This window comes from Janthinobacterium algoris, from assembly GCF_051380935.1.
GTDB lineage: Bacteria > Pseudomonadota > Gammaproteobacteria > Burkholderiales > Burkholderiaceae_D > Janthinobacterium.
Genome location: NZ_JBNYXZ010000009.1, coordinates 223,611 through 271,607, shown reverse-complemented (window position 1 = coordinate 271,607; position 47,997 = coordinate 223,611). Strand labels below are relative to the sequence as shown.

The window sequence follows — 47,997 nt, the reverse complement described above, 5'->3', positions numbered from 1 at the left end:
AAAGCGTTGTGTTTGTCAGCTGCGAAGAAGGAAGAGTATGAAGCGTTTGCAGCATTTCGTCAACCTTCTTTTTCACCCTGCTTTACTCGGCATTTGCATGCGTCGTTCAGCGAGGGGCGAATTATAGCCCTGCACCGCATGCCCCGCAAGGGCTATTTTGCAGCTGAGCAAATATTGCTGTGTGATATCGTAGCGCTGGCAATACCCTGCCGCATCCACCTTGACTCCCATGCCTATTCCACACATCTGCCCCACCGCCCATCCCGCCCTGGCCAGCGCGCTCGAACATGCCATCAATAGCAAGACCAAGCCGCTGGGCAGCCTGGGCCTACTGGAAACCCTGGCCCATCAGATCGGCCTGATCCAGCTAAGCACGCAACTGGCATTGCACCAACCTGCCATCATCGTTTTTGCGGCCGATCATGGCGTCGTCGCCGAAGGCATTTCCGCTTATCCACAAAGCGTGACCTGGCAAATGGTAGAAAACTTCCTCGGTGACGGCGCCGCCATCAATGTCTTTGCCCGCCAGAACAATTGCGCCTTATATATAGTGGACGCCGGCGTGAACCATGACTTCGGCGCGCGCGACGGCTTGCTTGACCGCAAGCAGGGTCCCGGCACCCGCAACTTTGCCAAAGAACCCGCCATGAGCCAGGAGCAATGTCTGGCCGCCATGCAGGCAGGGATGGACTTGGTGGCCACCTTGGACGGCAATGTGTTGGGCTTAGGCGAAATGGGCATCGGCAACACCACCGCTGCCGCCGCACTGATGCACAAGCTGACGCAAATACCGGTCGCCGACTGCGTGGGCGCCGGCACCGGTCTGTCAAGGGAAGGCATATTGCACAAACAGCAGGTGATCGAAGCGGCTGTCGCGCATCATGCGGCGGCCCATGAGCCACTCGACGTATTGGCCACCTTCGGCGGCTTCGAAATCGCCATGATGGCCGGCGCCATGCTCAAAGCAGCCGAACGGCGCATGATTTTGCTGATCGATGGCTTCATCGTCAGCAGCGCCCTGCTGGTGGCGGCCCGTTTGCAGCCGGCCATCCTCGATTACTGCGTGTTTTCGCACTGCTCCGATGAAAACGGTCATCGCCAGTTGCTGGCTAGCCTGGGAGCACGTCCGCTGCTGCATCTCGATTTGCGCCTCGGTGAAGGCACGGGTGCGGCGCTGGCCTTGCCGCTGCTGCACGCAGCCGTCAACTTCATGCGCGAGATGGCCACCTTCGCCTCGGCCCAGGTCAGCGAAAAGTCCACGCCAGACTAAGACCATGACCAATCCCGCTTCTGTCGCAGTCCATCAGTGCCGCCTCTTCTTCATTGCGCTGCAGTTCTTCACGCGCCTGCCGATCCCGCGCTGGGTGGGTTTCGAGCCGGCTTGGCTGCAGCACGCCTCGCGCTACTTTCCGCTGGTCGGCGTGGTGGTGGCGGCCATCAGTGGCGCCGTGTATCTGCTTGCCAGCTGGCTCCTGCCTTCAGCGGTGGCCGTGCTATTGGCCGTTGCCGCCGGCATTTACCTGACGGGCGCCTTCCATGAAGACGGCTTCGCCGACATGTGCGATGGCTTTGGCGGTGGAATGACGCGTGAGCGGGTCCTGGAAATCATGAAGGATTCGCGCATCGGCGCATATGGCGCCATCGGCATCCTCTGCCTGCTGGCCATCAAATGTGCGGCGCTCGCATCGCTGCCGCCTGCCACGGTGGTGGCGACATTACTCATCGCCCATCCGCTCTCGCGCCTGGCCGCCGTTTCGCTGATCTGGCTCATGGACTATGCGCGCGACGACGGCAAGGCCAAGCCGATGGCGCAGGAAATGAGCACCGCTGAATTCATCATCGCAGCTACCTGCGGCCTATTGCCCGCCATCGCCTGCGGCGTGCTGGGGATACTTAACTGGGCCACGCTGGCCTTTGCCATCGTGGCGGCGGCGGCGGCCGCATTCTGGCTGGGCCGCAAATGTCAGCGCCGCCTGCAAGGCTACACAGGCGACTGCCTGGGCGCCGTGCAGCAACTGGCTGAAGTGGCGATCTATCTGGCCATCCTCTCCAGCTTTCAGCCTCCATTGCACTTTTACTAAGCAAACATGCGCCTGATCCTCGTTCGCCACCCCGCACCGCAGGTCACCAGCGACACCTGCTATGGCCGCAGCGACGTGGCAGTGGCGCCGCACGAAATGGCCACGGTGCGCGCCAGCCTGCAAGCGACTTTGCCGGCCGGTGTGCCGCTCTACGCCAGTCCGCTGCGCCGCTGCGCCGGCCTGGCGACAGCATTGGCGCAGGACTTGCCTTCCTGCGACTTGCACTTCGACGCGCGGCTGGCGGAGATGGATTTCGGCGCGTGGGAAATGCAGCCCTGGCACGCGATTGCGCGCACGGAAATCGATGCCTGGGCGGCCGACCTGGCCTGGTACCGCCCCGGCGGAGGCGAGAATGTGCTGGCGATGGCCGCCCGCGTCGATGCGTTTTTAGGCGATCTGTTGCGCGAACAACACGAAACGGTCGTCATCATCTGCCATGCAGGCACCATCCGCCTGCTGTCGGCACTGCAAGCCCGGCTGTCATTGGAAGAAACGGCCCTGCTGGCCGCCCGTTCCGCCCACAAAATCGCCTACGGTGCGACCGTCGTCGTCGATTTCTGATATCTAATCGTCCAGCCAGCCATTTCAGTCCATGCCTGCTACACGTATAATGGCGGGGTTTTGGTGCCCGCGCTCATGTCCATGAGCGCAGTTAAACGGGAAACACGATGCCGCGATCGCGGCGAGCGTGTGCTGCCCCCGCAACGGTAAGCAAGTGTCGCCTCTCTCTACAGGAAGCGGGCGACAAGCTATCTCTGACAACCACTGTGCTTGCAATCATCGAGCATGGGAAGGTAGGATAGCCGTACTTGCCAGCCCGGATACCGGCCAGGACAGGTGGAAGTGCGGGCCTTGCCGGGTGCCGCGCCTTCCGTTGAATCTGGCTTGCGGGGACGCGAGCCGGGTGCTTTTTCCGAAGAAAACGATATCATGACTGCTCCCGTATTACACCGCCGCGCGCCGGCAATGGCGCCGCGCGCCCTGTTTTCCGCCATTTCCCTGTGCTTCATCGCCGCCACTCCCGCCTTCGCGCAAACCGGTGGCAAAACGCTGGACCAGATCGTCGTCACGGGCTCCCGCTTCAACAGCGACCCCGCACTGCAGCCGATCGGCGCCACCGTCATCACGGCCGATGAAATCCGCCGCGCGGGCGTCACGGATGTGAACCAGGCCATCCGCAAGATCGGAGGCGTGTATGGTCGTCAAAGCCTCACCGGCAGCCCTGACTTTACCCTCGACCTACGTGGCTTCGGTGCCACCGCCAGCCAGAACATGGTCGTGGTCCTCGACGGCGTACGCCTGTCGGAAAATGAACTGACCGATCCAGTCTTGGCCAGCATTCCCATCGATAGCGTCGAACGCATCGAAATCACACGCGGCGGCAGCAGCGTCCTGTACGGCGACGGTGCGACGGGCGGCGTAATCAATATCGTCACCAAACGTCCAGGCAAGCAGGCTGGCCGCGGTACGGTCTTCGCCGAAGTGGGCCAACTGGGCCAGCGCGAAGTGCGCGGCTCCGTAGCCCAGACCTGGAATAACGTCACTCTCGATGCCGCTGTCGGCAAGCAGGAAACCGACAACTATCGTGATAATAACGAATACAAGCAAACCAACTTCGGCGGCGGCGCGCAATGGCAGGACAAGAACGTCCGCGCAGGTGTGCGTATCGACTCCACGCGTCAGGATAGCCGCTTTCCTGGCTCGATAACATTGGCCCAGTTTGAAGACAATCCGCGTCAGGCGAAGAAACTGAAAGATTTCGGTTCAGTCGACAGCGACCGCTACACCGCATTCGCCGAAGGCCGCCTGGGTGCCGTTGATCTGGCAGCCGAGCTGTCGCACCGTGAAAAGACGGCCAAGTCCACCTATTTCAGCAGTTTCGGTCCTTCCGCATCGGAACGCAAGGTCAAACAAAACCAGTTCTCGCCGCGTCTACGTCACCTAGGCCAGCTCAACGGTATGCTCAATGAAATCGTCGCTGGCGCCGACTTCATCAAGTGGGACCTGGCGGTTGACGCTTCGTATTCCCAAGCCAAGGCAAAGCAGAAATCGCAGGCATTCTATGTGCGCGATGAGCTGAAATTCGCGAGCCCGCAAAACTTCCGCGTTGCCGCCGGCGTGCGCCATGAGACTTTCGACAAGGACTCCGTGGATCCAGCACCGTTCACCACAGCCACCTACAAAATCAAGCAAAACTTCAATGCCTGGGACCTGCAAGGCAGTTTCGATGTCGTGCCGCAGGTAAATCTGTACGCCAAGGCGGGCCAGAGCTATCGCGTCGCAAATGCCGATGAAAATGGCTTCACCCCTATCGCTAACAAACCATTGCAAGGCCAGACCTCGCACGACCTGGAACTGGGCGCAACCTACGACAACAGCATCGTCAAGCTCGATGCACGCGTCTTCCGCCACAAACTGACCAACGAGATCTATTATGATCCGACGGCAGGTCAATTTGGCGGGGGCGCCAACACCAACCTGGATCCGACCAAGCACCAGGGTTTCGAACTCGATGCCAGTGCGAATATCGCGACTGACTGGCGCGTCAGCGGCCACTACCAGCACGTAAAAGCGACCTTCACCGAAGGCGTCAACTCGGGCAAGGAATTGACACTGATCCCGAAAAACACCCTGTCGGCCCGCCTGTCGTGGGTGCCGAAAGATGGCCAGAGCGTGGACATCGGCGCGCAATGGGTGGACAGCCAGCGCTATGGCAGCGATTTTGCCAATACCTGCGCTGCCAATATCCCGTCATTCACCACATTTGACGCCCGCTATGCACGCAAGTTCGGCGCCTGGGAAGTGGCGGTCAATGCCTTGAACCTGACCGACAAGCAGTACTTCACCTACGCATTCAGCTGCAAAGGTGGCATCTATCCTAGCAATGGCCGCCAGATGAAACTTTCGGCACGCTACGATTTCTAAAGCGGCCAGGAGTTGATTACAATGGCCCGTACGCGCAACCGCATGCGGGCCATTTTTCGTATACGCCCCATCAACGCATCTGAGGAAGTCCGCAGCCACTTGCACCGCTCCCGTTACACCTAAGGCAGTACATGCACCCATTTTTCCGCAATATGCGCCACCGCGCCACCGTGATCCTCACGGTGCTGATCGCGTGCGCGGTTGCCAGCCTGATTTTCTCCGGCATGATCGGTTCGATCGCGATTCCGCTCGCCGACCTGCCTTCCGCCCTGTTCCATGTCGTGCAGGGCAAGACCGATACTCTTACCGCCACCCTGCTCGACCTGCGCCTGGGCCGCGCGCTGACCGCCTTTGTCACCGGCGCGGCGCTGTCGCTGGCTGGCGTCATGATGCAGGCGCTGCTGCGCAATCCCCTGGCCGACCCGTATGTGCTGGGCATTTCCGCCGGCGCTTCCGTGGGCGCGCTGGCCGCGCTGCTGTTCATGTGCGCGCTGTGGGTGGTCGATGCGGCCGCCTTTGCGGGCGCCGTCGGCGTGTCCATGCTGCTGTACTTCTTTGCCCGGCGCGACCTGCGCGGCGGCACGGCGGCCGAAGGCGGCGCCTCGCTCTTGCTGCTGACGGGCGTGATCCTGGCCTCGGCCTGCATGGCCATCGTCACCCTGATGCTCTCCATCGCCCCGGAAAGCCGCTTGCGCAGCATGGTGTTCTGGATGATCGGCGACCTGGCCGGCGCACCGGCGCGGCTGATGCCATGGCTGGTCCTGGCCGGCGCCATGATCTTCGCCTTGCGCTGCGCGCGTTCGCTGAACATCATGGCCCTGCACGCTGAAGCGGCCAGCACCCTGGGCGTGCGCGTGGGCGCCCTGCGCAAGGGTCTGTTCTTCTGTTCCGGCCTGCTCACGGCCAGCGCCGTCACCAGTGCCGGCAGCGTGGGTTTTGTCGGCCTGATCGTGCCGCATGCGCTGCGCTTTGCCTGCGGCCCCGATCATCGCCTGTTGATACCAGCCGCCGCGCTGGCCGGCGGCACCTTCCTGGTGCTGGCAGACACGTTGGCGCGCACCGTGCTGGCGCCCTTGCAGCTGCCCGTCGGCGTGGTGACAGCCATGATAGGCGCGCCCGTCTTCCTGTACCAACTGCACCGATTACGCCGCACATGATACGTACTTACCAACTCGGCCTGAAGGCAGGCACGCGCTCCCTCGTGGAAAACCTCACCTGGCACATCAGGGATGGCGAATGCTGGAGCGTGATCGGCCGCAATGGCGCGGGCAAGAGCACCTTGCTGCGTACCCTGGCCGGCTTGCGCGAACCGGATGCGGGCCACGTGACGATACAGTGCCGCGCCCTGATCGACTGGCCGCTCGATGAACTGGCACGCGAACGGGCCTTCCTGGCGCAGGCGCGCCACGATGCGTTCTCGTACCGCGTCATCGAAACCGTACTGTCGGCGCGCCACCCGTATCACGACAACCATTACTGGGAAGGCAGCGACGACCAGCGCATCGCCCTGGCGGCGCTGGCCTCGATGGAAGTGGAGCACCTGGCCGAGCGCGACGTACGCAGCCTGTCCGGCGGCGAACGCCAGCGCGTGGCGATTGCCGCCATGCTGGCGCAGGATACGCCCTTGCTGCTGCTGGACGAACCGGCTAATGCGCTGGACCTGGCGCACCAGGTCAGCGTCATGGGCCTGCTGTCGAAACTGTGCCGCGAACAGAATAAAACCGTGGTGATGGTGGGGCATGACCTGAACCTGGCGCACAGTGTCTCGACCCATGCGCTGCTGCTGATGGGCGACGGCGGCTGGCTGGCCGGTCCTGTAGCCGACGTGATGCAGGCATCCATCCTGGGCGACTACCTGGGCCACCCGATCGAGATCATCGCCCACGGAAAACGCAAGATATTCATACCGAAAGAGGATTAAACATGAGCGACAACAAACCCGTCGATGCGGAAACCGCAGCCAATACCGCAGCTATAAACCAACGCCACCGCGTGCGCATGGAACGAAAAAAAACCATCATCGATGCGGCCATCGCCAAGGCCGATAAGGAAATCGGCATCATCGTCGTCAACACGGGCAATGGCAAGGGCAAGAGTTCGAGCGGCTTCGGCATGGCCATCCGCGCCATGGGCCACGGCATGAAAGTGGGCGTGGTGCAGTTCATCAAGGGCGCCATGTCGACCGGCGAAGAAAAATTCCTGCGCCGCTTCCCCGATGAAATCAGCTTTCATGCGATGGGCGAAGGCTATACCTGGGAAACGCAAAACCGCGAGCGCGACATCGAAAAAGCCGAACTCGCATGGGAACAGGCGAAGACCTTCCTGTCCGACCCCAGCTACGGCCTGGTGCTGTTCGACGAACTCAATATCGCCCTCAAATACAACTACCTCGACGTGCACAAGGTCATCGCCGACCTGCTGGAACGCCCGGCCATGCAGCACGTGGTCATCACGGGCCGCGGCGCACCGGACGAATTGATCGCCATCGCCGACACCGTCACCGAGATGGCCGTCGTCAAACATGCGTACGCGGCCGGCATCGGCGCACAAATCGGCACCGAGTGGTAACAGCGCCATGACGCGCACCCTGGTCTTCGGCGGCGCCCGTTCCGGCAAGAGCGCCTATGCGGAAAAGCTGGCCCGCGAGTCGGGCAAGGAAGTGATCTACATCGCCACCGCGCAGGCGGGCGACGGCGAAATGGCCACGCGCATTGCGCATCACCGGGTACAGCGCCCGGCCGAGTGGGCCACCCTGGAAGAACCGCTGCGCCTGGGCGACGCCATCCTGCGGGAAGCACGGCCCGGCCGCCTGCTGCTGGTCGACTGCCTGACCCTATGGCTGACGAATCTGATGTTTTCCACCGGCGAGACGTATCCGGACGTGGGTGACATCGCCCTGCCCGAACTGTTCCACAGCGAGCGTGCGCACTTGCTGTATGCGCTGGCTGAAATCGACGATACCGATAGCGCGAGTTGTGAGCTTGTACTGGTATCGAACGAAGTGGGCATGGGCATCGTGCCGTACGGCGCCATCTCGCGCTGCTTCACCGATGAAGCCGGACGCCTGAACCAGGCCGTGGCAGCCGTGTGCGACCGGGCCGTGTTTATCGCCGCCGGCCTGCCCCTGTACCTGAAAGGCGGCACATGCTGAGCGGCTTGTCGCTGCCCATGCTGGCCGCCTTGATGACGGTTGGCGTGCTGCTCGATCTGATCCTGGGCGAGACGCGCCGCTGGCATCCGCTGGTGGGCTTTGGCCGCCTCGCCAGCACGCTCGAACGCCTGCTGAACCGGGGCCGTGGGCGTTTCCTGCGCGGCGGGCTGGCGTGGGCGCTGGCCGTGCTGCCGATCAGCTATGCCGCCTACTGGCTATGCGGCCTGGCGGGTGCCGCCCTCCACGTCTTCCTGCTATATCTATGTCTGGGCCTGCGCAGCCTGCGCGAGCATAACCAGCCGATCGCCGAGGCCCTGGCCATCGATGACTTGGACAAGGCGCGCCTGCTGACGGCGCGCATCGTCAGCCGCGACACGGCCAATGCCGACGCAGCCAGCCTGGCCAAGGCCAGCACAGAATCCCTGCTGGAAAACGGCAACGACGCCGTCTTCGGCACCCTGTTCTGGTTTGCCGTGGCGGGCGGCCCCGGCGCCGTACTATTTCGGCTGGCGAATACCCTCGACGCCATGTGGGGCTACCGCAACGAGCGCTACAACTGGTTCGGCTGCTGCGCCGCGCGCATCGACGATATCATCAATTACCTGCCGGCGCGCCTGACGGCCCTGTCCTACGTTTTGCTGGGCAAGACCATGGCGGACAAAAAGCGCGCCTGGCACTGCTGGCGCAGCCAGGCCCCAAGCTGGGGCAGCCCGAACGCTGGGCCCGTGATGGCCAGCGGCGCCGGTGCCCTGGGCCTGGCTCTCGGTGGCGACGCCTTCTATGACGGTGAGCTGGAACGCCGCCCGCCGCTGGGCGTCGGCCGCCCGGCCGAAGCGCGCGATATCGACCGCGCCTGGCGCCTGGTGGCCGAAACGGCGGTTCTTTGGCTGATCTGGGTGGCGCTGCTGGCCGGGCTATACCACCTGCGGGGGACATACTTTGCTTGAACATGGCGGCAAGCTGCGCGACGCCGAACGTGAATACGGACGGCCTCTGGATGACTGGATCGACCTGTCGACGGGCATCAACCCGCACTGGTATGCAGCGCCAGCACCGAACGCCAATGCCTGGCACCGGCTACCGGAAGCCGATCCGGCCCTGGCGGCCGCTGCCTGCGCTTACTACAACGCGCCAGCCATGCTGCCGGTCGCGGGCACGCAGGCCGCCATCCAGGCCCTGCCCCGGCTGCGCGCACCATCGCGCGTGGTGGTGGCCGCACCTTCGTATGCGGAACATGCGCACCACTGGGGCCAGCACGGCCACCAATTGCGGCAAGTGGCGTATGCGCAGCTGGCCGATGCCATCGACAATTGCGATGTGCTGGTGATCTGCAATCCGAACAATCCCACGGGCGAACGCATCGCGCCCGAGGTATTACTGGAGTGGGCCGGCAAGCTGGCCGCGCGCGGTGGCTGGCTGGTGGTCGATGAAGCGTTTGGCGACACGGAAGCGCAAGCCAGCCTCGGTCAGCACACGGCCCAGCCGGGCCTGATCGTGCTGCGCTCCATCGGCAAATTCTTTGGCCTGGCGGGGCTGCGCCTGGGCTTTGTCGCCGCTCATCCCACGTTGCTGGCACAGCTGGCCGACATGCTGGGCCCATGGACTGTCAGCGGCCCGGCGCAGCAGGCGGCGCTGGCCGCCTTGAGCGATACGCAATGGCAGGAAGCGATGCGCGAGCGCCTGCGCGGCGAAGGTGCCCGCCTGCGCCAGTTATTGGCCGCGCACGGCATCGCCAGCAACGGCACGGCACTGTTTCAATGGTGGCCGGAAGAACGTGCCGAAGCCTTCTGGCGCCACATGGCAGTATCAGGCATCTGGGTGCGCCTGTTCCGCCACGCGGCCCACGGCATCCGCCTGGGCCTGCCCCCCGACGAACATGCCTGGCTGCGCCTGCAGCAGGCCCTCACTGCATGGAAGCACATATGAACCACTTGAAAACCGCACTGCTGCTGGCCGGATTGATCTCGCTGCAGGCGCATGCCGCCATCACCGTGCGCGACGACGACGGCAATACCGTCAGCGTGGAAAAACCGGCGCAGCGCATTCTGGCGCTGGCGCCGCACGTCACGGAGCTACTGTTTGCAGCCGGTGGCGGCGACAGGATCGCCGGTGTCGTCAGCTACAGCGACTACCCGGAAGCGGCAAAGAAAATCACGCAAGTGGGCGACAACCGACAGTACGACATGGAGCGCATCATCGCCATGAAGCCGGACCTGATCGTCGTCTGGATGCATGGCAGCGCCGAGCGCCAGATCGCCATGCTGCGCCAGCTGAAGGTGCCCATCTATCACAGCGAGCCGCGCAAGCTGGCCGACATCCCCGACAGCATGGAGCGCCTGGGCCAGCTGATGGGCACGGAAAAAGTCGCCAAACCGGCCGCCGCCCAGCTACGCGCCAAACTGGCCAGCTTGACGGCGCAATATGCGCAGCGTCCGCCTGTGCGCGTGTTTTACCAGGTGTGGGACAAACCTTTATATACCCTGAGCGGCGCGAGCATCATCAGCGACTCCATGCGCGTGTGCGGCGGCCAGAATGTGTTTGCCGCGATGAAGGTGGTGGCGCCCGTCGTCACGCCGGAAGGCGTGCTGCAGGAAGACCCGGAAGTCATTTTCGGCACCAGCGAAAAGAGCGATCCACGCAGCGAAGGCGGCCTGGCGATGTGGCGCGCCTTCCCGTCGATGACGGCCGTGCGCAGGAATAACCTGTTCCGCCTGAATGGCGACCTGCTCAACCGCGCCGGCCCGCGCATGATCGAAGGCACGGCCGCCATGTGTGAGCAGCTGGGAGTGGCCCGCCAGCGCCGCACCAGCAAGGCGGCGCCATGAGCCACTACCAACGCATCGCCTGTTTGTCGACGGAAGCTGTGGAGACGCTGTACGCGCTGGGCGCGCAAGACGTCATCGCGGGCATTTCCGGCTTTACCGTGCGCCCGCCCCGCGCGCGCGAGGAAAAAACCAAGATCAGCGGTTTTTCCTCCGCTGACCTGGCACGCATCCTGGCCGTCCAGCCCGACCTCGTGATCGGCTTTTGCGATATGCAGGCCGATATCTGCCGCGACCTCGTCAAGGCCGGCATCGAAGTACACCAATTCAACCAGCGCTCGGTGGAAGGCATCCTGCGCATGATCGCCGTACTGGCCGCGCTGGTGCAGCGCGAGGATGCCGGCCGCGCACTGATCGCCAGCCTGCGCGCGGACATTGCCGCCGCCCGGGCCCGCGCCGCCTCCTGGACGCGCAAGCCCGTGATTTACTTTGAAGAGTGGAATGATCCCCTGATGAGCGGCATCGGCTGGGCGGCGGAATTGATCGACATCGCCGGCGGCACGGACGCCTTCCCGGAATTGTCCGTGCATCCGGGCGCCAGGGAACGCATCATCGCCGATCCACAGGAGGTGGTGCGGCGCGCGCCCGACATCATCATCGCCACCTGGTGCGGCAAGAAGTTCCAGCCGGCGCAGCTGACGGCGCGCCCGGGATGGGATGCCATTCCCGCCGTGAAAAACCAGATGCTGTTCGAGATCAAGTCGCCCGACATTCTTTCGCCCGGTCCGGCCGCCATCACGGAAGGCTTACGCCAGATCAGCGACATTATCGCGCAGTGGCAACATCAGCAGAAGCGGCCGGCATGAACAGCCCCTTCCCCGTCCTGATGGTGCAGGGCACGACGTCCGACGCGGGCAAGAGCACCGTCGTCGCGGCCCTGTGCCGCCTGCTGAAACGGCGCGGTGTGTCGGTGGCGCCGTTCAAGCCGCAGAACATGGCCTTGAATAGCGCCGTGACGGCGGACGGCGGCGAAATCGGCCGCGCACAAGCCTTGCAGGCACTGGCCTGCGGCATTGCGCCACACACGGACATGAACCCGGTACTTTTGAAACCGTCGTCGAACACGGGCGCGCAGGTGATCATCCAGGGCAAGGTACGCGCCGAGATGGATGCGCGCGACTACCAGCAATACAAGACCATCGCCATGGGCGCCGTGCTGGAATCGTTCGCGCGCTTGCGCCAGCAATACGCCGCCGTCATCGTCGAAGGCGCGGGCAGCCCCGCCGAAGTCAACCTGCGTGCGCGCGACATCGCCAACATGGGCTTTGCCGAAGCCGTCGACTGCCCCGTTATTTTGGTGGCCGACATCGACCGCGGCGGCGTCTTCGCGCACATCATCGGCACCCTGGCCTGCCTGTCCGACAGCGAGCGCGCGCGCATCCTCGGCTTTGTCATCAACCGCTTCCGCGGAGATATCTCCTTGCTGCAACCCGGCATCGACTGGCTGGAACAGCAGACGGGCAAGCCCGTGCTGGCCGTGCTGCCCTATCTGCAAGGCTTGTTCCTCGATGCGGAAGACGCCGTGGAAGCCACGCAGGCAGAACGCGGCGCCTTCAAGGTGGTGGTGCCGCAACTGCCGCGCATCAGCAACCACACGGATGTCGACGCGCTGCGCGCCCACCCCGATATCGACCTGCAATTCATCCAACAGGGACAAGCGATTCCGCCGGCGGATCTGGTGATACTGCCCGGCAGCAAGAACACGCGCGGCGACCTGGCCTGGCTGCAGCAAGAGGGCTGGCCCGCTTACCTGGCGAAACACCTGCGCTATGGCGGCAAGGTACTCGGCATCTGCGGCGGCTTCCAGATGCTGGGGCAAAGCGTGTGCGATCCGCTGGGCGTGGAAGGCGCGGCGGGAGAGTCAAAGGCGCTGGGATTGCTGGAGATGGTGACGGAACTGACAAGCGACAAGCGGCTGGAACAGGTGCGCGGCCACTGCGCGTTTGCCGGCGCCGCCGATGCGCCTGTGGCAGGCTATGAAATCCACATGGGCGTCTCGCATGGCGCGGCGCTGGCGCAGCCGGCCTTTGTCATCGATGGGCGCGCGGAAGGAGCCGTGTCGGACGACGGACAAATCCTGGGCAGCTATTTGCACGGTATGTTCGACACGCCCGCCGCATGTTCGGCGCTGCTAGGCTGGGCGGGGCTGGACTCCGGCCACACGGTGGACACCGCCGCCCTGCGCGAGGCCAGTCTTGAGCGCATCGCGGACGCGGCGCTGCCGCTGCTGGCCGCGCTGGATCACATTAAACGCTAGCGACTATTTTTTAAGGCACATGCCCATGTACGAGCGGTCGGTCGAAAACTCGATTGCCATGCTCGACGACACGGGCATGAACATCGAATAGTCGGCTGGCACATCGGCAGGGTCCTTGAACACGGCGATGCCATCGAAATCGACAGCTTGCGCGCCCAGGCCCAGCTTGTTGACGGTGATGGTTTCCGCATGCGCCTTGCCGGTCGTGTTATTCGTCAGGGTGGCGGTGCCGCCGGCAATCACGATGTTCGCGCTGATGCCCTGCGCCGCACAGGTGTAGCTGCCATTGATTTCGCTGCCGATCTTTTGCTGCTTGGCTGCCACGATGGTGCCCACGCGCATGACGTTCTCCTGGTTGCGGCTATAGCGGTCGATGAACAGCGCCAGCCCCCGGTCCCCGGCATGCACGTGCACGATGCCGAAGTCCTGTCCACCCTGGCGGGCGACGAGCAAGCCGTTCTTCGCATCCTTGACCAGGGTCAGGTCTGCGCTTTCCGGCTGGGGCAAGCCAGGTATGGCCGAACAGGCGCCCTGGGCATTGAAAACACCGCTATTGCACAGTTGGGCCGCTCCGTCGGCAGCGATCTTGAGACTGCCTTTCGGATTGAAACGGTCAGCACCGTTCGATGCATTGCGCATGGCGCCCAGAAAAATATAGCTGCCGGCCAGTTTGGCGACATCGCTGACGGCATACGCCGTGCCGCTGACGGTCGAGACCATGCTACCCAATTTGATATTGCCCGACAGAAGGCGCGTGCGCGCATCGACGGTGACGCTGAGATCCGTTGCCGTGTAGGTGGTGAAATTGCCGCTGGTGGATGCAGTAAACGTGCCGCTGCGGTCGCTCAAGCCGAACTGCGTCGACAGGACGCGGATGGCATAGGTCTTCTTGACCCTGTCAAAGGTGATGCGCCAGGTGTCGCCGATATCGGCGGCCACGTCATAGACGCTTTCGTCGTCGCTGGCGCCGGCAATGACGTTCAGGCCTGCCTCTTTGGCCACGGCTTCCGATGCCACCGTCACGCTATCGGCGGGAACGATCGGAGGCGTGCCTACGACTGGCGGCGTGACCGGTGCTTCCGGCGTCACGCTGTCGCTGCCGCCGCCGCATGCGGACAAGGCCGCGCCCAGGACGAGGAAGGTAAGTGCATTTTTCATGTGGTGTGACTTTCGAGGAAAGAAGAGCTCGGAGCTGCCAGAAAACACATGCTAGCCTTGCCCGCAATATATTGCCATGGAACAAATGTTCCATGGACGATGCCCCCGGCACGCTGCCAGAATGGACGGCGCGGGCGGCACGCCTACGCCGTTTATGTGACAATTCGTCGTACTGTCGGCTCCGTTTCTCTTCCTCAGGCTCACATCCATGACCAGCTCCCCCGTTAAAAGCTACCTTCCCTGGGTGGTTGCCACCGCCCTGTTCATGGAGCAACTCGACTCCACCATCGTCAACACCGCCATCCCCGCCATGGCTGCCAGCCTCAACGTGACGCCACTGAGCCTGAAGGCCGTCGTCACCAGCTACATCCTGAGCCTGGCCGTGTGCATTCCCATTAGCGGCTGGATGGCCGACCGCTTTGGCACGCGGCGCGTGTTTTCCGCCGCCGTTGCCATCTTTACCATCGCCTCCATCCTGTGCGGCCTGTCCGTGAATGCGCCCATGCTGGTGGCCGCGCGCCTGTTGCAAGGGATGGGCGCGGCCATGATGATGCCGGTGGGCAGGCTCACCATCATCCGCACCTTCCCCAAGTCACAATTGCTGGCAGCCATGAATTTCGTCATCATCCCCGCCCTGATCGGCCCCCTGCTGGGGCCAACGGTGGGCGGACTGATCGTGCACTGGCTGTCGTGGCGCGAGATTTTCTTTGTCAACGTGCCCGTGGGCTTGGCGGCGCTGTACCTGGCGCACCGCTACATGCCTGATTACTATGGCGACAAGCCCCGTCCACTGGACCTGATCGGCCTGGTGCTGTTCGGCACGGGCATCGCGCTACTGTCATGGCTGCTGGAAATCTTCGGCGAACACCGCATCGATGGCACCTCGTTTGCCGTGCTGCTGTTCATTTCCATCAGCCTGCTGGCCGCGTACGCCTGGCATTCGAGCGAAGTGCTGCACCCGCTGCTGCGCCTGACCCTGTTCAAGATCCGCACCTTCCGCGTTTCTGTGGTGGGCGGTTTCGTTACGCGCCTGGGCGTGGGCGGCCTGCCCTTCCTGTTGCCGCTGCTGTACCAGCTGGGCCTGGGCTTGCCTGCCTGGCAATCGGGCTTGCTGATGATGCCGTCGGCCGCGGCCGCCATGGGCATGAAATTCATTTCCGCCCGCGTGCTGGCCCGCTTCGGCTACCGCCAGGTGCTGATCGTCAACACCGTGCTGATCGGCATCACCATCGCCATGTTTTCGCAGGTGGGCGCGGGCACGCCCCTGTACGTCATCGTCGCCATCAGCCTGTGCATGGGCTTTTTCAATTCGCTGCAATTTTCCAGCATGAACACCATTGCGTATGCCGATGTCGACAAGACCGATTCCAGCATGGCCAGCACCATCGCCAGTTCGATGCAGCAACTGTCGATGAGCTTTGGCCTGGCCTTCGGTTCGCTGATCACGGGCTGGTACCTGGGCGACATGCCGCAGTCGGACCGCGCCATGCTCAGCACCGCCCTGCACCACACCTTCCTGACCCTGGCCGCCCTGACGGTGCTGTCCTCGCTGACGTTCTGGACCTTGCGCCGCGACGATGGCGAAAGCATCAGCAAGGGCACCGACAGCGACGAGGAAGATGCGGCCGACGTGAAGGCCCAGGCCCTTGTGCAAACGGAAGTACAAACCACAAAAGGCTGAGCCACATCAAGCTTGCCGCCAGCGCGGCTGGCGCTTTTGCCTGACGCTGCTACCGTGACGGCAGGAGGTGCGCATGGCGGCCGAGCGGCGGTTTGCATGGAAGGGCACGGACCGTCATGGCAAGATGGTCGATGGCATCTTGCGCGCCGCCGATGCCACCGCTGCCGGCCTGGCCTTGCGGCGCCAGGGCATCCTGGCCACCAGGGTACAGGCGGCGCGCGCCGCGCCGGGCAAGGCCATCACGCACAAGGATATTGCGCTGTTCACGCGCCAGCTGTCGACCATGATGGCGGCCGGCGTGCCGCTGCTGCACGCCTTCGACATCGCCGGCAAGGGCCACGCCAAGCCCGCCGTCACCGAGCTGATGCACGACTTGCGCCACGAGATCGAAGCGGGCAGCAGCCTGCAGCAGGCATTCCGCCGGTTCCCGCTGCTATTTGACGAGCTGTATTGCAACCTGCTGGCCGCCGGCGAACAGGCCGGCATCGTGCAAGACTTGCTGGCGCGCCTGGCCACGCATCAGGAAAAAGCCATCGCCCTGCGGCGGCAAGTGCGCGGTGCGCTGATGTATCCGCTGGCCATCGTGCTCGTCGCCATCGCTGTCACGGCCATCATCATGAGCGTGGTCGTGCCCGCCTTCCGCCAGGTCTTCGACAGCTTCGGTGCGCCATTGCCGCTGCCCACCCTGCTCGTCATGGGTCTGTCCGCCTTTCTTGTACGCTACTGGCTGACCTTGCTGGCGGCGCTGCTGCTGGCCTGCCTGCTGCTGCACCTGGCCTTGCGCCGCTGGCCTGTCTTGCGGCGCAACATGCAACTGCGGGCATTGCGCCTGCCCGTGTTCGGCCCGCTCCTGCGCAAGGCGGCGATTGCCCGCTGGACGCGCACCCTGGCCGCCATGTTCGCCGCCGGCGTGCCGCTGCTCGACTCGCTCGGCTTGGTGGGTGCCGCCTCCGGCCACGCGCTGTACCAGGAAGCGACGACGCGCATCGAACGTGAAATCCGCGCCGGCGGCAGCCTGGCCCTGGCCATGGAGCACAGCGCCGTGTTTCCCCCGCTGTTGACGCAACTGGCCCTGATCGGCGAGGAATCGGGCGCGCTCGACGCCATGCTGTCGCGCGCGGCCGAAATCATCGAGGCGGACATCGATGCCACCGTGACCACCCTTTCCGCGCTGCTGGAACCGGCGCTGATGGTGGTGCTGGGCCTGCTGGTCGGCGCCCTCGTGATCGCCTTGTATCTGCCGATTTTCAAGCTGGGCGCCGTGATTTGACTGCGCGCCTGTAGGTTGCCACCGACACCCTGCATGAACCAATGCTTGTGATACATCTACCTTTTCATCAAATAATAGCAATTGACTACACAATAGAAGTGAATTATATTAAATCAATAGATAGCAGATATCGTATATTCATATCACAATGTAGGGCATGAGGTAATCCTAGGGGGTGGGTATGGCAAATACAGTGGTCTGGTTCATGTACTTGTTGGGGATTGCACGCATCGTCGTTGGCGTCGTCAAGTTCAAGGGACCCGTGGCCGCAACTTTCCCGCAAGGCATTCCATGAATGGGTATTTTGTCGCTGCAGGGGCAACGATAAGCCTGGTCGCTATGATTCACTCCGTTTTGGGCGAAAAACGCATCTTCAATCGACTCCGGTGCGGCAAACTGGTACCAACCGCCGGGTCGGCCTTGGTATTTTTTGGTACCAGGGTCCGGCATCCAGGCTGGGTCTGCCTGCCCGCCGTCGCACTTCTTACATGGTTGGGCCAGACTTGATTGTTTTGCCCGCCGACATTCCACTCTTCTTCAAATTTCGATCATGCGTACTTCAAAAGCCCAACAAGCCAAAAACCATCGGCTGATCATTCAGACCGCAGTGGACCTGATGACCCAGCATGGGTTTGAAGGCACCACAATGAAGCAGATCGCGCGTGCCGCCGACGTGGGTGATGCCACCATCTACAAATACTTCCCTACCAAGGAGAAACTGGTAACCGCCTACTTTCAGCAAGCAATTGCAGACGCAGTGGCGCAGGCCGACAAGACGGAGGGACAGAACGAATTTTCGCTGCAGGAGCGCCTGCAACTGGTGGTCAACAGTCTGCTGGAAGGTTTGCTGGCCGACCGCGAATTTGTGGGTCTGGCGCGCGGCATGGTGGAGCGCGCTCCCACGCTGCTGTTGGGCGAGCAACTACCCGGCAAGCCTTTGCTCCGGCAAACCTTCGTCCAGATGCTAGAGCAGGCCGAGACGACAGGTGAAATCGTGCCTTGCGGCTTCAAGCCCAGCCTGGCCGGACTGTTGGCCGATTATGTGTACGGCGTCATTGCGTACTGGCTACGCGATACCTCCGACGAATTTTCCAACACCACGCAAATGGTCGATTTAAGCTTGGGCGTGCTGGTGTTAGCCTTGCGCAGCGGCCTGGTGGACAAGCTGCTGGAGCTGGGCGGTTTCATGGTGCGCAGCCAGCTGGCGCGCCTGATGCAAGACGGCAATGGCTTGCTGGATCTGCTGCAATTGGCCCGCCGCGGCTTGGGCGGGGTACGCTCATGACGCCCACGACCAAGACGAACAAAGTTTCGCAGTTGCCGCGTACCGGGCGTCTTTCGCGTGGCGCGATTGTCGGCATGGCAGTGGCGCGGGCCGGGCTGACCCACCTGGGCCATAAGGCCAAGTCGATGACGCGCGACGATGCGAAAACGGAACAGGCCCGCGTGGCACATGAGGCGGAACTCGGGCGCATCCTGTTTGCCGCGTTGAACCAGCTCAAGGGCACGGCACTCAAAGCCTCGCAGCTACTCAGCATGGAGCTAGGCTTTCTACCCGAGGGCATGCGCCAGGAACTGGCCCGCGCCCACTACCAGGTTACGCCGCTGAACCGCGCGTTGGTGATCCAAGTAATGCGCCAGGAGTTTGGCCAGAATCCGCAAGCCCTGTTCCAGCAATTCGATCCGATCGCCTTTGCCGCCGCCAGTCTGGGTCAGGTCCACGCCGCCATCATGACCGACGGTCTGGCAGTGGCCGTCAAGCTGCAATACCCCGGAATGGCGGACTCCATTGGCAGCGACATGCGTATGCTGCGCAGCCTGCTGCAAGCCTTGGGGGAACGCTCGGATATGATGCCCAAAGCCGATATCATCGCGCGCATGATGGATGACATCGAACAGAAACTGGCCGAGGAGCTGGACTATTTGCACGAGGCACAGACCATGCAATGGTTTGCGCAGCATCTCACGCTGCCTGGCCTGGTGATCCCCCAGCCGGTAATGGGCCGCACCACACGCCGCGTGCTGACCATGCAACGCCTGCCGGGACTGCATCTCAACGAATGGTTGCTGACCGAACCCGATCAAACCGCACGTGATCAGGCTGGTCAGTTGCTGTTTGACGCCTTCTTTCATTGCACCTTTGTGCTGCACCGCTTGCAAGCCGACCCGCATCCGGGCAACTATCTGTTCATGCCGGACGGCCGACTGGGCTTGTTGGACTTTGGCTGCACCCGCGCGCTGGACGCTGACTTTTGCCAATCGCTCAGCGCGCTATGGTCGGCACAGTTGCGCGACCCGGAGGACCACAGTGCCATGCAGCAGGCCTATCGGGACTTGGGTCTGATTGGGCCGAATCTGAATGAGCAGGACTTTTGCCAGCAACTGCTGCCGGCAATGGCCGAGCGGCATGCGTGGCAGAAGTTGCCGTTTACCGTGGCGGTGTATGACTTTGCGCAACACCCGCCATACCCACGTCCATCAGCCGAGCATCAGCGCCAGGCACTTAGGCACCTACAATCCTTGCCGGAGGAACTACCCTACGTAGACCGGGCCTATTTAGGTCTGATCCAGCTTCTCAGAACCCTTGGTGCACGTGTGCGCACCGCCAACCCGTGGATTCGTTAAATGAATACCACGTTTCTGCTTGCGGGATGCGCAGTCTTCATCATGCCTGGCAACAGCCACGCCGCGACTGCGCAATATCCGACCACCACAGTTCAATCACCCAGTGTTGCACTTGATCCTTGAAACCAGCAAGCCTATACACGCGCCTCCTCGTGTTCGCGGCCTTCATGACCTTTGCTGCCATTGGCCTTGCCAGCCCAATGATCGTTTTTTTCGGCGTAGCAGATCTTCTTGGAGGAATGTGCACCTACTTCGCACTGAAAGCAGACGCGCAGTCGGTAAGAATTGTTTGCCTTGTTTCACAGGACAAACCATCTGATATCGCTATGGAGCATGCCGACCCATGTGACCACGATGCAAGCACTCCGTCCGCCAGAGCACGTTTGCAAACTTTGAATGCGCGCTAATCAAAACAACCGCAGTCCGACCGTCACTCACTTTACAGAGAGAGTTTTATTCATGACAAACGAAGCAAATAAAGTCTTCTTCATTGCCGCACCGGCGGCAGCCATGTCGGCGTCAGGATTGACGCGCATTGATTTCTCCGACGGCTATTCCGGTCAGGGGGATCGAACCTACGTGGACGCCGAACAAGCGGGGCGCGCCGTGTTCGCTGAACCACATCGCATGCTCACCTGGCTCATTATTCTGCGCAACGGAATCGTCGCACCGTTGGGACTAAAGAAAAGTATTAGCTTTAGCGATCGCGGGCTGGGGAAGATTGGCATGTTTCCGATTATTTCAAGTACGGGCACTGAAGTCGTCGTCGGTGGTGACGACAAGCATCTGGATTTTCGGATCTGGATAAGCATTCAACCGAGTCTGAAGGGATCGGAAGTGACGGTTTCAACCTTGGTTAAAATAAACAATCTCTTTGGAAGAGTTTATTTGTTTATCATCATGCCGTTTCATAAGCTCCTGACACGCTCGCTGTTGGAACGCGCGCTCAACCGGCGCGACAAGGTGCACCGTAAGCCAGAAAGGTGACCTCATTGTTGCCGCTAACCGAATATTGACCATCTAAAGGCAGCGTGGAAGTTTCCAGCGCTCGGCTTGCGGGACAGCCTCCGCAAGCCTGCTGACAAACCCACACATCGGTGAGCGACTGGAAGAATTCGAACCACGCGAAAGCTACGGTCGCTATGCTGGCCCGCCGTCATTCCTCGACCAGCGCTCTGCGCAAAAGATCCCCATGTGCTGGCAGATGTTTTACACTGCGGCAGTGCCAGGCAATGTTGCGCGGCAACGATCTTCACCTCAGACAAATCCACCATGCTGCAAGATACCCTGCTATTCGCTGCGCCCGGCAACCTGCCCGTCGCCCTCGTCGCCGCCCTGTTCGGCCTGATCGTCGGCAGCTTCCTCAACGTGGTGATCCACCGCGTGCCGAAAATGATGCAGCGCGAGTCCGATAATTACGTGGCGGAAGAAAGCGGCTTGCCCTTGCCGCACGCGGACCGCTACAACCTGATGCTGCCGCACTCGCACTGCACCGCGTGCGGCCACCGCATCACCGTCATGGAAAATATTCCCGTCATCAGCTACCTGCTGCTGCGCGGCAAGTGCAGTGACTGCCAGGCTCCCATCTCCGTGCGCTATCCGCTCGTCGAGCTGCTGACGGGTGCGCTGTCGGCCCTCTTGATCTGGCACTTCGGCAGCGGCTGGACGGGTCTGGCCACGCTCGTGTTTGCCTGGCTGCTGATCGCCATGACCTTCATCGATGCCGACACGCAAATGCTGCCGGACGACCTGACCTTTCCCCTGCTGTGGGCGGGCTTGCTGGTCAACATCAATGGCACCTTCGTGCCGCTGCAGGACGCCGTCATCGGCGCGGCCGCCGGATATCTGGCCCTGTGGGCAGTGTACTGGGCCTTCAAGCTGGCGACAGGCAAGGAGGGAATGGGCTATGGTGACTTCAAATTGCTGGCGGCGCTCGGTGCGTGGCTGGGCTGGACCATGTTGCCGACGATCATATTATTGTCGTCGCTGGTCGGCGCCGTGGTCGGCATCGGCCTGATCGTCTTCGCCAAGCGGGGACGCGACAAACCGATTCCGTTCGGCCCTTACCTGGCGGCGGCGGGTCTGATCGCCATGCTGTACGGCACGCCCCTGTCGCAGCTCACGCTTGGCCTGGTCGGCTGACCGGCGCAGCACCGCGCACCTTATGGATAAACACATGCAACGACAAAACGCCCCTTATTTCAGCGTGGGTCTCACCGGCGGCATCGGTTGCGGCAAGAGCACCGTGGCCGACCTGTTCGCCGCGCGCGGCGCCGCCATCGTCGATACCGACCAGATCGCCCACAGCCTGACGGCGCAAAATGGCGCCGCCATGCCGGCCCTAGTGGCGGAATTTGGCCCGGACTACGCCGATGCGCACGGCGCCCTCGACCGCACAAAAATGCGCAAGCTCGTGTTTTCCGACGCCGCCGCCAAGGCCAGACTGGAAGCCATCCTGCATCCGCGCATCCGCCAGGCCACCCTGGCGGCCGCCGCCGAAGCGACGGGCAGCTATGTAATCTTTGCCGTGCCCCTGCTCGTCGAGTCCGGCGGATGGGTGGAGCGCGTCAACCGCGTGCTGGTCATCGATTGCCTGGAGAGCCTGCAAGTATCGCGCGTGATGGCACGCAATGGCTTATCGGAAGAACAAGTAAAAGCCATCATGGCCACGCAAGCCACGCGCGCCATGCGCCTGGCGGCGGCGGACGATGTGATCGACAATAATGGCGATTTGGCGGCCCTGGCGCCGCAGATTGCCCAGTTGCACGATTTATATCTGGCATTTTCAAAAAGAATGGCCGGAATCGGGCCGCAACGTTTGTAATTTGTCGACGCTTGGTTCAAAATCACGGGATTGTTTGCAGGTCCTTACTTAAGGGAATTATTTTGATTGTCTACGAATACCCTTTCAACGAACGCATACGTACCTTGTTGCGGCTGGAAGACCTGTACGACAAATTCAAGTTCTTCATCCAGCAAGAGCATGCAATGCAGCACCATGTTGCCTTAGCAACCATTTTCGACATGCTCGAAGTGGCCGGCCGTGCCGACCTGAAGTCCGACCTGCTGCAGGAACTCGAACGCCAGCGCCAAAGCCTGCTGGGCTACCGCAGCAATCCGAATGTGGAGCCGGAAACCCTGGACGCCATCCTCGGTGAACTCGACAGTGTCAGCGGCGCCCTGGTGGCGGCGCAAGGCAAGACGGGCCAGAATATCCGCGACAATGAATGGCTGATGAGCATCCGCGGCCGCACCATCATCCCGGGCGGCGCCTGCGAATTCGACTTGCCGTCCTACTTTGCCTGGCAAAAACGCAGTTCCGAGCAGCGTCTGACCGATATCCACGCCTGGTTTGCCCCGCTGGCGCCCCTGTTCGATGCGCTGGCCCTGGTATTGCGCCTGCTGCGCGATTCCGGCGGCCCCGTCAAACTGATCGCCAATGGCGGCAGCTACCAGCAAATGCTGCAAGGCAAGGTGTACCAGATGCTGCGCCTGAGCCTGGATGAAAACAGCGGCGCCATCCCGGAAATTTCCGCCAACAAATATATGCTGTGGGTACGTTTCACTACCCAGGGTGGCGACTTGAAACCCAAGCCGCTGGAAGAAGATGTTCCGTTCGAGCTCACGCTCTGTAATTTTTAACTGTTACTTATTTGCCCCATCATGACCGTCGTTAACTGCCCTACCTGTGCCGCCAAAGTCGAATGGACTGAAGCCAACAAATTCCGCCCCTTCTGTTCGGAACGCTGCAAACAGATCGACCTGGGTGCCTGGGCCGAGGAAAAATACACGATCCCCGCCGCCGATCCGTTCGAAGATCCGCTGGCTGACGAAGATAACAAACCCCAGTAATACTCAGCGAAACGGATTTTCCAGGCGCAGCCCCTGCGTCACGAAACCGTCGAGCCTGCCGCTGACCACCGTCAAGCCATAGGCGATCCCCATCGCAGCGATCTGTCCATCCACACCTTGCACGTGGCCGCGAGCATGCAGGCGCGCGCACACGAGCGCGCAATCGAGGTCGAATTCCAGCAGCCGCGGCGCATACTCTGCCAACACAGCTTCCAGCCAGCCTTCCAGCGCCAGTGCTTCTAGCGCCGCTTCGCGCCGCCAACTGCGCTGTATGCCTGCGCGCAATTGCGCGATCACCTGCACCGGCACATAGCGCGTCTCAGGCGATACCCGTTCGAAAAAATCGGCCACGCCTGCCGGCGCAGCGCCACCTTTGCGCGCTGCAACGATCACATCCGTATCGACCAGGTAGGCGGCCATGGCGGGTCAGGAGCGGCGCTCGAAATCCGTATCGGGTCCCACGTCGGGCATGCTGCGCAAAATATCGTCGAGCGGGCGCTTCGGCAACGGCCGCAAGGCGCTGCGCAAGATGTCGCGGTGCTCATCTTCGACGCTGCGCCCATGCGCGCGGGCACGCTTGTGCAGCGCAGCGATCAACAATTCATCGGTATCGGTAAAGGTCAATGTCAGTGGCATGCGAAACTCCCCGGTGCTGGATGCAAGCACTGTAGCGCAAAGCGCGCACGATACAAGGACAGCAAGAGTAAAGCTTGCGCCAGCGCGCAGCATGGTGCTGCCCGCCGGCACGAGTGAAGATCAGGCAGACGCCAGGGATTCCCGGCGCACCTCATCGAGCCATTCCAGCAGGGGAATGGTGGCAGGCAGCAAGGGTTCCACGCCGACCGTGCCTTGCCAGGCGAACGCCTGCCCTTCCAGGCTTTGCGGCTCGCCCCGCCATTCGCGGCTGATATAGAAATGCAGGCGCACATGGGCGTGCGGATACACATATTCCACGCCGCACCAGGCCTCGGCACTGTCGATATACAAGCCCAGCTCCTCGACAAACTCGCGCTTCAAGGCATCGAGGATGGCCTCGCCCGGTTCGACTTTGCCGCCAGGAAATTCCCAATAGCCGTCATACGGCTTGCCGGCCGGGCGCTGGCCCAGCAGCACGTCGCCATTCGGCTTCATCAGGATGCCGACGGCGACGTCCACCGGTGTGACTTTCACTTCGCTCATTGCGGCAACTTCCCCGCGTAGTCGCGCGCAAATTGCCAGGCCACCCGGCCCGAACGCGAACCGCGCTGCAAGGCCCAGCGCAGGGCGTCGCCGCGCGCTGCGGCAATTTGCTCCGGCGTGCAGCCGAAGGAAGCGAGCCAGTGGGCAGCGATATCGAGGTAATCATCCTGCTTGAACGGATAGAACGACAGCCACAGGCCGAAGCGCTCGGACAGCGAGATTTTCTCTTCCACCGTCTCACCCGGATGCAAATCGCCATCGTCGTCCGTCTTGTAGCTGGTATTGTCGGACATGCGCTCCGGCATCAAGTGACGGCGGTTCGACGTGGCATAGATCAGCACATTCTCCGATTGCGCGGCGATGCTGCCATCGAGCGCCACTTTCAGCGCCTTGTAGCCACTCTCGCCCTCTTCGAACGACAGGTCGTCGCAAAAGATGATGAAGCGCTCGGGACGCGCCGCCACCAGGTCAACGATGTCGGGCAAGTCGGCCAGGTCGGCCTTGTCGACTTCGATCAGGCGCAAGCCCTGGTCGGAAAACTGGTTCAGGCAAGCCTTGATCAGCGACGACTTGCCCGTGCCGCGCGCGCCCGTCAACAGCACGTTATTGGCAGGACGGCTGGCGACAAACTGGCGCGTGTTCTGTTCGATCTGCGCTTTTTGCGTGCCGATATTGTGCAAGTCGTCAAACGCGATGTTCGACACGTGCGCCACCGCCTGCAGATGGCTGGCCGCGCCCTGGCGCGGGCGCCAGCGGAAGGCAAAACTGTTCCAGTCCGGCGCGGGCGTCGGCTGCGGTAGGATCGCTTCCACGCGTGCCAACACGGCTTCGGCGCGCAGCAGGAATTGATCGAGGCCGGTCATGAGCGGTAGTCGGCGTTGATCGACACGTAGTCATGCGACAGGTCGCACGTCCACAGGGTGGCCGTGGCATCGCCGCGCGCCAGTTTCACGCGGATGGTGATTTCGCTTTGCTGCATCACGCGCTGGCCATCCTGTTCCTGGTAGTCGGGATTGCGGCCGCCATTCTTGGCCACCCACACGTCGTCCAGGTACAGGTTCAACTGGCCCACGTCCAGGTCGTCCACGCCCGCATAGCCGATGGCGGCCAGGATGCGGCCCAGGTTAGGGTCGGAGGCGAAGAAGGCCGTTTTCACCAGTGGCGAATGGGCGATGGAGTAGGCGATCTTGCGGCACTCTTCCACGTTGCGGCCGTCTTCCACGGTGACGGTCATGAACTTGGTCGCGCCTTCGCCGTCGCGCACGATAGCTTGCGCCAGGAAAGTCGACAGTTCGGTGACGGCAGCGGCCAGTTCCGCATAGTGCGGCGAATCGATGGAATCGATGACCAGGCTGCCAGCGCCCGTGGCCACCAGCATGAACGAGTCATTGGTGGAGGTGTCGCCGTCGATGGTGATGCAGTTGAACGATTTGTCGGCCGCCTGCTTCACCAGTTGGTCCAGCACGGGCTGGGCCACGGTGGCGTCAAAGGCGAGAAAGCCCAGCATGGTGGCCATGTTCGGCTTGATCATGCCAGCGCCCTTGCTGATGCCCGTCAGGGTAACCGTGTGGCCACCGATGGTGAGCGTGCGCGAGCCGGCTTTCGGCTGCGTATCGGTGGTCATGATGGCTTCGGCGGCCGAGAACCAGTTGTCCGATGTCAAAGCCGACACGGCTTGCGGCAAGCCCGCCACCAGGCGCTGCACAGGCAGCGGTTCGAGGATCACGCCGGTGGAAAACGGCAGGATTTGCTGCGGCGTGCAGCCCAGCAGCTCTGCCAGCGCGGCGCAGCTGGCCTGCGCGGCGGCCAGGCCCGATTCGCCCGTGCCCGCATTCGCGTTGCCTGTATTGACCAGCAGCGCGCGGATAGGCGCGGCGCCGGCCGTCACGGCGGCCAGGTTGGCTTTCGAGATTTGCACGGGCGCGGCGCAGAAGCGGTTCAGAGTGAACACGCCGGCCACAGTGGCCGTCGGCGCCAGTTTCAATACCAGCAAATCCTTGCGGTTGGGTTTCTTGATGCCGGCTTCGGCAACACCGATTTCAATGCCGGCGACGACTTTCAAGTCGGCGGCGACGGGCTTGGGAGAATTGACGGCCATAGGAGTTCTTCTGCGAGGGAAAATGGAAGCGCTATTGTAGCGCCTTCGCGGCGCCGTTGAACATGCGGCAAGTGAATAGTCGCGACGGCCCCGGCTGCGCCGAAGCGGGTCGGCAGCATGGCCAGGCTTGCGATTTATCAGAACCATGCCACTTGGCGGCGCTAAGGTATGAGAATGGACGATGGTGAGTCTTGCCATCGCACCGCCCACGGAGGATGTCATGGCGCATGGTCAGTCAAACCAAAAACAGCACAGCGATACGGGTCTGTCATGCCTGTTGCGTCTGTTATGCCTGCTGGCCTGGTTGACGGCCTGTACGGTGCAGGATGGAGCGGCGCACCGTATGGACGGTGACTCTGCCGGACTGGCATCCGAAGCGCCGCCTGCCGGGGTAGCACGGCCATCGCCGACCAGTCCGTGGAGCAGTGCATGGTCGGGCATGGGTGGCTTGCTCGGCAATCTGGGCGGCAGCACCGGCAGCGGCGGCAGCACCGGCAGCACCGGCAGCGCCGGGACGCTGACCTCCGGCAACGAGACTCCGCCAGCCGGCGCCATGCACGTCACGGTGTATTACGCCACCGACAGGCAATACCAGGCCAGCAGCCACAATTATGGCTGGCAACCCAACCGCGCGGCGCCCTACCTGAGCTATGGCAGCGTCGTGGTGAGCATCCCTGAAAAAAGAGCGCCGGGCGAACTGCCGTTGCCACCCTGGTACGCCATCCTTTCCAGCGACAATGCGCAAAAATATGTGCTGATCAAGGGCGCCACGCGCCTGTCGCGCGAGGATTTTCTCGCCACCGCCAAGGCCAGGATACAGGCCGCCCCGGAACGGCGCGCCGCCTTCATCTACATCCATGGTTACAGTAACTCCTTTGACGACGCCGCCCGGCGCACGGCGCAGATGGCGGTCGACCTCGATATCGGCGCCCTGCCCGTGTTCTACAGTTGGCCATCGAAAGGCACCTTGGCCGGCTATGAATTCGACCAGAATTCGGCCGAATGGACACAGGCGCACCTGCAGGTCTTCCTGGCTGACTTCGCGGCGCACTCCTCCGCCACCGATATCTACCTCATCGCCCACAGCATGGGCAACCGCCCGATGACCGTGGCCCTGGCCAACCTGCTGGAAAAACGCCCCGAACTGCTGCCCCTGTTCAAGCAGGTTGTGCTGGCGGCGCCGGACATCAATGCCGATGTCTTCCGCGCTCAGATCGCGCCCCGTTTTGCCAACCTCAAGCTCCCCACCACCCTGTACGCTTCCGCGAACGACAAGGCCATCCGCGCTTCCTACAATTTTGCCGACTGGGACAGGATAGGCGACATCCGCGGCCCCGTCGTCAGCATTCCCGGCATGGAATTCGTCGATGCCTCGGCCGTCATCATGAACTTCATGGGACACGATTACTTCGCCAGCAACCGCGTCTTGCTGACCGATATCGCCACCATGATCAAGACGGGGCAACGGGCAAGGAACCGTGGCGGATTGAAAGGCATTCCATCGCAGGCGCCGCAATACTGGGCCTTTCCATGAACACGCAGCTCATGCCATTGCGAACAAAAAAAACGGAGACCGCGGTCTCCGTTCTTGTTCAGGCTGCGAAGCCGGCTTTAGGCCAGCTTGCCGTGGCAAGCCTTGTACTTCTTGCCGCTGCCGCAAGGGCATGGGTCATTGCGGCCCACTTTGACACCCATGCTCACGCTCATGTCGTCGACGTTGTCCATGTTGCCGCCTGCCGTAGGCGCCAGCAGTTCTTCCGGCGCCGCGTTCGGATCGAACTCGGCATGCTGGTAGTGCACGTTTTCCACGTGCGACTGCTGCATCGCCTGCTCGGCCGCATCGACTTCTTCGCGCGACTGGATACGCACCGTCATCACGTGTTTCGTGACGTCGTTCTTGATCATGTCGAGCATCTGGCCAAACAGTTCAAACGCTTCACGCTTGTATTCCTGTTTCGGGTTCTTCTGCGCATAACCACGCAAATGAATACCCTGGCGCAGGTGATCCAGCGCCGCCAGGTGTTCGCGCCAGTGGCTGTCCACGCTTTGCAGCATGACATTGCGTTCGAAGCCGCCAAACGATTCCTTGCCGACGATATCGATCTTCGACTGGTACACGGCATCGGCCGCGACCAGCACTTTTTCCAGGATCTCTTCGTCCGTCAGGGTCGAATCGGCTTCCAGCATGGCCTGCAACGGCAAGTCGAGCTGCCATTCGCTGGACAGGGTGTTTTCCAGGCCCTTGATATCCCACTGCTCTTCCACCGATTCGTGCGGCACGTACTCGTGCACCAGGTCGGTGAATACGCCATGGCGCAACGAGCCGATCATGTCCGAAATGTCGGTCGTTTCCAGCAACTCGTTACGCTGCTGGTAAATCACCTTGCGCTGGTCGTTGGCAACGTCATCGTATTCCAGCAATTGCTTGCGGATGTCGAAGTTGCGTGCTTCGACCTTGCGCTGGGCCGATTCGATCGAACGCGAGACGATGCCTGCCTCGATCGGTTCGCCTTCCGGCATTTTCAGGCGGTCCATCACGGCGCGCACGCGGTCACCGGCGAAGATGCGCAGCAGCGCATCGTCGAGCGACAGGTAGAAACGCGACGAACCCGGATCGCCCTGGCGGCCGGCACGGCCACGCAGCTGATTGTCGACGCGGCGCGATTCGTGGCGTTCGGTGCCGATGATATGCAAGCCGCCCGCATTAACCACGTGGTCGTGCAGCGATTGCCATTCATCGCGCAAGGTCTGCGACTGGGCGGCCTTGTCGGCATCGCTCAGCTCTGGATTGGCTTCGATGAACTTGATCTGGTTCTCGACGTTGCCGCCCAACACGATGTCCGTGCCGCGACCGGCCATGTTGGTGGCGATGGTGATGGCTTTCGGGCGGCCTGCCTGGGCGATGATTTCCGCTTCGCGGGCATGCTGCTTCGCGTTCAGTACGTTGTGCGGCAAATCGGCCTTGGTCAGGATGCCCGACAGCAATTCCGAGTTTTCGATCGAGGTCGTGCCCACCAGCACGGGCTGGCCGCGCTCGTAGCAATCGCGGATGTCGTTCAACATCGCGTTGTATTTTTCCGCCGACGATTTGTAGACCTGATCCTGACGGTCCTTGCGCTGCAACGGACGGTTTTGCGGGATCACAACCGTTTCCAGGCCGTAGATTTCCTGGAATTCGTACGCTTCGGTATCGGCCGTACCGGTCATGCCGGCCAGCTTGGCGTACATGCGGAAGTAGTTCTGGAAGGTGATCGAGGCCAGGGTCTGGTTCTCGTTCTGGATCTTGACGCCTTCTTTCGCTTCGACGGCCTGGTGCAAGCCATCGGACCAGCGGCGGCCCGTCATCAGACGGCCGGTAAACTCATCGACGATGACGACTTCACTGTTCTGCACCACGTAGTGCTGATCCTTGAAGTACAGCGCATGCGCGCGCAAGGCCGCATACAGGTGGTGCACGAGGGTGATGTTGGCCGAATCGTACAGCGAGGCGCCTTCCGGCAGCAGGCCCATTTCCATCAGGATGCGCTCGGCCTTTTCGTGGCCCGCTTCCGTCAGCAGCACCTGGTGCGCCTTTTCATCCTTGGTGTAGTCGCCCGGCACGTCAACCTTGCCCTTGCCATCGGGCGTTTCTTCGCCGATCTGCAAAGTCAACAGCGCAGGGACTTCATTGATCTTGTAATACAGGTCCGTATGGTTCTCGGCCTGGCCCGAAATGATCAAAGGCGTACGCGCTTCATCGATCAGGATCGAGTCGACTTCATCGACGATGCCGAAGTTCAGGCTGCGCTGCACGCGCTCGCGTGCTTCGTAGACCATGTTGTCGCGCAAGAAGTCGAAACCGAATTCGTTGTTCGTGCCATACGTGATGTCGGAGTTGTACGCCTGCTGCTTGGCGCTGTGCTCCATCTGCGACATGTTCACGCCCGTCGACAGGCCCAGCCAGGCATACAGGCGACCCATGGTCTCGGCATCGCGCTGCGCCAGGTAATCATTGACGGTGACGATATGCACGCCCTTGCCCGACAAGGCATTCAGGTAGGCTGGCAAGGTGGCCATCAGGGTCTTGCCCTCGCCCGTGCCCATCTCCGCAATCTTGCCAAAATGCAAGACCATGCCGCCGATCATCTGCACATCGAAGTGGCGCATGCGCAGGACACGCTTGCTGGCCTCGCGGCAGACGGCAAATGCTTCCGGCAACAAGGCATCGAGCGATTCGCCAGCGGCGATGCGTTCCTTGAAGGCAGGCGTCTTCGCTTGCAGCTCGGTATCCGACAGCTTTTCGATGGCCGGCTCGAGCGCATTGATCTCGCGTACCGTTTTTTGGTATTGCTTGAGCAGCCGCTGGTTGCGGCTACCGAAAATCTGGGTCAGTAATGACATGCTTGAATTCTTGAAAAAACGCCGTTAAAAAAAGCTCGGTAGGTGACGACGAGGTAACAATCGCGTGACCGCACGGAGTTCGACTATGGCAAAAGACGATGATTTTATCATGCGTTCCCGCTGAGGTTGGGCTAATGCACCATATAACAATAGCTTAATGACAAACAAATAGCAGAAATTGCGGACATTTTCCATACTGTAAGGCAATACGACCGGCCAGCTTGCGCCGTACCCGCCGCCGCACTCGTCATGCGCGGGCGAGTGTGCTATGTTTCGGCCATGCGAACTCCCACTTATTCTCCGGCACCGCGCCGCGGCTACGGCTTTGCCCGTTCAAGCCCGGCCGTCACGGGCGCAACCGATTTTCTGCGTGGCAATGCGACGATGGCGTCCCTGATGCCCACCGTCACACGCCTGGCCGCCCTGCAAAAAGACTGTGCCAAGACCTTGCCGGCGATGTTCGAGCATTGCGACATCCTGCAATTCGAGGGCGGCCAACTGGTACTGGCCACGCCGAATGCGGCGCTGGCGGCCAAGCTCAAGCAACAATTGCCGAAACTGCAAGGGGAACTGGAAAGGAAGGGCTGGCAGATTTCAGGCATCAAGCTGAAAGTGCAAGTCATTAAGAGCATCGCGCCCATCGTGCATACGCGGGCGCTGGTCTTGCCGGAAAAAGCCATGACGGCCCTGGAAGAGCTGAGCACGGCCCTGCCGGCGTCGAAGCAGAACGAACAACTGATCGCGGCGCTGCGCAACATGGTGCGCCACCACCGCGAACCTAAAGATTAACTCAGGTCAGCGACCACTCACGCTCCATTTGACGCAGGTAAGACTGCGGCGCCGCCTCGTTCGTGGCGAACGAGACGATTTCATACGCGTCCGGCTGTTCCAGCAGCGCCAGCAGCAACTGGTTGTTCAGCGCATGACCCGACTTGTGCGCCGTGTAATACGCGAGCAAGGGGTGGCCCACCAGGTACAGGTCGCCGATGGCGTCGAGTATCTTGTGGCGCACGAACTCGTCTTCATAGCGCAAGCCATCGGCATTGAGGATGCGGTACTCGTCCATGACGATGGCGTTTTCCAGCGAACCGCCACGCGCCAAGCCCATGCCGCGCAAGCTTTCCACGTCCTGCATGAAACCAAAGGTGCGCGCGCGCGCCACGTCGTGCACATACGACACGTCGCCAAAGTCGACGGAGGCGCGCTGCATCGTGCCATCGACGGCGGGGTGATTGAACTCGATGAAGAAATCGAGCTTGAAGCCGTCGTACGGCGACAGCCGCGCCCATTTCTCCGCATCACCCTTGCCGTGACGCACTTCCACCGGCTTGATGACCTTGATGAATTTCTTCGCCGCCTGCTGCTCTTCCACGCCAGCCTGCTGCAGCAGATAGACGAAGGACGAGGCGGAACCGTCCATGATGGGAATTTCTTCCGCATTCACGTCGATAACCATATTGTCGATGCCCAGGCCAGCCGCCGCCGACATCAGGTGTTCCACGGTGGACACCCTGGCGCCGTCCTTGATCAGCACGGACGCCATGCGCGTATCGCCCACGGCCATGGCGCTGGCGGGAAACTCGACGATGGGATCGAGGTCGATGCGGCGAAACACGATGCCCGTGTCGATCGCGGCAGGACGTAAGGTCAGTTCCACCTTGGTGCCAGAGTGCAAACCGACACCGATGGTGCGGACCAGTTGTTTGATAGTGCGTTGTTTTAACATCTGTCGATTATATCCAGTTGCGGGATTTTCGTTGCGACGCGGCATGGGTCACGCCAGAAAAACCACATCCGGCCATCATGGATGTTCGCTTTCCGCATGCACGGCTTCGCGCCGCACCAGGTAAATGCCGCTGCCGATGATAATGGCCGCGCCGATCAAGGTGTACTCGTCGGGCAAGGCGCGCCACAGCATCCAGTCCAGGGCCATGCCCCAGGCCAGGGCCGAGTATTCGAACGGCGCCACGCTGGACGCCTTGCCAAAGCGAAAGGCCTCCGTGATGGCCAGCTGGCCCAGGAAACCACTGACAGACAAGCCTGCCAATAGCCACCAGTCTTCGCGGCGTATGCTCACCCACTCGTGCGCCGACAGCGCTACGCCACCGATGGCCATCATCACCATCAGCCAGAAGACCATGCTTTCGCTGGCGTCCGTGCGGCTCAGGATGCGGCCCGTGACGGCGGAAATGGCGTAGCAGGCGGCAGAACCCAGCACGGCCAGGCCGGCCAGCGAGAAAAATCCCGAGCCATCCGGACGCAGTGCCACCAGCACCCCCAGAAGACCCACGGCGATGGCGCACCAACGCGCCAAGTCGACTTTTTCTTTCAGGATAAACACCGACAGGACCGTGATCAGCAAGGGCGCGATGAAGAACAGCGCATATGTCTCGGCCAGCGACATGCGCTTCAAGCCGTAAGCAAACAGGGTAATCATCAGCACGCCCAGCGCGCCGCGCAGCAAGTGCAGCGGCCAACGCACCTTCAGCACATTCTTGAAGGCGCCGCGGTACAGCAGGTACAAGCACACGAGCGGCAGGGATGACAGGGCACGCAAGGCCGTCACCTGCATGGGGGGGTAATGGGCGGACAGCAGCTTCATGGCCGTGTCCATCAGGGAAAACATGGCGACGGCGATCAGCATCACATAGATGCTGCGCAGGTTTTCATTGCGGGGTATCAGGACAGACTCCTGGCGAAAGAGCGGGACCGTCATCATGGCGACGGCCGGAGCCAGGACAGCATGGCAAGGCCAAACGGTCGGCCAGATTATAGCGAGCCCGGCCGTTTCACCTTATGACGCAGGCAATAGCATCACCAGTTTCAATTCATGCTGGCGCGCCAGGTGCGAGGTCACCTGGTGATAGCCAAGCAGGCCCTGTTGTGGATGTTGGAACTGGCGCAAGCCGCCATCGCGGCCCTGCACCTGCTGCGCACCCCACCACTGGCGAAATTCAAGACTGGCGTTGGCCAGTTCGGCGATCAGGCCGGCCAGCGGTGCCTGATCCGCTTGCCGGCCGATATCGGCGCGGAACTCCGCCACCAGGCGCTGCGCCCGCTCGGGCCAGCCGACGACCAGCTCGCGCGCACCCGCATCCAGGAACATGAAGCGCAGCTGATTCGGCGCGGCCGCTTCGCCATGCAGCCAACCCTTGAACAGCATGGATGCCGCCCCATTCCACGCCACGGCATTCCATTCCCGGTCCAGGATATACGCGGGCGCGTCGATGGCGGCGACGATGGCAGCCAGCTCGGCCGCCGCAGGCCCCCCGCCCTCGCCTGTGCCGTGGCTGGGGTCATGCTTGTCGGCCACCTCGAACAGATAGGCACGCTCGGCCGTGCTCAGCTGCAGCACCTGCGCCAGGCGTGCCAGCATCTTGGCCGACGCAGATACGGGCCGCCCCTGCTCCAGCCACGTCAGCCAGGTGGGACTGACCTCGCATAGTTGCGCCAGCTCTTCGCGCCGCAAACCGGGCGTGCGCCGGCGACCGCCACCGGGTAAACCGGCCATGGCGGGCGTGACGGCTTCGCGCCGGGCACGGATAAATTCAGCGAGTTTACTCGACATGATGTGGATGCATGGTAGTAGATATACCAGTATAAGTTATGGTCTTGTTACAGGATAATTTTATCCCTATTCTGCAGGAACTCACCCATCAACAGGAGAAAACCATGCAGCAGCACGATGTCGTTACCGAACAGTTTGGCAAGACGGCCAATGCCTACCTGAGCAGCGCGATACACGCACAAGGTGCCGACCTGGTGCTGATGCAGGAATGCGCACGCCGCCATGGCAAACCGGTCGTGCTGGACCTGGGCTGCGGCGCCGGCCACGCCAGCTTCGCCGTCGCCCCTGTCGCGCACGCGGTCGTCGCCTACGACCTGGCGCAGCCCATGCTCGACGTGGTGGAACACGCCAGGGTGCAGCGGGGCTTGCACAACATCAGCACGCAGCAGGGCGACGTGGCCCGTTTGCCGTTTGCCGACGCCAGCTTCGACATGGTCGTCACGCGCTTTTCCGCGCATCACTGGAACGACGTGGCAGGCGCGCTGGCCGAAGCGTGGCGCGTGCTGCGCCCGAACGGCACTTTGCTGGTGGTCGACATCGTCGCGCCGAAAACGGCCCTGTACGACAGTACCTTGCAAGCGGTGGAAATGCTGCGCGACGCCTCGCACGTGCGCGACTACCGTACGTGCGAATGGGGCGCCAAGTTCGAGAACGCGGGCTTTACGCACAGCTTGCGCAGCGTGTGGAAACTGACGATGCAGTTTGACGAGTGGGTGGCGCGCATGCGCACGCCAGGCGAACGCGTAGCGGCCATCCGCAACCTGTTCGATGGCGCGCCCGAGGAAGCGCGCAGGTATTTCGCGCTGCTGGACGATTATTCGTTCAGCATCGATGCGGCCATGTTCGAGGCGACGAAACCCTCAGTACAGTAAACGTAAAAACGGCGCCGATGGCGCCGTTTTCATGCGAATAGGAAGCGCTTAAGCCAGTTGGCCCAGCAGCGTTTCGGCATTCGACACTTCAAACTTGCCGCCCTGCTCGATGTTCAATTGCGTCACGACGCCATTGTCGACCAGCAGCGAGTAGCGCTGCGAGCGCGTGCCCATGCCGTGCTTGGAAAAATCAGCGTCCAGGCCCAATGCCTTGCTGTAGGCGGCATTACCGTCAGCCATCATGCGCACCACGCCAGTGGCTTTCTGGTCGCGGCCCCAAGCGCCCATCACGAACGCGTCGTTGACGGAGATGCACCAGATTTCATCGACGCCCGCAGCTTTCAGCTCGGCAGCGTGCTGCACATAGCCTGGCACATGCTGTGCGGAGCAGGTCGGCGTGTAGGCGCCGGGCAGGCCGAAGATGGCGATCTTCTTGCCCTTGACCAGGTCTTGCACGTTGAACGTGTTCGGGCCCAGTGCGCAACCTTCGGTTTCGCTTTCGATGAATTCAGCCAGGGTGCCTTCTGGCAGGGTGTCGCCGATCTTGATGGTCATGTTGACTCCTTGTGTACTGTCGGTTAAGGACGCCGCCCGCGCCATGCTGCGAACAACGCCCGTGATCTGGTTCTGCCGGCATGATGCCGACACTGCGCGATAGTATGCCTGACTTGCCATATTTATGCAGAAAGTGAGCGGAAAGGCAAAGGCAAAAGTCAAAAACCGGCAAAAAAAACGGCGACCCTCAGGCCGCCGTCATGCTTGCTTGCATCAATTCGCCTTAATCCGCTTGTTTGCGCAGGAAGGCGGGAATGTCATACGTCTCCATGCCATTCTTTTCCATCGCGCGCACCTGCTCGGAAGCCGATTCGCGGCGCCATACTGCCGGCGCCTTCATGCCGTCGAAACCGGCTGCCGGCGTGGCCACGCCAACCGTCGTCGTCGCTGCCTGCGCGCTACCCATGGCTGCCGATGGGGTCAACGGGCTGTTGTGGGTGCCGGTGCGCAGCACTTGCTGCGGTACCAGCTGGATGTTTTTCTTCGCGCGGCCCAGGCCCGTGGCCACCACGGTAACGCGAATATCGTCGCCCATGGCGTCATCGTAGGCGATACCTTGCGCGATCGACGCGTCCGGCGCGGCAAACGCGCGCACGGCAGCCATGACTTCCTTGATCTCTTTACCTTTCAAGCCACGGCTGGCCGTGACGTTGACCAGCACGCCGCGCGCGCCGGAGAGATCAATGCCGTCCAACAGCGGCGAAGCGACAGCCTGTTCGGCGGCGATGCGCGCGCGGTCGACGCCGGAAGCGGTCGCCGTGCCCATCATGGCCTTGCCCTGCTCGCCCATGATGGTTTTCACGTCGTTGAAGTCGACGTTGATATGGCCCGGCACGTTGATGATCTCGGCAATACCGGCCACCGCGTTATTGAGCACATCATCGGCATGCTGCATCCATTCCAGCATGCTTTCATCTTCGTAGATCTCTTCCAGCTTTTCATTGAGGATGATGATCAGCGAATCGACGTGCAGGGACAGCTGCTCCAGGCCTTCGTCGGCGATGTCCATGCACTTCTGGCCTTCGTACGAGAATGGCTTGGAGACCACGGCGACCGTGAGCGCGCCCAGCTCCTTGGCCACTTCGGCCACGATAGGAGCGGCACCCGTGCCCGTACCACCACCCATGCCGGCGGCGATGAAGACCATGTGCGCGCCGCGCAGCGCATCGACGATGCGTGCGCGCGATTCTTCGGCCAGCTGGCGACCGACGGCAGGCTTCATGCCGGCGCCCAGACCGGTATCGCCGATCTGGATGATGTTGTGGGCCTTCGATGTCGACAGGGCCTGTGCGTCGGTGTTGGCGGCAATGAACTCCACACCCGACATGCCTTTGTTGATCATGTGTTGGACTGCATTGCCACCCGCACCGCCGACGCCGACGACCTTGATGACGGTACCTAAAGCTGTGTTATCGACCATATCGAACTCCATGATGTGCTCCTATCAGATGCGGTTTCCAAGCGCCAGGCCTCATATTGGTAGGAGAACTGGAGATTGAAAACTGCGGTTAAATATAAAATAAAGTTATGTGTGTGTACCTGCGATGCTGCCAAAAAACCTGTGCTGCCGGGCGTAAATCAAGCCCTTAAAAATTCCCTAAAAACCATTCCTTCATGCGCTGCCAGACTGCCTTCACCGAGCCGTCCTGACGCGTCACGATGTGGCCGCGCAGGTATTGCTTCTTCGCTTCCAGCAGCAGGCCCAATACCGTGGCATAGCGTGGACTACGCACCACGTCGGCCAGCTGGCCCCGATACTCGGGCGTGCCCAATCGCGCCGGTTTGAGGAAAATATCTTCTGCCATTTCCACCATGCCAGGCATGATGGAGGTGCCCCCCGTGAGCACAATGCCCGACGACAGCACGCCTTCATAACCGGATTCACGCACCACCTGGTGCACCATCGCGAACAGCTCCTCGACGCGCGGCTCGATCACCGCCGCCAGCGCCTGGCGCGACAGGTTGCGCGGGCCGCGGTCGCCCAGGCCTGGCACTTCCAGCGATTCGCCGGGATCGGCCAGGACCTGCTTGGCCACGCCATAGCGGATCTTGATTTCTTCCGCTTCTGCGGTCGGAGTACGCAAAGCCATGGCGATGTCGTTGGTGATCTGGTCGCCGGCGATGGGAATGACTGCCGTATGGCGGATCGCGCCATCGGAGAACACCGCCACATCGGTCGTGCCGCCGCCGATGTCGATCAGCACCACGCCCAGTTCCTTCTCGTCTGGCGTGAGCACCGCATCGGCAGACGCCATCGGCTGCAGAATCAGGTCCGACACTTCCAGGCCGCAGCGGCGCACGCACTTGACGATGTTCTGCACTGCCGACACGGCGCCGGTGACGATATGCACCTTCACCTCCAGGCGGATGCCGCTCATGCCGATAGGCTCGCGCACATCTTCCTGGCTGTCGACGATGAACTCTTGCGGCACTGTGTGCAGCAATTGCTGATCGGTCGGAATGTTAACCGCTTTTGCCGTCTCGATGACGCGCGCCACGTCGGTCGCCGTCACTTCCTTGTCCTTGATGGCCACCATGCCGCTGGAATTGAAGCTGCGGATATGGCTGCCCGCAATGCCCGCGTAGACATTGCGGATCTTGCAGTCGGCCATCAGTTCGGCCTCTTCCAGCGCGCGCTGGATGGACTCCACCGTGGCCTCGATATTGACTACCACGCCTTTTTTCAGGCCCTTCGATTCGTGCTGGCCCAGCCCGATCACCTCGTGGCGCCCGTCGGACATCACTTCGGCTACCACCGCCACCACTTTCGAGGTGCCGATGTCGAGACCGACGATCAGGTTTTTCGCGTCTTTTGTCATTTCTGTCGCCTAATTTTTTGGGCTATTGCTAAATTGATGATTAAGTTAAGTCGGTTTTTTAATCGGACTGCCATTTTTCTTCTTGATCGCCGCTGCCGGCTTGCCGTCCTTGCCTTCGGCCGGTATCACCAGGCCGGCGGAACTGAGCGCCAGCCCATTCTGGTAACGCATATCGATCGTGTCGATATTTTCCAGCCGGCTCGCCAGTTGCGGGTAGATGCCCACCAGCCGATCGACCCGCGCCTTCAGGGTCGTATGATTCTGCTCGCGCCCCAGCGCCACGCTCATGCCATTATCCAGTTTCACGGTCCATGCATAGCGACTCGACAACGACAGGGTTTCCGGCACCATTCTCAAAGGTGCAAACCACTTTGCCAGCTGCACATAGGTGGCCAGTACTTCCTTCTCGCTGCCATCGGGGCCGGCGAAGGCAGGCAATTCATGATCATCTTCGGCCTCGGCCACATTGGCCGTAAACACGTCGCCTTTGACCGACAGCAGGCGTCCATCCTCGCCCCAGGTGCCCAGCGCTTCGTGTTCTTCCAGCGCCACGATCAGCTGGTTCGGCCACTCGCGTCGCACGCTGGCGCGGCGCACCCAAGGTACCGATTCGAACACGCCGCGCACGCTTTCCAGGTTGGTCGTGAAGAAATTGCCCTTGATGCGGCCCATGGTGCCGCTACGCAGGGTCAGGTAATTCACGTGGCGCAGACCCTTGTCATCCACGCTTTCCACCTTGATCGTGCGCAGGTCGAACATGGGACGCTGCGACACCCACCAGACGCCGGCGGCCACGCACACGACCAGAACCGCGGCGAGCAAGCCGTTGGCAGTCGTATTCAGGCTTTTAGCGTCATGCCACATATCAGTGCTGTCCCTTGTGCATTTTCAGACGCGCGCCAGCGACGATTTCCAGGCACAGGTCTTCATAGCTGATGCCCACCGCGCGCGCCGCCATCGGCACCAGCGAGTGGCTGGTCATGCCGGGCGAGGTATTCACTTCCAGCAGGAACAGCTTGCTGTCGGCCGCGCGCATCAGCACGTCCACACGTCCCCAGCCTTCGCAGCCGAGGGCACGGTAGGCTGCCACGGCGATACGCTCCATTTCCGCCACGATTGCCTGGTCCAACTGCGGCGGACAAAAATACTGCGTGTCGTCCGTGAAGTACTTGTTCTGGTAATCGTAATTGCCTTGCGGGGCGACGATTTCGATCGGCGGCAGCGCGCGCGCCGTGGCGCCTTGGCCCAGGATCGCCACGGTGAATTCGCGGCCCTTGATGAATTCCTCGGCCAGCACCGAATCATCGAGGCCGGCGGCGATATCGTAGGCCGCCTGGAAGGCGGATGCTTCGTTGACCGTGGTGATGCCGATGCTCGAACCTTCGTGCGGCGGCTTGACGATCAGCGGCAAGCCCAGTTCCGCGGCCACCTTGGCCAGGTCGGAGCTGTCATTCAGCACCGCGTACTGCGGCGTCGGCAACTGGTGCATCAGCCAGATCATCTTGGTATAGACCTTGTCCATGCCCACCGCGCACGCCATCACGCCGCTACCCGTGTAGGGGATGCCCAGTTGCTCGAGCGCGCCCTGCAGGCTGCCGTCTTCGCCGAAGCGGCCGTGCAGCGCGATGAAGACGCGGTCAAATTGTTCAGCGGCCAGTTCGGCCAGGCTGCGTTCGCCCGTGTCGAACGCATGCGCGTCCACGCCACGGCTTTTCAGTGCAGCCAGCACGCCCGTGCCGGACATCAGCGACACTTCGCGCTCGGCCGAGCTGCCGCCGAACAAGACGCCGACCTTGCCCAATTGTTTAACGTCGATAGCTGAAGCTTGGTTCACGTCAGGCCTTTACAGTGTGAGATTGATACGTTGTCAGTTGCTGCGGGATGCCGCTGATAGAGCCCGCCCCCATGGTCAGCACGACGTCACCGTCGCGCGCCACGCTCATGATGGTGTCGGCCATGTCCCTCATGGACTCGACGAAAATCGGTTCGATCTTGCCGCGCGCGCGCAGCGCATGCGCCAGGGCGCGGCCGTCGGCGGCGACGATAGGCGCTTCGCCGGCCGCATACACTTCGGATAGCAGCAGCACGTCGGGCGCACCGAGCACCTTGACGAAATCCTCGAACAGGTCGCGCGTGCGGCTGTAGCGGTGCGGCTGGAAAGCCAGCACCAAGCGGCGGCCAGGATAGGCAGCGCGCGCAGCGGCCAAGGTCACTTCCGTTTCCACCGGGTGGTGGCCGAAATCGTCGACTAGCGCAAAGGTGCCGCCGTTCGGCAGCGCCACGTCGCCATAGCGCGTAAAGCGTCGGCCCACACCGGAAAACTCGGCCAGACCCTGCTGCGTCGCACTGTCGGCGATACCAATTTCGCGCGCGATGGCGATCGCCGAGCAGGCATTTTGCACATTGTGCATGCCAGGCTGGTTCAACACCACGTCGAGATCAGGATAGCCTTCCTGCAGCACCGTGAAATGCATTTCCAGGCCCACGGCGCGCGCATTGATGGCGCGCACTTCGGCGTCTTCCGCGAAACCATAGGTGGTGACCGGCTTGGTGACGAACGGGATGATGGCGCGTACGTGCGGATCGTCGATGCACAGCATGGCACGGCCATAGAAAGGCAGACGGTGGGTGAACTGCACGAACGCCTGCTTGAGCTTTTCAAAATCGTGCTCGTAGGTGTCCATGTGATCGGCGTCGATATTCGTGATCACTTCGATCATCGGCGTCAGGTTCAGGAACGAGGCGTCCGACTCATCGGCTTCGGCCACCAGGTAGTCGCCCGAACCTAATTTTGCGTTAGCGCCGGCACTGGTCAGGCGTCCACCGATCACAAAAGTAGGATCGAGGCCGCCCTGCGCCAGCACCGAAGCGACCAGGCTGGTGGTCGTCGTCTTGCCGTGCGTGCCGGCGATGGCGATGCCGCGTTTCAAACGCATCAATTCACCGAGCATCACGGCGCGCGGCACCAGCGGGATCTTGCGCGCACGCGCGGCAACCACTTCCGGATTGTCTTGCGGGACGGCGCCCGACGTCACGACCGCATCAGCGTCGCCGATGTTCTCGGCCGCGTGGCCGAGCATGACAGTCGCGCCCAGACTCGCCAGGCGCTGCGTCGCCGCATTGCTGCCCAGGTCAGAGCCCGACACCTTGTAGCCCAGGTTGACCAGCACTTCGGCGATGCCGCTCATGCCGCTGCCGCCAATGCCGACAAAATGGATATTGTTTACTTTATGCTTCACAGAGCTAACCTCATGCCAGTTTTTCCAATACGTTTGCGATCGCCTCATTGGCGTCGCGCTTGCCTGCTACCAGTGCCGCTTGCGCCATCTGCTGGCAGCTGTCGCGCGTCAAAGACGCCAGCATCGCGCTCAGCGACGCCGCACTCATTTCCGTCTGCGGCAAATGAATCGCCGCGCCCTGCTTCGCCATCCATTGCGCATTGTCGCGCTGGTGGCTGGTGGTTGACGCCACCAGCGGCACGAGTACGCTAGCCACGCCGGCCGCCGTCAATTCCGACAGGGTGATCGCGCCAGCGCGGCAAATCACCAGGTCGGCCTCGGTATAAGCCTTGGCCATGTCGTCGATGAAATCGACCACATTGGCCCGCACGCCCGCGTGCGCATACGCGGCATGCAGGGCGTCGATATTCTTCTTGCCCGACTGGTGCGTCACCAGCGGGCGCTCGCCCTCCGGCATCAAGGCCAGTGTAGCGGGCAGATTGTCGTTCAGCGCTTTCGCGCCCAGGCTGCCGCCCACCACCAGGATGCGCAGCGGCCCGCTGCGGCCCGCAAAGCGGGACGCCGGCGGCGCCATGGCGAGGATCTCGGCGCGCACGGGATTGCCCGTGACGACGGCCTTGCCCGCAGCGCTGCCGAAATCGGCGGGAAAACCGAAGCAAACCTTTTGTGCCAGCGGCACCAGCGTCTTGTTCGACAACAGCAGCGCCGCGTCGGCATTGACCAACACCAGTGGCACGCCCTTCAGGCGCGCCATCAGGCCGCCCGGCACGGTAACGTAGCCGCCCATGCCCATCACCACGTCCGGCTTGCGACTGGCGATGAAACGACGGATGGCAAAAAAACTGGCCAACATCTTGAAGCCGCCTTTGAGCGTATGCGCCAGACCCTTGCCGCGCATGCCGGAGAACGCAATGGCATCCATGGGAATGCCGCTTTTCGGCACCAGTTCCTGCTCCATGCCATGGGTCGTGCCCAACCAGCTCACTTCCCAGCCGCGCGCGCGCATCGTCTGCGCAATCGCCAGGCCCGGGAAAATATGGCCGCCGGTACCGGCTGCCATGATCATCAGTCTTTTCGTCGTTTTCAAGTTCGTCACGTTGTTCATAGCCGGCCTCCCCGCATCAGGATCCGGTTCTCGTAATCGATGCGCAGCAAAATCGCCAGGCCGATACAGTTAATCAGTACGCCCGTGCCGCCATAACTCATCAGGGGCAAGGTCAGCCCTTTTGTCGGCAGCAGGCCCAGGTTCACGCCCATGTTGATGAAGGTCTGCACGCCGATCCAGATGGCGATGCCTTTCGCCGTCAGTCCCGCGAAGGTCTGGTCGATGGCGATCGCCTGGCGGCCGATATCGAACGCGCGCTTGATAATCCAGTAGAACATGCCGATCACGATCAGGACGCCCACCAGCCCCAGTTCCTCGCCGATCACGGCCAGCAAAAAGTCCGTATGCGCTTCGGGCAGGTAGTGCAGTTTTTCCACGCTGCCGCCCAGGCCCACGCCAAACAGTTCGCCGCGCCCGAAGGCGATCAGCGAGTGCGTCAGCTGGTAGGCCTTGTTGAGCGCATTGTCTTCCTGCCACGGATCGAGATACGCAAAAAAGCGCTCACGTCGGAATTTCGACAAGGCGATGATGGTGACGAAAATCGCCGTCAGCATGGCGCCGATGCCACCGAACCAGATGGCGTTGACGCCGCCCAAAAACAGGATGCCCATGGCGATGCAAACGATCACGCCGAAAGCGCCGAGATCTGGCTCCATCAACAGCAGCAGGCCGACGAAACTGACGGCCAGCGCCATCGGCATGAAGCCCTTGGTCAGCTTGTGCATGTATTCCTGCTTGCGCACCGTGTAATCGGCAGCGTACAGCACCATCACTACCTTCATCAGCTCGGACGGCTGCGGCCGCAGGCCCGGCAGGTTCAGCCAGCGGCGGCCGCCGTTGACCGACACGCCCAGGCCAGGTATCAGCACCATCACCAGCAGCACCAGCGTGCCGATGAACAGCCACGGCGCCATCTTTTGCCAGGTGGCCACGGGAATGCGGAACACCAGCGCGCCGACGATGATCGACACGCCGATGAACAGCCCCTGGCGCACGACGAAATAATTGTTCGTGTAGGCGGCAAACTTGCGCGCATCCGACAGCGAGATCGAGGCCGAATACACCATCACCATGCCCAGCAACATGAGCAGCAGGACGACCCACACCAGTGGCTTGTCATAGTCCATCATCTTCGACTGCCGCGCGCGGCTATCCAGCGGCTTGGCAGCCGAGCCGGAACCAAAGCTGAAGGGCAGTTGGAAGGCCATCAGATATCCTGTCCGTTTTCCAGTGCGATATCGCGCACGGCGTCGACAAACACCTGCGCGCGGTGCGCATAGTTCTTGAACATGTCCAGACTGGCGCAGGCGGGCGACAGCAGCACTGCATCGCCGGCCAGGGCCAGGTTGCTGGCGCGCTTGACCGCTTCCGGCAAGGTGGCGCAGTCGACGATGTCCACGCCAGCCGGTTCCAGGGCCGCGCGCAGGGCGGGTGCATCGCGGCCGATCAGCACCACGGCGCGCACATAGCGCGACACGGGTTCAGCCAGCGGCGAGAAATCCTGCCCCTTGCCATCGCCGCCGGCGATCAGCACCAGACGCTGTTCCGCGCCGCCAAACGCCTTGCCCAGGCCGAACAGGGCCGCCACTGTCGCACCCACGTTGGTGCCCTTGCTGTCGTCGTAGTATTCGACTTCACCCACGGCCGTGATCAGTTCCACCCGGTGCGGCTCGCCCTGGTATTCGCGCAAGCCATGCAGCAATGGCGCGAACGGCAGGCCGATGGCGCGGCACAGGGCCAGCGCTGCCAGCGCATTCGAGGCATTGTGCTGGCCACGGATTTTCAGCGCATCGGCCGGCATCAGTTTCTTTGCCATCGTCGGCACCGGTTCCGGTGCCGGATCGTTCTTCCTGCGTTTTTTCTCGATGACTTCTTCACTGGGCACGGCTTGCGCCAGCCAGAAGATACCCCGTTCATTGACCAGGCCAAAGCTGTCTACGTCAAGCGGCTCGCCCGTGCCGAAGGTGATGGTTTCCGCAAGCGGGTCGGCCATGTGCATCACGGCAGCATCGTCGCGGTTCAGGACGCGCACGGTCTGGTCGCCGAAGATGCGTGCCTTGTCAGCGGCATACGCAGCCATGTCGCCATGCCAATCCAGGTGATCCTGCGACAGATTCAATACCGTGGCCGCATCGGCCTGCAGGCTGAACGTCGTGTGCAGCTGGAAGCTGGACAGTTCCAGTATCCACGCTTGCGGCAAGGTGCTGGCGACCGGTTCCGCCGCTTCAGCCTCTGCATCCACCGGCAGCGGCGCCGGTTCCGCATCGAGCACCTCGCGCAGCACGTCCAGCGCCGCCGGGCTGATATTGCCGGCCACGCGCGTGGCCAGGCCTGCGCGTTCGCACAGCAGGCCCACCAGGCTGGTCACCGTCGTCTTGCCATTCGTACCCGTGATGGCGATCACTTTCGGCGCATAGCCGCGCTCCGCCTTCAACGCCGCCAGCGCCTGCGCGAACAGTTCGATCTCGCCCCATACGGGGATATTTTTTTCCAAGGCGGCCGGCGCAATATGCGCCAGTTCGCGCTGCGGCGCCAAGCCGGGGCTGACGGCAACGAAATCGACGCCGTCGAGCAGGTCGGCCGTGAAGGCGCCGGCGATGAACTGCGCCTGCGGCACGGCGGCCTGCAAGGCAGCCAGGCGCTCTGGTGCCTCGCGCGTATCTGCCACGCGTACGCTGGCACCGCTGCGGGCCAGCCACAGGGCCATGGCCAGCCCCGACTCCCCGAGGCCCAGTACCAGTGCGGTTTTAGCGTCGTACATCATCAGCGCAGCTTCAAGGTGGTCAGGCCGAGCAGCACCAGCATCATGGTGATGATCCAGAAACGCACGACAACCTGCGTCTCTTTCCAGCCTTTTTGTTCAAAATGGTGATGCAGTGGCGCCATCAGGAAAACCCGGCGGCCAGCGCCATAGCGCTTCTTGGTGTACTTGAACCAGACGACCTGGATAATCACGGACAGCGTTTCGACGACGAAGATGCCGCCCATGATGAACAGGACGATTTCCTGGCGCACGATGACGGCGACGGTGCCCAGCGCGCCGCCCAGCGCCAGCGCGCCCACGTCGCCCATGAACACTTTCGCGGGATGCGTGTTGTACCAGAGGAAGGCAAGGCCGGAACCGGCCAGCGCGCCGCAGAAAATCACCAGTTCGCCGGCACCCGGAATATGCGGAATGAACAGGTAGCGCGCATAGGTCGCATTGCCCGTCAGGTAGGCGAACAGGCCCAGGGCCGTGCCGACCATCACGGTCGGCATGATGGCCAGGCCATCGAGACCGTCCGTAAAGTTGACGGCATTACTGGTGCCGACGATGACGCAGTAAGTCAGCGCGATGAAGCCCCACACACCCAGCGGATAGCTGATGGTTTTAAAGAAGGGTACGATCAGATCGGCCTTGGGCGGCAAGTCCATGGCAAAGCCGGACTGCACCCAGGCGTAGATCAAATTCCACACCTGACCCGCGTCGGGTTCCGACACGGAGACAGAAAACGCCAGGTAGAAGGCGGCGGCGATGCCGATCAGCGACTGCCAGAAGTATTTTTCGCGCGAGCGCATGCCTTCCGGGTCCTGGTGCACCACCTTGCGGTAGTCGTCAGCCCAGCCGACGGCGCCAAAGCCCAGCGTGACAATCAGCACTGGCCAGATAAAGCGGTTCGACAGGTCGGCCCACAGCAGGGTGGAAATGCCGATGGCGATCAGGATCAGCACACCGCCCATGGTGGGCGTGCCGTGTTTTTTCAGATGCGTCTGCGGACCGTCCGTGCGCACGGCCTGGCCGACCTTCATGCGCGTGAGCATGCGGATCACGGCGGGACCGGCGCACAGGCCGATCAAAATCGCCGTCAGGGTGGCGAAGACGGCGCGGAAAGTGATGAAGTTAAAGACCCGCAATGGGCCAATGTCGTCCTGGAAATAATGAGCGAGCCAGAGCAGCATGATTAGTGAGCTTCCTTGTTATTGTTGTTTGAACCAATCAAATGCTGCACGGCCCGTTCCATTTTCATGAAGCGGGAGCCCTTGATTAATACTGTTGCATCCGAACGGCCGGACAAATGCGCATCAAGCGCCGCCAGCAAGCCGTCGAACTGTTCGAAATACTCCACGACCGTGCCCGATTCCTGGCTGGCGGCAGCCTGCGCCGGATTCACCAGATGGCGCGCCAGGCAGCCCGTCGCCAGCACGTATTCGATGCCTTTGATGGCGGCGTAGGCGCCGATCTCTTCGTGGAACTGCTGCCCCTGCGTGCCGACTTCGCCCATCTCGCCCAGTACCAGGATGCGCGGTGCCGCGGCCTGCGCCAGCACATCGATGGCCGCGCGCGCCGAATCCGGATTGGCGTTATACGTGTCGTCGATGA

The 47,997-nt window shown here is 62.0% G+C and carries 47 protein-coding genes and 1 riboswitch (1 of these 48 cut by a window edge); of the genes, 26 read left to right on the top strand and 21 right to left on the bottom strand.

Annotated elements, in window-relative coordinates; genetic code table 11:
• The first annotated feature begins 229 nt into the window (after window positions 1–229).
• From cobT to ACQ4W7_RS15830, 13 genes are all read left to right on the top strand, one after another.
• The gene (cobT, locus tag ACQ4W7_RS15890; RefSeq protein ID WP_436531642.1) at window positions 230–1,270 is read left to right on the top strand and encodes a nicotinate-nucleotide--dimethylbenzimidazole phosphoribosyltransferase; all 1,041 of its coding nucleotides are present in this window, start codon (window positions 230–232) and stop codon (window positions 1,268–1,270) included.
• 4 nt (window positions 1,271–1,274) lie between these two features.
• Window positions 1,275–2,081, top strand: a complete 807-nt coding sequence (locus ACQ4W7_RS15885; protein ID WP_436531640.1) for an adenosylcobinamide-GDP ribazoletransferase — start codon at window positions 1,275–1,277, stop codon at window positions 2,079–2,081.
• A 6-nt stretch (window positions 2,082–2,087) separates the two neighbouring features.
• Window positions 2,088–2,642 (top strand): histidine phosphatase family protein, encoded by a 555-nt coding sequence (locus ACQ4W7_RS15880; protein WP_436531638.1) that lies wholly within the window; start codon window positions 2,088–2,090, stop codon window positions 2,640–2,642.
• Window positions 2,643–2,686: 44 nt separating this feature from the next.
• Window positions 2,687–2,928, top strand: a riboswitch (cobalamin riboswitch).
• A gap of 83 nt (window positions 2,929–3,011) precedes the next feature.
• On the top strand, window positions 3,012–5,006 hold the full coding sequence (locus ACQ4W7_RS15875) for a TonB-dependent receptor (protein WP_436531636.1): 1,995 nt from the start codon (window positions 3,012–3,014) through the stop codon (window positions 5,004–5,006).
• Window positions 5,007–5,137: 131 nt separating this feature from the next.
• A complete protein-coding gene (locus ACQ4W7_RS15870) occupies window positions 5,138–6,163 on the top strand; it encodes a FecCD family ABC transporter permease (RefSeq protein WP_436531634.1) in 1,026 nt (341 codons plus the stop codon).
• Window positions 6,160–6,927, top strand: coding sequence for an ABC transporter ATP-binding protein (locus ACQ4W7_RS15865; RefSeq protein WP_426074572.1), 768 nt, complete (start codon window positions 6,160–6,162; stop codon window positions 6,925–6,927). Before ACQ4W7_RS15870 ends, ACQ4W7_RS15865 begins: the two co-directional genes overlap by 4 nt.
• A gap of 2 nt (window positions 6,928–6,929) precedes the next feature.
• Complete coding sequence (gene cobO / locus ACQ4W7_RS15860) at window positions 6,930–7,574, top strand: cob(I)yrinic acid a,c-diamide adenosyltransferase (protein ID WP_436531632.1); 645 nt, start codon at window positions 6,930–6,932, stop codon at window positions 7,572–7,574.
• A gap of 7 nt (window positions 7,575–7,581) precedes the next feature.
• Entirely contained in the window at window positions 7,582–8,157 is a 576-nt protein-coding gene (gene cobU, locus ACQ4W7_RS15855) for a bifunctional adenosylcobinamide kinase/adenosylcobinamide-phosphate guanylyltransferase (protein WP_436531630.1), read from the top strand.
• The gene (gene cbiB, locus ACQ4W7_RS15850) at window positions 8,151–9,104 is read left to right on the top strand and encodes an adenosylcobinamide-phosphate synthase CbiB (RefSeq protein ID WP_436531628.1); all 954 of its coding nucleotides are present in this window, start codon (window positions 8,151–8,153) and stop codon (window positions 9,102–9,104) included. Before cobU ends, cbiB begins: the two co-directional genes overlap by 7 nt.
• On the top strand, window positions 9,097–10,083 hold the full coding sequence (cobD, locus tag ACQ4W7_RS15845) for a threonine-phosphate decarboxylase CobD (RefSeq protein ID WP_436531626.1): 987 nt from the start codon (window positions 9,097–9,099) through the stop codon (window positions 10,081–10,083). Before cbiB ends, cobD begins: the two co-directional genes overlap by 8 nt.
• On the top strand, window positions 10,080–10,982 hold the full coding sequence (locus tag ACQ4W7_RS15840) for a cobalamin-binding protein (protein ID WP_436531624.1): 903 nt from the start codon (window positions 10,080–10,082) through the stop codon (window positions 10,980–10,982). Before cobD ends, ACQ4W7_RS15840 begins: the two co-directional genes overlap by 4 nt.
• Window positions 10,979–11,785 (top strand): ABC transporter substrate-binding protein, encoded by an 807-nt coding sequence (locus ACQ4W7_RS15835; RefSeq protein WP_436531622.1) that lies wholly within the window; start codon window positions 10,979–10,981, stop codon window positions 11,783–11,785. The genes ACQ4W7_RS15840 and ACQ4W7_RS15835 overlap by 4 nt, the downstream gene beginning before the upstream one ends.
• Window positions 11,782–13,236, top strand: coding sequence for a cobyric acid synthase (locus ACQ4W7_RS15830; protein ID WP_436531620.1), 1,455 nt, complete (start codon window positions 11,782–11,784; stop codon window positions 13,234–13,236). The genes ACQ4W7_RS15835 and ACQ4W7_RS15830 overlap by 4 nt, the downstream gene beginning before the upstream one ends.
• A gap of 3 nt (window positions 13,237–13,239) precedes the next feature.
• On the opposite strand, the gene ACQ4W7_RS15825 is transcribed toward ACQ4W7_RS15830, so the two are convergent.
• Window positions 13,240–14,394, bottom strand: a complete 1,155-nt coding sequence (locus tag ACQ4W7_RS15825) for a hypothetical protein (RefSeq protein ID WP_436531618.1) — start codon at window positions 14,392–14,394, stop codon at window positions 13,240–13,242.
• Between the two features lie 208 nt (window positions 14,395–14,602).
• Here ACQ4W7_RS15825 and ACQ4W7_RS15820 point away from each other — a divergent pair, with 208 nt between their 5' ends.
• From ACQ4W7_RS15820 to yacG, 10 genes are all read left to right on the top strand, one after another.
• Window positions 14,603–16,075, top strand: coding sequence for a DHA2 family efflux MFS transporter permease subunit (locus ACQ4W7_RS15820; protein WP_426074561.1), 1,473 nt, complete (start codon window positions 14,603–14,605; stop codon window positions 16,073–16,075).
• Window positions 16,076–16,148: 73 nt separating this feature from the next.
• Entirely contained in the window at window positions 16,149–17,345 is a 1,197-nt protein-coding gene (locus tag ACQ4W7_RS15815) for a type II secretion system F family protein (protein WP_436531615.1), read from the top strand.
• A gap of 550 nt (window positions 17,346–17,895) precedes the next feature.
• Window positions 17,896–18,630: a TetR/AcrR family transcriptional regulator gene (locus tag ACQ4W7_RS15810; protein WP_426074559.1), complete on the top strand. Its 735-nt coding sequence runs from the start codon at window positions 17,896–17,898 to the stop codon at window positions 18,628–18,630.
• Entirely contained in the window at window positions 18,627–19,970 is a 1,344-nt protein-coding gene (locus tag ACQ4W7_RS15805) for an ABC1 kinase family protein (RefSeq protein ID WP_436531613.1), read from the top strand. The genes ACQ4W7_RS15810 and ACQ4W7_RS15805 overlap by 4 nt, the downstream gene beginning before the upstream one ends.
• 167 nt (window positions 19,971–20,137) lie before the next feature.
• Window positions 20,138–20,377: a hypothetical protein gene (locus ACQ4W7_RS15800; protein WP_436531611.1), complete on the top strand. Its 240-nt coding sequence runs from the start codon at window positions 20,138–20,140 to the stop codon at window positions 20,375–20,377.
• 52 nt (window positions 20,378–20,429) lie between these two features.
• Entirely contained in the window at window positions 20,430–20,957 is a 528-nt protein-coding gene (locus tag ACQ4W7_RS15795) for a DUF2867 domain-containing protein (RefSeq protein ID WP_436531609.1), read from the top strand.
• Window positions 20,958–21,242: 285 nt separating this feature from the next.
• Entirely contained in the window at window positions 21,243–22,112 is an 870-nt protein-coding gene (locus tag ACQ4W7_RS15790; protein ID WP_436531607.1) for a prepilin peptidase, read from the top strand.
• Window positions 22,113–22,146: 34 nt separating this feature from the next.
• Window positions 22,147–22,794: a dephospho-CoA kinase gene (coaE, locus tag ACQ4W7_RS15785; protein WP_436531605.1), complete on the top strand. Its 648-nt coding sequence runs from the start codon at window positions 22,147–22,149 to the stop codon at window positions 22,792–22,794.
• Between the two features lie 62 nt (window positions 22,795–22,856).
• Complete coding sequence (gene zapD, locus ACQ4W7_RS15780) at window positions 22,857–23,612, top strand: cell division protein ZapD (RefSeq protein ID WP_034748811.1); 756 nt, start codon at window positions 22,857–22,859, stop codon at window positions 23,610–23,612.
• Between the two features lie 18 nt (window positions 23,613–23,630).
• A complete protein-coding gene (gene yacG, locus ACQ4W7_RS15775; RefSeq protein WP_034748814.1) occupies window positions 23,631–23,822 on the top strand; it encodes a DNA gyrase inhibitor YacG in 192 nt (63 codons plus the stop codon).
• Between the two features lie 3 nt (window positions 23,823–23,825).
• On the opposite strand, the gene ACQ4W7_RS15770 is transcribed toward yacG, so the two are convergent.
• The 5 genes from ACQ4W7_RS15770 to argJ form a co-directional block, all read right to left on the bottom strand.
• Complete coding sequence (locus ACQ4W7_RS15770; protein WP_426074554.1) at window positions 23,826–24,242, bottom strand: PIN domain-containing protein; 417 nt, start codon at window positions 24,240–24,242, stop codon at window positions 23,826–23,828.
• 6 nt (window positions 24,243–24,248) lie between these two features.
• Entirely contained in the window at window positions 24,249–24,458 is a 210-nt protein-coding gene (locus ACQ4W7_RS15765) for a FitA-like ribbon-helix-helix domain-containing protein (protein WP_426074553.1), read from the bottom strand.
• A 120-nt stretch (window positions 24,459–24,578) separates the two neighbouring features.
• Entirely contained in the window at window positions 24,579–25,001 is a 423-nt protein-coding gene (locus ACQ4W7_RS15760; protein WP_426074552.1) for an NUDIX domain-containing protein, read from the bottom strand.
• Window positions 24,998–25,864 carry an ATP-binding protein gene (locus ACQ4W7_RS15755; protein ID WP_436531602.1) on the bottom strand — a complete coding sequence of 289 codons (867 nt, stop codon included), beginning with the start codon at window positions 25,862–25,864 and terminating at the stop codon, window positions 24,998–25,000. Before ACQ4W7_RS15755 ends, ACQ4W7_RS15760 begins: the two co-directional genes overlap by 4 nt.
• Window positions 25,861–27,099, bottom strand: coding sequence for a bifunctional glutamate N-acetyltransferase/amino-acid acetyltransferase ArgJ (gene argJ / locus ACQ4W7_RS15750; protein ID WP_426074550.1), 1,239 nt, complete (start codon window positions 27,097–27,099; stop codon window positions 25,861–25,863). Before argJ ends, ACQ4W7_RS15755 begins: the two co-directional genes overlap by 4 nt.
• A gap of 343 nt (window positions 27,100–27,442) precedes the next feature.
• Here argJ and ACQ4W7_RS15745 point away from each other — a divergent pair, with 343 nt between their 5' ends.
• Window positions 27,443–28,633 carry an alpha/beta hydrolase gene (locus tag ACQ4W7_RS15745; protein ID WP_436531600.1) on the top strand — a complete coding sequence of 397 codons (1,191 nt, stop codon included), beginning with the start codon at window positions 27,443–27,445 and terminating at the stop codon, window positions 28,631–28,633.
• A 77-nt stretch (window positions 28,634–28,710) separates the two neighbouring features.
• Here ACQ4W7_RS15745 and secA read toward each other — a convergent pair whose 3' ends face one another.
• A complete protein-coding gene (secA, locus tag ACQ4W7_RS15740; protein WP_436531598.1) occupies window positions 28,711–31,479 on the bottom strand; it encodes a preprotein translocase subunit SecA in 2,769 nt (922 codons plus the stop codon).
• 279 nt (window positions 31,480–31,758) lie between these two features.
• On the opposite strand from secA, the gene ACQ4W7_RS15735 reads away from it, so the two are divergent.
• On the top strand, window positions 31,759–32,268 hold the full coding sequence (locus ACQ4W7_RS15735; RefSeq protein WP_436531596.1) for a DciA family protein: 510 nt from the start codon (window positions 31,759–31,761) through the stop codon (window positions 32,266–32,268).
• A gap of 1 nt (window position 32,269) precedes the next feature.
• Here the strand turns inward: ACQ4W7_RS15735 and lpxC are convergent, their stop codons facing one another.
• The 3 genes from lpxC to ACQ4W7_RS15720 all read right to left on the bottom strand — a co-directional run bounded on the left by lpxC (window position 32,270) and on the right by ACQ4W7_RS15720 (window position 35,047).
• Window positions 32,270–33,205, bottom strand: a complete 936-nt coding sequence (gene lpxC, locus ACQ4W7_RS15730) for a UDP-3-O-acyl-N-acetylglucosamine deacetylase (protein ID WP_436531594.1) — start codon at window positions 33,203–33,205, stop codon at window positions 32,270–32,272.
• A 75-nt stretch (window positions 33,206–33,280) separates the two neighbouring features.
• Window positions 33,281–34,123 carry a DMT family transporter gene (locus ACQ4W7_RS15725; RefSeq protein ID WP_426074584.1) on the bottom strand — a complete coding sequence of 281 codons (843 nt, stop codon included), beginning with the start codon at window positions 34,121–34,123 and terminating at the stop codon, window positions 33,281–33,283.
• 150 nt (window positions 34,124–34,273) lie between these two features.
• Window positions 34,274–35,047 (bottom strand): helix-turn-helix transcriptional regulator, encoded by a 774-nt coding sequence (locus ACQ4W7_RS15720; protein WP_436531592.1) that lies wholly within the window; start codon window positions 35,045–35,047, stop codon window positions 34,274–34,276.
• Between the two features lie 104 nt (window positions 35,048–35,151).
• Between ACQ4W7_RS15720 and ACQ4W7_RS15715 the strand changes: the two genes are divergently transcribed.
• Entirely contained in the window at window positions 35,152–35,919 is a 768-nt protein-coding gene (locus tag ACQ4W7_RS15715; RefSeq protein ID WP_436531590.1) for a class I SAM-dependent methyltransferase, read from the top strand.
• Window positions 35,920–35,967: 48 nt separating this feature from the next.
• Here the strand turns inward: ACQ4W7_RS15715 and ACQ4W7_RS15710 are convergent, their stop codons facing one another.
• From ACQ4W7_RS15710 to ACQ4W7_RS15660, 11 genes are all read right to left on the bottom strand, one after another.
• Window positions 35,968–36,474 carry a peroxiredoxin gene (locus ACQ4W7_RS15710; RefSeq protein ID WP_426074543.1) on the bottom strand — a complete coding sequence of 169 codons (507 nt, stop codon included), beginning with the start codon at window positions 36,472–36,474 and terminating at the stop codon, window positions 35,968–35,970.
• A 223-nt stretch (window positions 36,475–36,697) separates the two neighbouring features.
• Window positions 36,698–37,906, bottom strand: a complete 1,209-nt coding sequence (ftsZ, locus tag ACQ4W7_RS15705; protein WP_436531587.1) for a cell division protein FtsZ — start codon at window positions 37,904–37,906, stop codon at window positions 36,698–36,700.
• A gap of 154 nt (window positions 37,907–38,060) precedes the next feature.
• Window positions 38,061–39,293 carry a cell division protein FtsA gene (ftsA, locus tag ACQ4W7_RS15700; RefSeq protein WP_010394955.1) on the bottom strand — a complete coding sequence of 411 codons (1,233 nt, stop codon included), beginning with the start codon at window positions 39,291–39,293 and terminating at the stop codon, window positions 38,061–38,063.
• A 45-nt stretch (window positions 39,294–39,338) separates the two neighbouring features.
• Window positions 39,339–40,157, bottom strand: a complete 819-nt coding sequence (locus ACQ4W7_RS15695) for a cell division protein FtsQ/DivIB (protein WP_426074542.1) — start codon at window positions 40,155–40,157, stop codon at window positions 39,339–39,341.
• Between the two features lies 1 nt (window position 40,158).
• Window positions 40,159–41,127, bottom strand: coding sequence for a D-alanine--D-alanine ligase (locus tag ACQ4W7_RS15690; RefSeq protein WP_436531585.1), 969 nt, complete (start codon window positions 41,125–41,127; stop codon window positions 40,159–40,161).
• Window position 41,128: 1 nt separating this feature from the next.
• Entirely contained in the window at window positions 41,129–42,532 is a 1,404-nt protein-coding gene (murC, locus tag ACQ4W7_RS15685) for a UDP-N-acetylmuramate--L-alanine ligase (protein WP_426074540.1), read from the bottom strand.
• Between the two features lie 10 nt (window positions 42,533–42,542).
• A complete protein-coding gene (gene murG / locus ACQ4W7_RS15680) occupies window positions 42,543–43,637 on the bottom strand; it encodes an undecaprenyldiphospho-muramoylpentapeptide beta-N-acetylglucosaminyltransferase (RefSeq protein ID WP_436531583.1) in 1,095 nt (364 codons plus the stop codon).
• On the bottom strand, window positions 43,634–44,845 hold the full coding sequence (gene ftsW / locus ACQ4W7_RS15675; protein WP_426074537.1) for a putative lipid II flippase FtsW: 1,212 nt from the start codon (window positions 44,843–44,845) through the stop codon (window positions 43,634–43,636). Before ftsW ends, murG begins: the two co-directional genes overlap by 4 nt.
• The gene (murD, locus tag ACQ4W7_RS15670; RefSeq protein ID WP_436531580.1) at window positions 44,845–46,401 is read right to left on the bottom strand and encodes a UDP-N-acetylmuramoyl-L-alanine--D-glutamate ligase; all 1,557 of its coding nucleotides are present in this window, start codon (window positions 46,399–46,401) and stop codon (window positions 44,845–44,847) included. Before murD ends, ftsW begins: the two co-directional genes overlap by 1 nt.
• Entirely contained in the window at window positions 46,401–47,576 is a 1,176-nt protein-coding gene (mraY, locus tag ACQ4W7_RS15665; RefSeq protein WP_426074534.1) for a phospho-N-acetylmuramoyl-pentapeptide-transferase, read from the bottom strand. The genes murD and mraY overlap by 1 nt, the downstream gene beginning before the upstream one ends.
• Window positions 47,577–47,578: 2 nt before the next feature.
• On the bottom strand, window positions 47,579–47,997 hold the 3' portion of the coding sequence (locus tag ACQ4W7_RS15660) for a UDP-N-acetylmuramoyl-tripeptide--D-alanyl-D-alanine ligase (RefSeq protein WP_436531655.1). 1,012 nt of this gene lie beyond the right edge of the window; the window shows 419 of its 1,431 coding nt (coding positions 1,013–1,431); the start codon falls outside the window, past its right edge; it ends in the stop codon at window positions 47,579–47,581.

Bases quoted from the DNA above. Each gene is read 5' to 3' on its own strand.
- cobT (WP_436531642.1), top strand. From the start codon at position 230: ATGCCTATTCCACACATCTGCCCCACCGCCCATCCCGCCCTGGCCAGC.
- ACQ4W7_RS15885 (WP_436531640.1), top strand. From the start codon at position 1,275: ATGACCAATCCCGCTTCTGTCGCAGTCCATCAGTGCCGCCTCTTCTTC.
- ACQ4W7_RS15880 (WP_436531638.1), top strand. From the start codon at position 2,088: ATGCGCCTGATCCTCGTTCGCCACCCCGCACCGCAGGTCACCAGCGAC.
- ACQ4W7_RS15875 (WP_436531636.1), top strand. From the start codon at position 3,012: ATGACTGCTCCCGTATTACACCGCCGCGCGCCGGCAATGGCGCCGCGC.
- ACQ4W7_RS15870 (WP_436531634.1), top strand. From the start codon at position 5,138: ATGCACCCATTTTTCCGCAATATGCGCCACCGCGCCACCGTGATCCTC.
- ACQ4W7_RS15865 (WP_426074572.1), top strand. From the start codon at position 6,160: ATGATACGTACTTACCAACTCGGCCTGAAGGCAGGCACGCGCTCCCTC.
- cobO (WP_436531632.1), top strand. From the start codon at position 6,930: ATGAGCGACAACAAACCCGTCGATGCGGAAACCGCAGCCAATACCGCA.
- cobU (WP_436531630.1), top strand. From the start codon at position 7,582: ATGACGCGCACCCTGGTCTTCGGCGGCGCCCGTTCCGGCAAGAGCGCC.
- cbiB (WP_436531628.1), top strand. From the start codon at position 8,151: ATGCTGAGCGGCTTGTCGCTGCCCATGCTGGCCGCCTTGATGACGGTT.
- ACQ4W7_RS15840 (WP_436531624.1), top strand. From the start codon at position 10,080: ATGAACCACTTGAAAACCGCACTGCTGCTGGCCGGATTGATCTCGCTG.
- ACQ4W7_RS15835 (WP_436531622.1), top strand. From the start codon at position 10,979: ATGAGCCACTACCAACGCATCGCCTGTTTGTCGACGGAAGCTGTGGAG.
- ACQ4W7_RS15830 (WP_436531620.1), top strand. From the start codon at position 11,782: ATGAACAGCCCCTTCCCCGTCCTGATGGTGCAGGGCACGACGTCCGAC.
- ACQ4W7_RS15825 (WP_436531618.1), bottom strand. From the start codon at position 14,394: ATGAAAAATGCACTTACCTTCCTCGTCCTGGGCGCGGCCTTGTCCGCA.
- ACQ4W7_RS15820 (WP_426074561.1), top strand. From the start codon at position 14,603: ATGACCAGCTCCCCCGTTAAAAGCTACCTTCCCTGGGTGGTTGCCACC.
- ACQ4W7_RS15815 (WP_436531615.1), top strand. From the start codon at position 16,149: ATGGCGGCCGAGCGGCGGTTTGCATGGAAGGGCACGGACCGTCATGGC.
- ACQ4W7_RS15810 (WP_426074559.1), top strand. From the start codon at position 17,896: ATGCGTACTTCAAAAGCCCAACAAGCCAAAAACCATCGGCTGATCATT.
- ACQ4W7_RS15805 (WP_436531613.1), top strand. From the start codon at position 18,627: ATGACGCCCACGACCAAGACGAACAAAGTTTCGCAGTTGCCGCGTACC.
- ACQ4W7_RS15800 (WP_436531611.1), top strand. From the start codon at position 20,138: ATGACCTTTGCTGCCATTGGCCTTGCCAGCCCAATGATCGTTTTTTTC.
- ACQ4W7_RS15795 (WP_436531609.1), top strand. From the start codon at position 20,430: ATGACAAACGAAGCAAATAAAGTCTTCTTCATTGCCGCACCGGCGGCA.
- ACQ4W7_RS15790 (WP_436531607.1), top strand. From the start codon at position 21,243: ATGCTGCAAGATACCCTGCTATTCGCTGCGCCCGGCAACCTGCCCGTC.
- coaE (WP_436531605.1), top strand. From the start codon at position 22,147: ATGCAACGACAAAACGCCCCTTATTTCAGCGTGGGTCTCACCGGCGGC.
- ACQ4W7_RS15770 (WP_426074554.1), bottom strand. From the start codon at position 24,242: ATGGCCGCCTACCTGGTCGATACGGATGTGATCGTTGCAGCGCGCAAA.
- ACQ4W7_RS15765 (WP_426074553.1), bottom strand. From the start codon at position 24,458: ATGCCACTGACATTGACCTTTACCGATACCGATGAATTGTTGATCGCT.
- ACQ4W7_RS15760 (WP_426074552.1), bottom strand. From the start codon at position 25,001: ATGAGCGAAGTGAAAGTCACACCGGTGGACGTCGCCGTCGGCATCCTG.
- ACQ4W7_RS15755 (WP_436531602.1), bottom strand. From the start codon at position 25,864: ATGACCGGCCTCGATCAATTCCTGCTGCGCGCCGAAGCCGTGTTGGCA.
- argJ (WP_426074550.1), bottom strand. From the start codon at position 27,099: ATGGCCGTCAATTCTCCCAAGCCCGTCGCCGCCGACTTGAAAGTCGTC.
- ACQ4W7_RS15745 (WP_436531600.1), top strand. From the start codon at position 27,443: ATGGACGGTGACTCTGCCGGACTGGCATCCGAAGCGCCGCCTGCCGGG.
- secA (WP_436531598.1), bottom strand. From the start codon at position 31,479: ATGTCATTACTGACCCAGATTTTCGGTAGCCGCAACCAGCGGCTGCTC.
- ACQ4W7_RS15735 (WP_436531596.1), top strand. From the start codon at position 31,759: ATGCGAACTCCCACTTATTCTCCGGCACCGCGCCGCGGCTACGGCTTT.
- lpxC (WP_436531594.1), bottom strand. From the start codon at position 33,205: ATGTTAAAACAACGCACTATCAAACAACTGGTCCGCACCATCGGTGTC.
- ACQ4W7_RS15725 (WP_426074584.1), bottom strand. From the start codon at position 34,123: ATGCTGATCGCCGTCGCCATGTTTTCCCTGATGGACACGGCCATGAAG.
- ACQ4W7_RS15720 (WP_436531592.1), bottom strand. From the start codon at position 35,047: ATGTCGAGTAAACTCGCTGAATTTATCCGTGCCCGGCGCGAAGCCGTC.
- ACQ4W7_RS15715 (WP_436531590.1), top strand. From the start codon at position 35,152: ATGCAGCAGCACGATGTCGTTACCGAACAGTTTGGCAAGACGGCCAAT.
- ACQ4W7_RS15710 (WP_426074543.1), bottom strand. From the start codon at position 36,474: ATGACCATCAAGATCGGCGACACCCTGCCAGAAGGCACCCTGGCTGAA.
- ftsZ (WP_436531587.1), bottom strand. From the start codon at position 37,906: ATGGAGTTCGATATGGTCGATAACACAGCTTTAGGTACCGTCATCAAG.
- ftsA (WP_010394955.1), bottom strand. From the start codon at position 39,293: ATGACAAAAGACGCGAAAAACCTGATCGTCGGTCTCGACATCGGCACC.
- ACQ4W7_RS15695 (WP_426074542.1), bottom strand. From the start codon at position 40,157: ATGTGGCATGACGCTAAAAGCCTGAATACGACTGCCAACGGCTTGCTC.
- murG (WP_436531583.1), bottom strand. From the start codon at position 43,637: ATGAACAACGTGACGAACTTGAAAACGACGAAAAGACTGATGATCATG.
- ftsW (WP_426074537.1), bottom strand. From the start codon at position 44,845: ATGGCCTTCCAACTGCCCTTCAGCTTTGGTTCCGGCTCGGCTGCCAAG.
- murD (WP_436531580.1), bottom strand. From the start codon at position 46,401: ATGATGTACGACGCTAAAACCGCACTGGTACTGGGCCTCGGGGAGTCG.
- mraY (WP_426074534.1), bottom strand. From the start codon at position 47,576: ATGCTGCTCTGGCTCGCTCATTATTTCCAGGACGACATTGGCCCATTG.